This window comes from Muricauda sp. SCSIO 65647, assembly GCF_021534965.1.
GTDB lineage: Bacteria > Bacteroidota > Bacteroidia > Flavobacteriales > Flavobacteriaceae > Flagellimonas_A.
Genome location: NZ_CP091037.1, coordinates 287552 through 345222 on the forward strand (window position 1 = coordinate 287552; position 57671 = coordinate 345222).

Here is a 57671-nt window from a genome sequence, read left to right on the forward strand (position 1 = left end):
GTTTTCTGTTAAGATAATGGATTCAAAAGAGAGGTCTTCAATGAAATTTACCCATTCGCCATCTTGGGCTTCAGAATCAATGGTAATGTAATCCTGATCATCAGTATCATTGCATCCAATTGTCGTGATTGCGGCCACAACCGCTAAAAATAAAGACGTGGTTTTCCAGGAAAACAATTCTTTTGTTTTCATAATTAATTGATTTTATGGTCATTACAACCCGGTTAAACATTAGAGAAAATGATTGGCCAATCAATTAGCGAACGCTTGTACCAAAGGTCTGGAAAAGCGCAATAAACCAATTTTGATTATGTAGTGATTAATTCAAAACTTGGTTTCGACTATGTTGATTTTTTAAATTATGTTGCAGAAGGCTCCAGTGGGGGAAGTTTGAGCTCTTTTAAAAACTGTTTGAACCTAGAGTCTTTTTTGAATTCTTCGGGACCATTCCAAACCCTGAGCCAAGGGGCGAATACATCCATGGGTTTTTTGGACAACCATTTGAAAGCCTCATCAAAATTACCGAGGTGGGCATATATAAGCGTTAGCCCAAAAGCTTCCCTAGAGCTGACCTCACCCTCTTGTAATTCAGCAGCTATTTCAAGGGCCTTATCCTTGTCTCCCGTTTTCGCATAGGCGACTCCCAATTCATACAAGGCCGCAGGGTTGATTTCAATGGATTTTTTTATCACATTGATTCCTTCTTGGGGCATTCCCTTCTCGATGTAAATATCACCCATTGTACTCCAAGCAGATGCATACTCTTTATCGATTTCCAAGGCTTCCTTAACTTCTTTCAAGGCTTTTTCGTAATTCCCCATCCAAAAATGAAGCAGGCCCATGTCAGAGGTTATCAAAGGCGCCAATGGATCCAATTGTTTGGCCAATTGGTGTTCTTTGACAGCTTCCTCCCATTTTCCCAAAAGAATGAGATACCATGAGTAATGGTAATGATTGTAAGGAAGGTTTGGATTCAATTCTTCCGCAATTGCGAATGACCTTTCCGCGGCTTTCCAATCGCGTTCATAATAGAGTTGGATCATTGCGAGAGCGGAATGTGCTTTGGCAGATTTAGGATTCAACTCCAAGGCTTTCAAAGCGGCCGCTTTTCCCCTTCTCCAAGGGGCGTTCATAGGGTCGGGACCATGCCCTAAGAGGGCGTATCCTTCTGCCAAACCGGCATAGGCGAGAGGGTCGGCTGGGTCTATCTCCACCGCCTTGTGCAAATAATCCAATCCCTTTTGAAAATCCTCAGCATTGGATTTGGTCAGGTAATACATTCCCCTTAGGTATGCTTTATAGGTTTCCGGATTTGTATTTTGTAGCTGAAGTCGTTCCTTTTTCTCCTCGTCGAGGGTAACCTCTATCGAATTGGCAATATCCTGTATCGCTGTATTTCTTACCGATAGAATATCATTGACATCGTTATGGTAGTCTTTGGCCCAAATGTGTTTTTCCTCAGGGAAAACATCGATCAACTGTAGTTGCATTCGTATGCTATCACCTTTATAGATGAGTGAACCTTCCACCAAATGATCCGCACCAAGTTGCTTGGCAATATCCCGAATGGGCAATTCTTTGTCCTTGAACTGAAGTGTTGAAATTCTTGAAATGACCCTTAAGCCCTTTATGGTTCCAAGTTCTCCAATCAAAGCATCATGTATGCCGTGGGTCAAATACTCTTGGCTGGAATCCTCAGATAAATGATCTAAGGGAAGGACTGCTATCGATATCACCCCTTCCTTTTCTTCTGATTTGTAACCTTTGATTAAAAAAAAGCCTATTAAAAGCAACACTATTGATGCAACGGCGATAACCCACTGATTTTTGAAGAACCGTTTTTCTTTCCCTGGATTTACCAACCTTTCCACCACCACTGGGGAAGAAGGCTCGGTTACCTCCTCATATGCAGTCTGGTATTTTGCTTTGCCCGGAGTATAACCATATTCCTCATGGAAACAGGTATTGAAATAAGAGGTACTGCTAAACCCTACTCTATAAGCAATCTCCGAAACGCTGGCCACATCGCTCTGAAGCATTTTCATGGCTTCCCTAAGTCTTATCTTCCTTATAAATTGGCTAACAGAATGCCCTTTTATCCGCTTCAGTTTTCTATGTAGCTGCGAACGGCTTGCTCCATAAGTATGGGCGAGTTCCTCAACACTAAAATTTTCGTTTTCAAGGTTGGCAAGTACAATTTCCTCGAGTCTTTCGATAAAATTCTCATCTTGCCCCTTGTACTCTGAAGAAGCCATTTCTTTGATTTTTTAGCAATTCGAGGGAATACTTAAAGATAATAAATTTCAATGCCAAAAACAGATGGCACGTATGTGAACTATTTTTAACTCTATAGAACGGAAAGTTTCTGATACCAATTCAGAAATTCTGCGTAGTCCAATAAAACGAACATACTTTGGGAATCTACCTCTCCTCACAAATCTGTCTCATAAACTCGCCGTTTTTATAATACTACCGCAAGTTCATTTTTAATTTGGTCAATTTTTAAGTCAAATGGCTGCTTTAAGCATACCATTGAAATAAGAATGGTCAATCATCTCGCCCTAAAATCTAATATGTTTTTAATCCACCCTATCCGTAAAACAAAATCACCTATTCCCAAAAACTACTTCGAATGGCTTTCAGCCACATAATCACCCCAATCTGCGACAGATTGAACTATAGGAATCAACGTTTTGCCAAAATCAGTCAATGAATATTCCACCTTTAAGGGAGGTTTGGAGGTATAGACCTTTCGTCTTATGAGACCATCTTCCTCCAAAGCCTTTAATTGAAGGCTAAGGGTCCTCTCCGTGACCGTGGGCATCGATTTTCTCAATTCATTATATCTCAACTTTTCATTCATTAAGTAATATAGAATTACGGTTTTCCATTTACCACCTATTACCCCCATGGTCAGGCTAGCACAGCAAGGATAATCGACACCCTTAAAACTCAGCTTTTTCGGTTCTGTTTTTTCCATAATTATATACTATCATTTTTGACCGTTATTGCAAATGTATAGTACTATAATTAGTTTTGCAACTATAATTTTTATAGTAATAAAATCATTAGAAATGGAATACAGGAATTTTCAAACATTCACGGCAGAGCAAAAAGGAGCAATTTTAACGGTGGACATCAACTTTGGGCCAGTAAACGTACAAGGTCAAGAAATGTTGGCAGACCTAAACAGTCTATGTTTACGATTGGAACGGGACAGAAGTGTGAAGGTAGTTGTATTTCAATCTTCCAATCCGGGATATTGGGTATGTCACTATGATACTGACCTGTTAAAAGACTTGTCTACCGAAGCAGTGCCTAGAAATGAAGTGAAACTTCTCGATTTGCAATCTGTTTTGGAAAGGCTAAGCAACGTACCTCAGGCCACTATTGCCAAAATAGAAGGTTTTGCCCGTGGTGGGGGCCATGAAATGGCATTGGCCCTCGATATGCGGTTTGCAGCCAGAGAGAAAGCCAAATTCATGCAAATGGAAGTGGGTATGGGGATTCTACCTTGTGGTGGTGGCGCATCCCGCATGGCCAGACAAACAGGTTTGGGCAAAGCCCTGGAAATAATTTTGGGAGCAAGGGATTGGGATGCTGATGAAGCGGAAAAATTTGGCACTATCAACAAGGCACTTGATGCCGATAAAATAGGGGAATATGTAGATACCTTGGCAGAGCGTATTTCCAAATTTCCAGCCGAGTCCATCGAGGCTTGCAAACGCGCGGTCTATGCATCAATTGATTTGCCAATAAGCGAGGCTTTAAAGGAGGAAGCCTATCAGCTGTTCCAGGCAACGAGCAAAACACCAGCTGTAAAACGGTTTCAGTATGCCGACGATAACGGCGCCCAATTTGACCACAACAACCAAAAAAATTGGGAACAACTTGTAATCGATATCCAAGAAGTAAATTAAAGATCATAAAAAGGGAATATCAATGAAAGCAATGATAATCAATGAATATGGGGCAAATGCAGTATTCAGACCTGAAGAGGTTGAAACACCAACTTTAGAGAGCGGCCAGGTTCTGGTCAAGATTTCAGCATCAAGTATCAACACCGTGGATACCATGATCAGAAATATGGGCAAAGACCTACCTTTCTCACCGGCTAACCCGGCAATATTGGGGATGGACCTTGCTGGAACAATTGAAGAAGTAGGGGAAAACGTGACCGATTTTTCGATTGGGGATGAAGTTTATGGCTGTGTGGGCGGCCTAGCGGATTTGCAGGGAACCTTGGCTGAATATGTTGCCGCTGACAGCAGATTGATGGCACACAAGCCCAAGAACCTCACCATGCGGGAGGCTGCCGCCCTACCATTGGTCGGGATAACTGCATACGAAGGCCTAAAACGAGCCGGTATTAAAAACGGACAAAAAGTGTTGGTTCATGGGGGCACCGGTGGTGTAGGACACGTTGCCCTGCAACTTGCCAAGCACTTTGGAGCGGAAGTGTATTCAACCGGAGGTGGGGAAGAACAGCTCTCCATCATTGAAAGTTTGGGCGCAACAGCAATAAATTACAAAACGGAACAGGTTGAAGACTATGTGAACAGGTATACAGATGGAGTAGGATTTGACATTGTTTTCGATTCCGTGGGAGGAGAAAACATGTTAAAATCTTTTGAGGCAGCTGCACTGAACGGTCAAATAGCTTCGACCGTTTCTCTCTGCGAACTTGATTTAAGTACCGTGCATTTCAAGGGACTGTCATTGCACGTTGTATTTATGCTGATACCGATGTTACATGATTTTCAGAGAGAAGAACATGGCAAAATCTTAAAGGATATTGCCCGGATAACTGAGGCGGGAGGTTTGAATCCTCTGCTTGACGAAGAACGATTTTCCCTTGAAAACGTAGGTGCGGCTTATGCAAAACTGGAAAGTAAAAAAGCTATCGGAAAAGTAGTCGTTGAACACTAAAACTTGTTTTATGTACTTAAAAACAAGGTATATCTTATTTCTAATTTTGGTATTGTTTTTAAGCTCTTTCCGAAGTAATGGACAGATAACAAAGGACACTGAAAACGATACTTTGAAAGGAATCGGGAACCCTACAAACAAAGTTCTGTTGAGTTCCGAAATCATATGGGAAAAATTGAACCCGGCCAGAGGGAACCAAAGTCCACTAGCAGGAACAATATGGGGCAATAGGAATGGAACTACGGCTACAGGATTTCTGGCAAAGTTTGTTGACGGATTTTCATCCCCTCCACACATTCACAATGTTACCTACAGGGCCGTTGTCATTAAAGGGGCCATTCACAACGACGACCCAAATGCAGAAAAGATGTGGATGAAACCAGGTAGCTTTTGGACACAACCGCAAGGAGAATCGCATATCACTGCTGCCAAGGGTGAAGAAAACATGGCTCTTGTCGAAATAGACAATGGTCCTTATTTGGTGAAGCCCATTGAAGAATCTTTCGATAACGGGGAACGCCCGGTAAATGTGGATGCCGCAAATGTGGTTTGGTTAAGCAGTGAACAAACCAATTGGATCGACACCAAAAGTAATGCTGAAATAAGTTTTCTATGGGAAAATAAGGGTTCAAAAGGAATTTTTGTCAAGCTGCCCAAAGGATTCAAAGGAGCCATAAATACGGATGGAACAGTTGTACATGGCGTGGTAATAAGAGGGGAATTGAAATATACCCTTCCACAAAACCAAGAAAAGAAAACACTGGACCCGGGAGGTTCCTTTAGCTCAACTTCAAAAGCTATCCACGACCTTACAAATCCCGGAAGAGAAGTGCTACTATACATTAGAACGAACGGAAGAATTGAAATTAATGAACTATGAAGACAATTTTAATTACGGGAAGCACAGATGGAATTGGCAAGTTAACTGCACTGAAATTGGCAAAAGACGGGCATAAAATACTTGTACACGGCAGAAACCCCAAAAAGGTGGAAAATACCGTTTCAGAAATCAAAAACAATACTTCCAGTGGAAGGACAAATGGTTTGGTTTCCGATCTATCAGATTTTGAAAGCATTGGGAGAATGGTTTCCAATATCCCGGAAAGCATTTCAAAAATTGATGTGTTGATCAACAACGCAGGGGTCTTTAAAAGTAGTGCTCCATCAAATCAAGATGGCTTGGATCTGCGATTTGCCGTAAACTATTTTGCTCCATATCTCCTTACCAACGGTTTGTTACCGTTGTTACAAAAAAGCAATTCACCTCGGGTCATCAATCTTAGCTCGGCAGCCCAATCAACTGTTTCCCTGACCGCGTTATCTGGACAGGAACGGATTTCCGATCAAAAGGCTTATGCACAAAGTAAACTGGCGCTGACGATGTGGAGTTTTGCCTTTGCAAAAAAATATCCGGAAATAACCACCATTGCCGTAAATCCTGGGTCACTATTGAATACCAAAATGGTACAGGAAGCTTATGGCCAACATTGGTCTTCCGCAGATAAAGGTGCCGCTATTTTATATGAACTTGGCGTTTCAGAAAGATTTTCAAACCATAGTGGTCAATACTTTGATAATGACAAAGGGGATTTTAACAAAGCCCATACCGATGCCTATGATAATGAAAAAATAAGAAGGTTACTTACAGAAACCGGAAAAATAGTGGGTGGCTAGATGGATGTTTTTGACAAAATAGCTACTAAGGGCAAACTTACACTAGGGCTGGTTTTTCCGATAGAAGCTTATAAAGGCTCCGTGGCTGAAATGAAAAATCAGGAGGCTCTTGCCAAGCGGGCTGAGGAATTGGGCTTCAAGGCACTTTGGTTCAGGGATGTTCCCTTTAATGACCCACTGTTTGGTGATGCGGGGCAGCTTTACGACCCTTGGATCTACATGGCCCACATCATGAACCATACAAAAGAAATAGCTTTGGGCTCGGCCAGTATTATTTTGCCGCTGCGGCATCCCGTTCACACCGCAAAATCCATTAATAGCATTCAACTACTTTCAAATGAAAGGCTTATTTTGGGAGTCGCATCAGGTGATCGTCCGATAGAATATCCAGCTTTTAATCAAAATTTGGACCATAAATCAGAGCTTTTTAGGGATAGTTTCTTTTATGTAAAAGCTTTGCAGGGTAATTTCCCCATATATTCTTCAAAGTTTTACGGTAGCACAAATGGTGGGATTGATTTATTGCCCAAATACCATAAAAAAACACCTATGTTCGTTACAGGGCATTCGGGGCAGTCATTGGATTGGATAGCGGAACATTCCGACGGATGGCTCTATTACCCCAGGGATTTCAACACATTACAAATTGTTATTCGGCAGTGGAAAGAAGCCCTTAGAAAGGCCAAAAAAAACTGGAAGCCATTTATGCAATCCCTTTATGTGGACTTGACTTCGGATTCAACAACAAAACCGATACCCATCCATCTCGGATTTAAATCAGGAACGGAATACTTAAAGGCCCATCTCAAATTGTTGGAATCGTATGGTGTCAACCACGTGATATTAAATCTAAAGTACGGCTCAAGACCGGCCGATGAAATGATGGCCGACATTGGGGAAAGTGTTATTCCACTTTTTTCTTGACAGGGTTAGATTGAATTAAAAATAATTCGATGACAACATATTTATGAGAAAGAGTGGTTTGATTTACTAAATTCAACTGCTTTTTCATTAATACAAAGTGCTATTTGATTGTATTTCTATAAAATGAACTTGTCTTAATTGCTTAACTTTATTTCGCATGAAATCAGTAAATTAAGTAAGATTGTAATGCTATAGAATGCAATCATTGTTCCAACATTGACTAAAGAGCTGTTGTCAAATGAAGCACATAATTATTTCGGTTTTCTTCATAAGCATTATTCTATCGTGCAATACCACTCAAAATCCTTTGGAAGATGCTCAACATAGATACCCGATGTTGAGACCCTGTAAGGTGGAAGGAATAAATGAGGAAATCCTTTGTGGCACAATAGAAGTACATGAAGATCAAATCAATAAGAATGGTAAAAAAATCCCTTTGAATGTGTATTTGTTTCCCTCATTTGAGCCGAATCCTGGCAATTCCGTTTTTGTGGATTACGCAGGTGGCCCCGGAGTACCCAACAGTCTTTTTATCCCATATTATGAAAAAGATGGTTTCAGTTCACCTTTTCGTGAGCTCAGGGATGTGTTGATTGTCGATAAAAGGGGAACGGGTGCTTCAGCAATCACATGCAAGGCCATGGAATCAATACCATTTCCCTTAGATTATTATTTATATGATACCGCCTTGATAGCCGATTGCCTAAAAGAAGTTCAGAATAAAGTAGATCTCACCCATTACAACACTTCGGCACAGGTAGAGGACCTGGAGGCTATCCGTAAATGGCTGGATATTGAAGCATATGATTTCCACGGCATCTCCTACGGTGCAAGGGTCGGACTGGAGCTGGTCCGCAGATACCCCAATTCAGTGAGTTCAGCTATGTTCACCGGAATGGTCCCTCCTGATTTTGGTCTTTTTGAATTTGTGGATTATGAGATCGAACGTGTCCTTGAGAAACTGTTGTCAAGGTGTGAGGCCGATTCACTTTGTCGTTCCAACTTTCCCGATTTTGAAAATCAGCTATATGGCCTAAGAAAGGATTTAAAAAAATCTCCGATCGATTACCCTTATGTTCATAAGGAGTCAAATAGGACCCATACCATAAGGTTCAACGACATGGTTTTCCTTGGCATGGTGGCCAACCTTTTCTACCATGGGACCCAAATTGAAAGGCTTCCAGCGATAATTAAGGAAGCCCATTCGGGAAACTTTTCCCCGCTAATAGAGTCCAATCTGTCCTCAATGCAGCTGGCTATCCCGCTTCATCTATCACAGTTTTGTCCCGAAGAATCGAACAGGCACCCGATAAGCAATTTTGAAGCGCTGGATACGCTATTCACAAGGGGAATAGGGGCACTTACTGAATTCAGGGCTTGTCAGGTATGGCAAAGAATGCCCACTCCACAATGGCCCGACAAGCCAATAGGTGGCAAAACCTCTATGTTGCTGTTTTCTGGGGAGGACGATGTGTTAACCCCCCCACGAATGAATGAATCCGTTGGTGAACTTTTTCCGAACAGCATGCATATAGTTTTCAAAAACCAGGGCCACACTTATACTGATTGGAGCTGTTGGGATAATCTTGTTTATCAATTTTTGGAAAATAGGGGTGCCGTTAGTGAACTTGATACGACATGTGTGGGTAAAATTAAAAGGCCAAAGTTTGTACTGGACCAAAGTGACAATCAATAAATCAATGACCCGACTTCAAGTCTTTACCATTCTAACAACTTGCTTTTTCGCAGTCTCCCCAACATCGGGGCAATTTGGGAAACTGCCCGATTCGTATTTGCTCACCGGTGAGTTAAAGGATATTAAGGGCGAAATGGCCCTGGAGTTCTTATCGGATTGGGCACCCGAAATCGATTCCGGTAAGTTTGGATTGGCTACATCCCAAAATTCCAAGTTCATTCATATACTGGGAATTGCGGATATTGGCACGTATTCCATAAATGACCCTTCAGTCAAGACAAGTGGTAAAATAGCATTTTGGTGGATACCACTCCAAAAATCACCCGAGATAGATTCCCTGACCAATAATGGACACGTGTTGCAAATGAAATTTTGGGCTTCGAACAAAACCATTGTGGAAGCGTACAAAACTCATGGGCTTGATTGTGAAATAGCTGAAATAAAAACCGAATATGGCAAATCCAATGTGGTATTTGAAATAAATGCGGTCGATATGCATCTCAAAGTCACATTGAAGAATCCAGAATCCGAACCAGAACCTATAAACTATGAATTGCCGGCGTACACAAAAATCTGGACACAAAATTCGGATTTAAACACATATCAACTCATTACTTACTTCGGCCATAAGGTCCAGCATTTTAAGACCATTGATTTGGAGTTGCCAAGTGAAAATAAAAACAGGTTTTTAGAGGAACTCAAAAAATCGAGTGAACATTCCCTAAAGGGAACGCTGCAATCCAATTGGAAGGCAAAATTTGCTGTTTATCCATACTGAACCAAAAGACTGTAATAGAAGACCTAGTTTTTAGGAAAGGTCGAAAAAATCATTTAAATGTTGAGTGGCACTGTTCTACAATATCTTTTGGCACCATAGTTCTTTGTCTCAACTAATAGCAGGTATGATAGAACCTTAAACATATGACTGGAAGGCCCATTGAAGGCTGGCTCCGGAAAATGAATAAATATATTGTAAATTTAAAGTGGCAGTTATCATCTAATACTTTAACATGCAAGTGGTTGAAGGGCTAAGTCGGGATCAAGAATTCCTAAATAAACTAAAGCAGATCGTTCTTGACAATATCCGTAATGAACAATTTGGCGTAGAACACTTATCCAAAGAAATTGGTATCAGTAGATCTCAACTATATAGAAGATTACAGTCGCTCAAAGGTCAATCCATAAGCTATTTTATTAGAGAAATCAGAATGGAGGAAGCCATAAAGCTATTGCGGAAGGATGCGGCGACAGTTTCGGAAATTGCCTATCGCGTAGGTTTTAATACTCCCTCCTATTTTCACAAATGTTTTCATGATTATTATGGTTATTCACCTGGTGAGGTCAAGCATATGGGCGGCACCTCTGGAAAAAAAGACGAAACTGTTTTTCTTATTTGGAAGAACCGATTAATTCTCTTTTTTTCTCGAAGGATGGTAATCATTCTAATTGCTGCAGTATTCATCACGGGACTTATTTCGATAAAGTATAGCGCTATCTCTCCAAAAGGCGAAAATGAAATAAGGAGCATTGCCATACTACCGTTAAAACCGCTTTCAAAAGATAAAGATCAGTCATATCTGGCACTGGGAATGCATGATGCAATTATTGGTGAGCTAGGTAAAATTAGTGGTCTTCGTGTTATTTCAAAAACATCCACGCTACCATATTTGGATGCTACTGACAAACTATTGCCAGATATTGCCAAGGAATTGGGAGTTCAGGCCATTGTGGAAGGTTCCGTATTTATTTCAGGAGATAGTATACGCCTCCAGCTACAATTGATAGAGGTTTTTCCCAGAGAGCGGCATTTGTGGGCCCAGGAATACTACGAACAAATTGCTAACGTATTGAATGTTCAAAGCCAACTTGTCCAGAAAATCGCCGCCGAGGTGAATGTAAATCTCACTCCGGACGAGAGCAAGTTGTTGAAAACAAAACGCAGTGTTGATCCAGAAATATATAAGCATTACCTAAGGGGCATGTATCATCTAAACAGAGGGACCAGAATGGGTTTTGATCAGGGGATTGCACATCTTAAAAAAGCGCTTGAATTAGACCCTGCAGATCCCTTTGCATATGCCGGTTTGGCATTGGGCTATGCTATTTCCGGTCACGGACAAGTTTCCAAAAGAGGGGTAATGCAACGTGCAGGTGCCGCAGCAAAACAGGCTCTGCGCTTGGACCCAAATATAATCTATGGACATACAGCACTAGCCTTGGTTGGCATGTACAACGAATGGGATTGGGAAAGTGCCAAGGAATCTTTTGATACGGCCATAAGAATTAATCCAAATGATGAATTTGCACATGCCCATCTGGCCTGGTTATACTTATTAATGGGCGAGAATGAGCTTGCAGTTCAACATGCCGAAATTGCTACTGAAATAAATCCGCTCTACCCGACCTATCAATTGTGGTTGGGTTGGATTCATCAAATGAGCGGTAATCATGAAAAAGCAGTTCAGAAGGCACGAGACCTTTTGGAATTTGAACCCAATTTCACCTTTGCCCATTTTATAATTGGTTCTGTTTACTATGATCAAAGAAATTATCACAAAGCACTTCGTGAATACGAGAAAATAGGCTGGAAAAATGACCTCATCCTTTCCGCCATAGGGGGCGCTCATGCAAATCTCGGGAATAAGAAAAAGGCATTGGAAATAGCAAAGGAAATGGACTCCATAAGCAATATGGAATTTGTAAATCCGGTTTACAAGGCTTTCTTACGGGCATCTTTGAACCAAAAGGATTCGGCAATGGCATATTTAAACGAAGCCTATCACGGAAAAATGTACCCCCTTCCATGGGTCAAATGTGTAGATGAATTTAATATTATGAAAAAGGATTCTGCTTTCATAAGACTGCAACAGAAGATGAATCTTACTTTGTAAAAGTATTTTCTACAAATTCAATTTATTTCAGCCATTCATTCGTTCTTCTTTGGGCTCCCCAGCCCTCTACACCATATTTGTATTTTTTGCACGAGGAATAATACATATGCAACATTTCTTAACCAAAATTTGCATCTTTTTACAACAAAAGTGTTTATTGGGTGAACCTCTAAAAACTAATTTTGAGGGTGTAATTCAGAAACACAATTTTTTATTGGCCGGTCATTCAAAGAAATGGATTCTGATGAAGTTTTACTAATAACTAAAAACTTATATCATGAAAACATTTAGTATTTATTTGATAGTAGTATCCATAATTATTCCCTTATGTTCCTGTGAAGATGATGATAATGCAACACGTCCGATTCCTTTCCGTCTTGAGTTTTTTTCATTGGGAGGTCCAATCGAAGGTGATACCAGTTGCGGCGAACCTCCAATTATTATGGTTGGGCAGCAAGGGGAAGGAGTAGACGATCCACTTTTGGGCAACTATATATTTATATCGCAGTTCTGTAACAATGTAGTAACGGGAGAGTATGGAGACCATAGCTTTTTTGCAGAAGAAGGTCGCTCCTCTTCTTTTGCCTATTTCCAAACGGAAAACGGCGACAGACTAAATATTGGCCCAATTAAGGGACAAATCATCCCATCCACCAAGGAAGGTTATGATTTAATGTTTCAAGACTCTTTTGAAATTGTAGGTGGCAGTGGACGTTTTGAAGGGGCAACGGGTTCTGGAATGACAGATAGCTTTATAAAACTACAGACAGGAAGAACTGATCATGTATGGACCGGAACCATTGTCTTAAAATAATCGCTAGTTTTAAAAATGATAAAGAGGGGTTTGCAATTTGTATTTCAAGCCCTATCTGATCCTAAGCCTATCCAGCCGAATGAATTTGATTCCAACCCAAATCTTACCTATATTTTTGAGAGACTCCCATAGTCAGTTGGCCCAGTAAAACGAACCTTTTTTGGGACTTATTAGTCAATTTAGATTTTTGTTAGTCATCGCTACTGGATTCGAATCTTATTTCGAAATACTCATGAACACAGGGGTTCAAGAGGGCAACTAAAATCAGGTAACCGAATAGGTAACCTTTCGAAGTCATTTTAACAAAAAACAGCTATTTTTTAGGGAAATACAAAAACAAAAAAAACACTGATAATCAGATAATTATCAGTGTTCAATTTGTTAATAAAATGTTAAAAGTCGGGATGACTGGATTCCCTTCGGGCATCCAGAACGGGTCGTTGCAAATTAAAGCTGCGCTTTAATTTAATCTAAAGCGAAAGGTTCCCTTAAGAAAGCATACTTTCTACGGAAACCTTCAACGCTTTAGCTTGTCGGGATGACTGGATTCGAACCAGCGACCACGCGCACCCCATGCGCGTACGCTACCAGACTGCGCCACATCCCGAAAAGGGATTGCAAAAATATAAATTAAATTGAATTATCTAGCCTTACATCTAGCATCCTGCCAAAAATTCGCGTATCTCCAAGAAGAGCGCCTCACGCGCTGCTCGTGAATCATATTCAGGGTTGAACAAAAAGTAGCTATTGGCCTGATCGAAGCAAAATTCGTCAAGGTCGTCACCCTTCCACAAATGATAGCTCATCAACAGGGTATTGTAATCAATTCTATAAGGCTTTTTAGCCTCTTGAAAACCATTGAGATACATGTTTAACCAAAAAACAGATTGTTCCAAATCTTGCTTCTCTTCGAATTCTAAAAAGGTGGGCGTGAGGGAATCTTTTTTGTCATTCATTGGCAACAGGTAATCCAGTTATTCAAAGGGTAAACATTTTCGCTGCCCTAAAATCGTCAATTCATCACAATCTTACAAGTATTTTTGTCAAATACCTCAATTTGGGATGTACCGCCAAAATCAAACCCTACTACCCGGTCATTGGTAAGGGTGCCCTTTTATCGGTAAAGAGTGAAGTGCCCAACATATTGTTGCTTTTCATTGTCATTGGCATTGACGACATACCAGTAATCACCTGTCGGCAATGGTTTGCCATCGTAATTGCCATCCCATTCCTTGACCTGGTCCAATCGAGCCACTACCCTGCCATAACGGTCATAGATGATGACCTCAATGTTTGGGAAAAACTCTCTATTTCTAGGAAACCAAGAGTCATTCATATTGTCACCGTCTGGGGTAAAGAAATTCGGAAACTCAACCATTCCATCAAAATCAAAGGGGAAGACAATCTGGGCATAGCAACCCATGGAATCCTCAACACGAATATTGATGGTCGTATCATAACTGACATTGAAAATATTGTCACTGCCTTGCGATGTACCGTCGAAAAAGAATTCGTAATCGCCAAATCCACCTGTTGCGATAGCGGTAATCTCGTCTGGACCGGTCTTCATGGCTTCCAATACCAAAGGTTCATAGGCGTCTATGGTAAACTCGACGAACGTTGTACACCCATTGGGGTGGTACAGGTATACGGTATGATCACCTGGGGGCAAATCAGCCCAAGTTCGCTGTGTGTCGGCCAATGAGACATCATCGACATCCAACGAGAACAAAACGTCTGAGAAAGAGCTACCGTTCAGCTCAACAATTGTGGTGGTGCTATTTGGAAAAATTCCCTCACAACCATACTCGACCACAGGTTCGGCATTGATATCTACCCCTATCTCAATGGGCACGACAATATTTGCCAAACAGCCATTGGCATCCCTTACAAAGAATGCATAGCTCTCACCGCCCAATAGGTTATCAAAGAAGAGACTATCGTTTCTGGCAAAATCTACGTCATCTGAAGAATTCATACTGACCTCGTAGTACTCGACGCCCATACCATCAACAAAAGGTGTTCCACCAGTAACGGTCAACTGAACCGTACCATCTGCAAAGCCCAGACATATCTCTGGGGTTTCTACAGATGATATCGCTATTTCTTCAGGTTCGAAAACCTGAATGACGGCCGTTTCAGAGCAACCTTCTGAATCTTGTATCAAAATCGTATAATCACGACCATTGACATCTCCCTCCAAATCTTCAAAAGTGTAGCTACCCGGTGTACTCGGGTCACTGAAGAACTCATTGAAATTCGGACCAATGGCAAACTGTATCAAACCGATTCCACCACTGGTAACCTCAACGGTTATGGTACCATCGTCTTCTTCGCTACAGCTGACAGGGGTCGCAGCTGCGGTATAGACGATAGGTGCTGGTCGGGCCACTTCGAACGGACCCTCAATATCTTGACAGGTGGTGCCACTGGTCACGGCCACATAATAATCAGGAGATTCGTCAAGCCCTTCAAAGGTTCCGAAATCATTTGATGCTATCACGGTCGCCGTGGGTGACGGGCTGAACGCATCAATGGGATCGCCAATGTACAACGTATAGGTATTTAAGCCCACACCCCCTGAAGAGAATGATTCAATTCGACCATCGGTTTCATTGGCACATGAAATGTCATCGGGCAAATTGACCACCAAATCGACATTCTGGGCATCAACAAGCGTTAGTCCGTTTGAATTGATCACCCCACAAGTGTTGGTGGCATTCACCTTTCGTACCTCAAATTGATAGAAACCGGGGCCACCAGTGATCAATGCACTTGTGTTGCCCAGACCCATAGAGGTAAAGGGATCTGAGGGCAGAGAACCCACTGGTCTATATTCATATTCAAATCCGGGTTCGGGATTCTCAATACTCAAACGCATCTCACCCATGCCCCCACAACCCGGGGCTTGTACCTGTACCAAATTTGGAATGATCGGTGGCGGTGGATCCACGTAATACGGAATGGTCACCCCTATACAACCAAAGCTTGAGGATACTTCTATGGCATACCAACCCTGGCTGATAAAACCACCACTGGCCCCTGTGAATGTTGGTGAATCTTGTAGGCCACTTCTTGAAATCTCATCGGCAATGTTATTGCTTCCCAAATAGATCAGCTGGTATTTGTAGCCTGCCCCAGGAACACCGCCGGTCGCTCCCGCAATGGCCGTAATGGCATCACCCGTGGTCGGGTCGTAGGCTTCCAGCACCGCATTGTTGCCATCTGGGCATACCAAGCCTTGTGGCTCACGAATTCCTGCCTGGATCGGAACAATGGAATCTAATGTAATATCGTATGTAACGGAGCACCCTTCTACGTCCCTGAACTCTACACGGTAATCTCCACTGGAAAGGTTTTCGAATCGATTGTTGTTGCCCCAAGTCTGAACTTCTGTTTCATAAGTGCTGTCATTGTCGCTATCAAACAACAATCGATATTCATAAGGGGCATAATCCCAACCGCCATTCAGATTGGCTTCAATGACCCCATTATTATCATTACAGCTTACGTTGCCTATCTCGATTGCATCTGGAACCAAAGGACCATTTGGTGCACGCACGGTCGTTACGTTACTTGTTCCCGGACATTGGGGATTGGCCGATGTGGTTATCGTCACCTCATAATTTCCACCTACCAATCCTGTTATTCTGGCATGATCTCCATTGACATCTGGGAAATTGGCCGTATCAAAACTTCCAGTTGTCTGGGCCGGTAAAACCCTATTCCCATTTACATCCAACAAGAACGCCTCATAATTGTACACCCCGCTATAATCGGTCACTTCTATAAACATGGCCCCATTGGCATCACCATAACATAGAGCGGGATTTGCCTCAGATACCGTTACAGTAGGATAAACAGGAGCATTGACCGTATAGCTAGGTAAGGGATAACTACATCCATTAGGGCCATCGTCTTGTACCTCTATCAAATAATCGCCTGGATCTGGCAATTCGACCGTAGCCGTCGAACCACCGGTCACGGTTACATTGTTTACCGTAGTTCCCGAGGGGCCAGAGGTTATGACCGTAAAGTCTGAAGTGCCCGTAACGGTAATTTCAACACGTTCTGGATCGGCACAGGTCAATGTGTTCAAGGTTGAAATGCCCGGAACTACATCAGTAGGTGCAAAAACCGTCACCGTAACGTCATCTTCACATCCGTTGGCATCAATGGCGTATATGGTTATTGTTTGGTCGGCACCGTTATCGACGATGTCAAAATCAGGACTGCTTTGATAACTGTCATTGGGGTCGATACGGTATCCATAGGGGCCACCATTGCCCACACTCACTATTTGTGCCGAAATAGTCGCTGTGCTGAAACGGTTGGTCCCATTTTCGCAGGTAAGGGTCTCGTCAGAGGCCGTTATCTCAAAAATCGGTGGTTCGGTCAATGTCACCTCGGCCACGTCTGTACATAGTCGATCGGTGATCACTTGAACCACATAGGTTCCTGGTGACAAACCGACAAAAGATCCCGACACATTGGTTGCTATTGGGGTCTCGGTTCCTGATAACGGCAAGGTGGCCGAATAAAGGTTGAACTCTTGAATACCGTCGATATCAGTACCTGGATTTAGAACAACATTAATGCTACCATCATCGGCGGCATTACAGCTAATATTTGATTCTCCCGTATCGGCGATCACCGGTTGTACTGGAGCGGTACTAATGATGCTACTTACGGTCGTGGTACAGTTGTTGGTGCCATCGGTCACCAGATTATCGGTCACCTGTACCTGATAGTTGCCCGGAGCAATATTTTCAAAAATACCGTCAGCATTAGGGTCGGTGATATCTACGGGATTAGCATTGAAATCCGTGCCCGTCAAACGATAGGTAAAATCACCGCTACCTCCATTTGCGTTTATGGTAATGGTGCCATCGGCATCTTCGCAGGTCGGATCGGTCGAGAAACCACCTGATGCTGACAATAATTGATATACTTCGGCAGTAGTGGTCACATCGCATCCGTTGGCATCGATTACGTATACATCATAAACGCCCACACTGGGTACATTGAAGGAAGCCACGGTAGGAAGGCTAGGGTCATAAACCGGTGTCTGTGTTTGGCCGCCTAAAGTAAACGTCGGATTGTCAACATTGGCCGGCATTTCAAGGTCAATCTGAAATCCGCCCACAGGAGGCGTCACATCACATTGATTGTTTACGGATATTATCGGATTGGGCAAATCGGGATCTAGCTGTACTATAGTGGCCGAAGTCATGTACTCACAACCACGTGAATCGCGTACCCAAATGTCATATGCCGTTCCAGGGGCTAAGGAACCTGCCAAATAGACAGTGGTGGCCGTACCATAGTCTGCAGGGTAGGTAGGTGTCGAACCAGAGTTCACAAAGGCATACTCATACGGAGATCCGTCAGGAAGCGATCCCGGTCCGCTTGGAGGGAATGGTGTACCGCCACTTCCGCGAACGGTCAATTGGCCCAATTCGTTACAATTGGCATTCTGGTTATCAATGACATCGACCCGTGGCATATTGAGCGTGGCCTCAATGGTATCACCACCCGTACAATCATTGCCATTGTCAATGACCGAAATCGCATATGGCCCTTGGGGCACCAAGAACGTATCTGTGGTATTGCTTGTAGTGGTTGAGACAATGACCGCCCCAGTATCAAGATTACGAATCTCAATGTCAAAAGTTGGGCCCGTTGCGCCGGTGATGGTATAGTCAAGTTCAACATCCTCCCCATTACAATTGCCATTATCAATCGATAGGGCAACATTTAGAGGATTTGGGCCGTCTGGAATATCAATGGTTTCGATGGCCGTACAATTGGTGGTTGTGTCGAATACTTCGACGGTATAGCTTGCTCCAGGCACCAAATTGGCGAAACAATGTCTTCTTGCACCACTATTGGGAGAAACAAATGCGGAAGGCGGGTCGGTGACCAAGCGAATCTCAAAGGGGCCCACTCCCCCAACAATATCAACACATTGTGGCAGGTTTCCCCGATCACACACCAACGGGGTCGTTGGATCGGGCACGATATCCAAATCTGACGAATTTATACTAACGGCATCTTGATCGATACAGCCTCTTGAATCTAATGTAATGACCGTATAATTGCCTTCGATCAATGATGGGTCAATGATATCTAATGGCAAGTCGGCCAAGGTCACATTTTCGCGACGTACAAACTCATTTCCAAAATTGTCCTCAATGATAATGGTAAAGTCAGGAACACCATCGGTGATTCCAGTAATCCTTATACCCCCTGAAAGTACTGTAGCACTACATGTGGCATCAATTGGGGCCACTGTTGCATCAGGCGGATTTGTCAAATCAGGATTTATCGTTACCGTTCGTACCCCCGTGGTACAGTTGCGGGCGTCTTTGACAATGTATTCGTAGGTACCCGCAGGAAGTCCAGAATATATCGTTTGTGAGGTATAATTATACACTCCCATGGGATCGGGGTTGAAAGGGTCGTCGATCAAACCGGTTCCACCTGGGGCAAAAGCTATTTGAAAAGGTGGGGTGCCCGAAGTAACATCGGGTACGATCTCAACATAACCACTACTGGCATCACCACAGCTCGGCCCTACTACATTTTCGGTTGCCGAAATACTTACGGGGGGCGAAAAAGTCAATGGTGGCGAAGTATTGGTACAACCATTGTTATCGGTAACCTCAACCGTATAGTCGCCATCGCTACCCAATGGTACAATATAGTTGAACGGATTCAAGGGCAATGGCAAACCTATATGACCGGCTACCGGTGCCCCGTTCAAATAAATGGTATATGAAGTACTGGCCAAGTTGGAAATATCGCCGCCACTTACCGTAATCTGCATCTCGCCATTGCCGCCACAGGGTATTTCGGTAATCAAGTCAAGGTCGATCTGTATCTGTGGGGGTATGGTCACCTGCAATTGGTCTGTACAGTTGTTTCCATCAACGACTTCTACTGTATACGTACCCGGTACAAGACCTGCAAACGTAGGGCTTGCTTGCAATGTTCCACCATTGATACGGTATTGGTGCGTGCCGATGGGTGCAGTGCCTGCTGTTGAGCTGACCGTTATCGAGCCATCATTGGTTGGCGAGAAACAATAATCTACTGCACCAAGTGCGATGGTGGGGGCATCGACCACACTCAAGGTAAATGTTGTCGTCGCCGTGCATCCTTCGGCATCAGTGACCCGTAGGGTATAGGTACCTTCAGCGGTCAGATTACCGAACACATTGCCGCTTTTTGGTCCTTGTGTGATACCAGGCGGGGTTGGCCAATCCAACTCATATCGGTAGGTCCCAAATCCACCAGAAGCATTGGCCACTACGCGGCCAATATTGTTGTTGGCACAGCTCATATCTGTTACCGTAGGCGTTAGACTTAAGGGAGTTGCTGGCTCTTGAACGGTCAACGTCGCGGTATCTTGACAACCGGTATCGGCATCGGTAACCGTTATCGTATAGCTACCAACTGCCAATCCGGTTATATCCACTTCAGCGTCGTTCTGAGGAGCACTTTCAGTACCTCCATTGATGTTGTAGGTATAATTGTTTGCGAATCCGTCAATAATGAATGTACCATTACCGTCACTAGCGCCCGTGCACACGTTCAAATCGCCACCTGATTTTACCCTTGCCCTGATCGTACTGATTACGGCCGGGGTAAAGCTTTCTTCATAAATACAGCCATTGACATCTGTGATTCGAAAAGTATGGCTTATATTATTGGTGAGACCGATAAAGGTGTCATTGGCCCCATTATTGATCGATGTCGGGCTTATTACTTCGTAAGTAGCGATGGCAAAGTTGGCCGTAGCGGTCAATTGTACATCAGAGGTATTGGCCGCACAATTGGTATTGCTTTGCACAAAGTCAATATTAGTGGGCGGATCTACACCTGCTATGGTAACGGCGGTAAAGTCACGACGACACCCTGAAGCGTTTCTTACCGCTGGCGTATAGGTTCCCGCAGGTAAATTATTGAATACTTGCTGCGAAAAGAAATCACTACCGTTGATACTGAATTCATAAGGTCCTCCCCCAGCACCCGAATAGGCTCCCGGAAAGGTAATGGAACCATTATCAATACCACCTGAACCATTACATGACATATCGGTCCAAGTCGGATCTGCCCCATTGATCGCACCTGTTTCTGTAACCGTGATCGAATCGGGCAAGGTGATAAAACAACTGAACCCTCCTTGTTCATAGCGCACCTGAATTGAATTGTAGGTTCCGGCCGCTACCGAAAGCAATGGGTCTGTGCTCCACGGATCGGTCGGTGTGGCCCTGAACGATAGGTTATATCCTTTGGCATCGACCACTGTGATATCCAATCGGGCACCACCATTGGTACAGGTACCGTCAATACCGCTAACGGTAACATCTGGCGGTGTCAATTCTTGCACATTTGCAGAGGCTGTAATGGTACATCCATTGGCATCAGTGACCACAAAATCGTAGGTGTCCGCCGTGTTTACGGTATGGATGGTCTGTGGTGGATTAAATGTACCGCCAGGTGAGCCGTTCACCGTAAAGGTATAAGGTGGTGTGCCCCCTGAGGTTCTCAGAATGATGTCAACATTGGGCGAACCACAGCCCGGTTCAGAACTTAAACTCTCGTTTACCTCTGTTGAGGCGGTCAACGGTACAATACCATCGCCAATAACAATGGGGTTGCCATTGATATCAAGACTTTGTTGTGGGGGCGGAATTCCGTTGCCCGGATCACCTGTACATTGCTGGGTCTCTACCTGAACGCTATACGTACCAAAACCAACCGCGCTAAAGGTATAGGGGTTGGTACTGATAAAGGTGGTAAACTCTTGGGGCACCCCATTTTCATCGAGCAAGGTATATTTATACGGCCCAGGAACGTCATTGACGGTGACAGTTATGCTTCCCGTATCACCGAAACATTGGGCATCGGTAAACTCGACATCGATACCGATATCCAATTGTTCAATGACGATGGGCTCGTATGGGTATTCACAAGTATTGGGTGTATTCTGCAAGCGTGCTTTGACGATATAGGTTCCAGGAGCAAGTCCATCAAAAATAGGTGAGGTCTGCCAAGCTCCAAAACCACTTCCCCCATCGATACTGAACTCGTAGGCGCTTGAAAGGTTTGTAATCTGAATACGGCCATCAACACCGCAGATATAGTCACGTTTTACGTAAGTTTGGGTAATCGTACTCTTTTTTACCTTGAAAAAGTACTGTTGACCGTCAGCGACCACCCGAAATTCTGAACCTGAACCAGCAGGGATCGTGCTGGCATCCAAGTTAAACGATTGTGCGGTGCCCACCGTAGTGTAGCAAGAGGTGGTGGTATTCGGACAGTCTTCGTTGATATCGGGCGAGCAAGAACCGCCCAAAATCTGCCATTGTACCGACCCATAAGGGCCACCGGATAAGGTAATCGTTCTATCATCAGAGTCACCACAAAGGTTGAATCGGGCAACGGTAAAACCATTATTACTACAGCCGACCTCTTCATCGGCACCCTGAATAATGGTCATGAACATCATACTTGGGGCGATATTTTCAGCTCCAAGAACAACTGCCTTTTCTACATGATCGGCAATATGATCTTCTTCAGAAATGACTTCTGCTGATGAAGACACAACCTCTGACAGAACCTTGTAAACTTTGGTTTTTGCCACTGCTGATGAAAAAACTATTGATACAAGTACCAACAGCAGGGCATAGTAAGAATGCCTGGTTTTTCTGGGAAGCATAGGTTAAGTGATGTTATGGTAAGAATACTCAGATTTGGGACCTTAAATATTCTAAACGTAATTATCTAATCGTATATCAACTTTCTTTTTATCTTCGGCACAAGACCGTAATTCATCTATATAATTATAACTTTCAACGTGAAATTATGAAAAAAAGTGCATTATATCTCTATTTTTTCGTTGTAATGCTCACCACGTCATGTGCGCAAAAGACGGATAAGGGCATAAATCTTCCAACAGAGATCAACTTCACAACAAAATTGGTGGTCGATGGATTGAAAAACCCATGGGGAATGGCCTTTTTACCCGATGGAAGCATTTTGATCACCGAAAAATCAGGTGAACTCATCCTTTTTAAAGACGAAAAAAAGATTGATATCGGTAACCCTCCAGAAGTTGTCGATAAGGGGCAGGGCGGTTTTTTGGATGTAGAGCTACATCCAGATTATGCCGATAATGGATGGATCTATTTCTCTTATTCCTCCAAAGAAGGAGAGGGCAAAGGGGCCAATACGGCCATTATGCGCGCCAAACTGAGCGAGAATCGTCTTGTAAACAGGGAAATATTGTACAAAGCGGTACCCAATACCACCCGTGGACATCATTTTGGCTCACGATTGGAGTTTGACAATGAGGGTTATCTCTACTTTTCAATAGGTGACAGGGGCAATCGGGATGAAAATCCGCAAGATATCACCCTAGACGGTGGCAAAATCTACCGCATACATGATGATGGGCGCATACCTGATGACAACCCTTTTATAGGCAAATCTGGAGCCAAAACAGCCATTTACAGCTACGGACACCGAAATCCACAGGGATTGACCAAACACCCTGAAACGGGCGAGATTTGGGAACATGAACACGGCCCAAGAGGTGGTGACGAGATCAATGTCATCGAAAAGGGCAAAAATTATGGCTGGCCGGTCATCACGTACGGAATCAATTACAGCGGCACTAAAATCACCGATGAAACCTCTCGGCCCGGTATGGAGCAACCTGTATATTATTGGACACCCTCCATAGGGCCCTGCGGCATGACCTTTGTCTCTTCTGACAAATACCCCGATTGGAAAGGCAATCTTTTGGCGGGTTCGCTCGCCTTTCAGTACCTAGAACGCTTGGTAATCGAAAACAACAAGGTTACTTATCGTGAAAAGCTGTTGGATGGTATGGGTCGTTTACGTAACGTTCGCCAAGCCCCTGATGGCTATATCTATGTGGGTATTGAGGGAAAGGGCATCTATCGGTTGGAGCCAAAGTAGATTGATGGTTGGTAGTTGGTAGTTAATGGTTAATGGTTAATGGTTAATGGTTAATGGCTAAAAGCCAACGACTAAAAGCTAACGCCTAACGTCTAACTTCTAAAGTCTAAAGTCTAACGCCTAACGCCTAACGCCTAACGCCTAAAAGCTAACGACTAAAAACTACCGACTAACAGAAGCTAAAACTTTAAGGGCTTTCTTGGAAACCGATTTTCTGTTATCGTTTGTTAACCGCTCTAAATGAGGAATCAGCCATTTCTGTAATTCTTCATCTTTTTTAGCCCACTTTGCCAAGGTATCCATGGTTTGATTGAGCACTATCCAATCATTGTGATGGGCCAGGTTATGTTTCAATAGGGTTTTGGCCTTGGCCATCTGTGCTTTGGCCATATCATTTTCCAATAGCAAAAAAAGTTGCGCCAATGTCCATTGGGTAGAGGCCTGATCAATGTTGGCGATATCATCCAAAAACCTATCCAAATAAGGCAAGAGCAAGTCTTTTTTGGCTTTGCAGATGCGTTTCATGGCATTTGACACCCGCAATCGCACCACCTCGTCCTCAGAAAAATAACAATGGAACAGCTCGTCAAAAAGTCCGTGATCTGCCAATACCTCATCTACGAGTTCAACGGTATTTCCCAATGAGTTGGGATGGCCGCCCTTTAGCCGTTGTTCAAAATCGGGCATTTATTGCAGTTCTTTTAATGCTTCCCTGACCGAACCATATTTTTTTAGGGCTTTTTCGGCCTCTTCGTAATCCATACCGAGGGCCTCGACCAAATAGCGGGTACCGCGATCGACCAATTTGTTGTTGCTCAGCTGCATATCGACCATTTTGTTGCCCTTTACCCTACCGATTTTGATCATCAAAGCACTTGAGATCATGTTCAGCACCAATTTTTGGCTGGTACCACTTTTCATACGGGTACTGCCCGTGACAAATTCAGGGCCTACTTCAATTTCAATGGCAATATCTGATAGCTTGGCCAATGGTGAACCGGGGTTGTTGGTAATGCCCGCGGTAAACAATCCATTCTTTTTTGCATCTTCGATACCACCCAATACATAGGGCGTGGTACCAGATGCCGCAATGCCCACCAACACATCGTTTTCATTGATGCCGTATTGCTGTAGGTCTTTCCAAGCTTGTTTGGTGTTATCTTCAGCGAATTCTACAGCCTTACGTATGGCACTGTCACCCCCTGCGATCAAACCGATGACCCTGTCATGCGGCATACCATAGGTCGGGGGAATTTCAGAAGCATCCAAAATGCCCAGTCTTCCGCTGGTACCTGCCCCAATGTAAAACAAACGACCCCTTTTTTGAAAACGTTTGGCCGTGGCATCGACAAGTTCGGTAATTTGTGGGATTACCTTTTCGACGGCATAAGCCACTTTCTTGTCCTCCTCATTGATGTTGCGGAGCAATTCGGCAGTCGGCATTTTTTCCAGATCATTGTACAAAGAGGGTTCTTCGGTTATTTTGTGATAGTCGGGCATATTACAGCAAACGTATTTCTTGATTTCTAAAATTATTCAATAAAGGATGATCGGCATCTAATTCGGTAACCATCGTATCAATGGCATTCAACTCACAGGTCTTAAAGCGGTGCTGCGAATTCAGCTTTTCAGAAATACAGAGCAAAACCGTTTTTTTTGAGGCCTGAATCACTGCTTTTTTGGTCTGGACAATATCCCAATCAAATTCGGTCAAACCAAATTGGGCATCAACATAACCTGTACCTATAAAACTATAATCTGCCTTGATCTGTGACAAATTATGAACAGCATTGGCCCCAATGGCGATCTGTGAATCTTTTGACAGTACCCCCCCTATGAAGACAGTCTCTACATTGGGTTTGTTCAGCAATTCCATAGCAACGGGCAAACTGAGCGTAAAACAGGTCAAATATAGCTTTTCTGGCAATATTCTGGCCAGTTCAAGACAGGTAGTACCACCATCGATAAGAATAACACTATTGTCTTTCAACAATTTGACGGCCTTTTCGGCAATTGCCATCTTTTGTTCAAGCGCATAAACATTGTTTCGGGCGGGACTATAATTGGCGAAACCCAATGAAACCGCACCACCGTGCACTTTTCTAAGTCTGTTGTCAGCATCCAGTTCCTTTACATCACGACGTACCGTATCTATTGAAACATCCAATTTTTCGGCAATATCGGTCAACAATACCCGATTGTGCAGTTCAACCTCATTTAAAATGGTTCTTTGTCGCTCTTCCTTTAGCATTTTGTTCGTTGCAAATCACAAATGCTGCAAAGATAGTCATTTTAGAATGATGCTGTTTTATCCTGCATTAAAGTTAAAAAATTGTTATTAATTGCATAAAACAGCAAATAAAAAAGCAAAAAACAGCAATATCGGATTTTTATTGTTTACTTTTGCCACGAGAAAATCAATCGCTGCCAACAATGTCATATTAGATGACCCAATTTTGTGAAATATGCTAGATACCAAGAAAAAAAACATTTCATACCAGCCCGCCGGCCAGTTTGAAGAAACACGGTTTGAAAAAGTCCATAATGTGATTTTTGAAAGCTCTAATGAGGCCTCCATTCAAGTAGCAGAAGAAATCGCCGACCTTATTCGTGAGAAGAAATCTAAGGGACAGACCTGTGTTTTGGGTCTGGCCACAGGGTCTTCCCCAATTCGTGTGTACGAAGAATTGGTTCGCATGCACAAAGAGGAAGGATTAAGTTTCACTAATGTGACCACTTTCAACCTTGATGAATATCTGCCGATGGACAAAGAGAACCGTCAGAGTTATTTTCATTTCATGCACGAGCATTTGTTCAACCATGTCGATATTTTGCCTGAAAATGTCCACATTCCCGATGGCAAGGTATCAGCCGAATCCGTCAAGGAATATTGTCTAGCCTATGAAAAGAAAATAAAAGATGCAGGCGGTATCGATTTTCAACTTTTGGGTATCGGTCGTACCGGGCACATTGGGTTCAACGAACCTGGATCCCATTATAATTCTGGCACAAGGGTCATCACCCTTGATCATATCACCCGTGTTGATGCAGGGCCCACATTTTTGGGCATCGACAATGTACCGCGCAAGGCCATCACAATGGGTATCGCAACCGTTCGAAGTGCCAGAAGAATTATATTGCTCGCATGGGGCCAAAACAAGGCAGAAGTCATCAAAAAGACGATTGAGGGAGAAATATCTTCAGAAGTACCGGCAACCTATCTGCAAGAACATGATAATTGCACTTTTGTTCTAGATGAAGCGGCAGGCAGCGAACTGACAAGAAACAAAACCCCATGGTTGGTCGATGAGTCATTGGATTGGACAGAAAGCCTAACGGCCAAAGCAGTGGTATGGTTATGTCGGCAAACAGATAAATCTATCCTTCGATTAACCGATAAAGACTATAATGATAACGGTATGTCTGGCCTATTGGCCCAAGAAGACTCATATGACCTCAATATTCGAATGTTCAACCGGTTGCAACATACCATAACCGGCTGGCCCGGTGGCAAGCCCAATGCCGATGACACCAAACGCCCAGAACGGGCAGAACCTGCAAAAAAGAGGGTCATTATTTTTAGTCCACACCCTGATGATGATGTCATTTCAATGGGAGGGACATTTGATAGGCTCGTCCAACAAGACCATGAAGTACATGTGGCCTATCAAACCTCTGGCAATATCGCAGTTTCTGATAAAGATGCACTTCGGTATGCTGAAATCGCCAAGACCATCGCTCCTTCAAAAAAAGCACAGTCTGTCATTGATGCCATAAAAGCCAAAAAGGAAAGCAGTATAGATCCCCTTGAGGTAAGAAAGTTAAAGGGTTACATCAGAAGGGGCGAATCATATGGTGCGACGCGATATTTGAAGCTTGACGATTCAAACGTCCATTTTCTTGATTTGCCGTTCTATGAGACCGGAACCATCAAGAAGAAAAATCTTTCGGAAGAAGACATTCAGATAATGATGGAAATCATTGCCAAGGTAAAACCGCACCAAATCTATGCCGCCGGTGACCTTGCCGATCCACATGGTACCCACAAAGTATGTCTTGATGCGGTTCTAGAAGCTGTGAAACGATTAAAAGAAGAGCCTTTCATGAAAGATTGTTGGTTATGGCTCTACCGCGGGGCCTGGCATGAGTGGGACGTTGACCAAATTGAAATGGCGGTTCCCATGAGTCCAGACCAAGTGCTTAGAAAAAGGAATGCCATATTCTGCCACCAATCACAGAAAGACGGAGTGATGTTTCAGGGAAATGATTCAAGGGAATTCTGGATGCGTGCCGAAGAACGAAACAAAGAGACCGCCCAATGGTACAACAAATTAGGGTTGGCCGATTATGCCGCCATGGAAGCATTTGTGAGATATCATTTCTAAAACTTAAAAACTTTATTTTTAAAGACTATCTGACATCATTTTCAATGTTCAAAAAACTATCGGTGCTTTTCATACTCATATTTGCTTCGTGTGCAAGCATGAAATATGTGAAGCATCCGAAAAATGAGTTCAGGGGTGTATGGGTGGCCACCGTGGTCAATATCGACTGGCCCAAAAACGGAAACGATTCCGTAGAAAAACAAAAAGAGGATTTTCTGCGGATTCTTGACTTCTACGATGACCTCAACTTCAATACATTGATCGTGCAGGTCAGAACCGCCGGCGATGCTTTTTACCCTTCGAGAATGGCCCCTTGGTCGCGTTTTTTGACCGGCACCGAAGGGCGTTCAAAGGCGGCATTTGAAGACCCTCTACAATGGATGCTCGAAAAGACCCATGAACGCGGCATGCAGTTTCATGCATGGTTGAACCCATATCGGGCAACCTTTGACCTTGACACCACCATACTGGCCGAAACCCACGACTTTTACCAACACCGTGACTGGATGCTCAAATATGGTAAGAAATACTACTACAATCCGGGTATCCCAGAAGTGTGGGAACATCTTACCGAAGCTGTCGAAGAAGTGGTAAACAATTATGATATCGATGGGGTACACTTTGACGATTATTTCTATCCCTATAAAATCGAGGGAGAAACGTTCAATGACTCACTGGCCTATATTGAAAACGCATTGCCCGATCAAGATTTGGAAGACTGGCGTCGCAGCAATGTGGATTCATTGGTGAAGAACATTCACCTGATGATCGAGAAGAAAAAACCTTGGGTACGCTTTGGAATTAGTCCGTTCGGAGTTTGGAAAAATAAATCGACCGACCCCAGCGGCTCTGATACCCAAGCGGGCCAGACCACCTACGAAGACCTTTATGCCGACCCTTTGCTCTGGATGGAGAAAGGATGGCTGGATTATATTGTGCCGCAAGCCTATTGGAGCATGCACTACCCTGCCGCATCACATGAAACCATTGCACGCTGGTGGGCAGAAAAGAGCGAGAACGCCAATCTATATATGGGCAATGGCCCATATAAGATCCGAAACAATCCCGATAAGGCATGGAAGCGTAAAAGAGAGCTGCCCAAACAACTTCTCTTGGCCCGTTCACTGCCCGAGATAAAGGGTAATGTCTTCTTCAGTGCGAAATCATTGATTGACCGTCACGAAGATGTGACCAGAAAGCTTAAAAGAAAATTTTATGGGCAACCCGCAGCGGTCCCAAGCATGACCCGATCAGAAAAGCGCACCCTCCCGAAACCGGCGATCGCTTCACTCAAACGATTCAATACAAATATCGAGATCTGTATTTCACATTTTGATTCTGTGCCGCGCTTTATCTCGTTGTACAGTTTAAAAGATAACACCGGTGTTCACTCAAAAACCCTCTTAAAAAAGGGATATATGGTGGCCAATGATGCTGAAAGTTGTTTTACGCTCGAACTTGGCCGAAGACAATCGAAACAGTATTTGGGTGTGGCCCTGATGGATGCATACGGAAATTCAAGTGATCTTGAGGTGGTCTCTTTGGAGGATTGACCATTTAAAAAGTTAACTTCCTAGAAAAATATGGATATTCGCAACAACCAAACCACTTTCTTTCTCTAATGGCAGAAATCCAAAAAGACAAACGGGCATGGGCATGGGTACCGCTATTGTATTTCACACAAGGGCTTCCATACGTTATCGTGGTCACCGTATCGGTCATTATGTACAAAAAACTGGGCATCAGCAATGCCGACATCGGATTGTACACCAGTTGGCTGTATCTGCCATGGGTCTTAAAACCGCTTTGGAGTCCGTTTGTAGATTTAAAGAGCACCAAGCGCAATTGGTTCTTGGTCATGCAACTGTTGATCTCCATCGCACTTTTAGGGGTGGGCCTGACCTTGCCAACCAATATTTTCTTCATCACCACTTTGGCCTGTTTTTGGATGGCCGCTTTTGCCTCGGCAACCAATGACATTGCTTCGGACGGATATTATATGATCGGCCTGACCGAAAAAAAACAATCGTTTTTTGTGGGCATCCGCAGCACTTTTTACCGTTTGGCCATGGTCACTGGTGAGGGGCTCATCGTCATCTTGGCAGGCTTCCTCGAAAACCACTATGGCGACAACGCCAAGGCTTGGAGTGTAACCATGACCGCTACGGCCTTTCTGATGTTGGCCTTGACGGTTTCCAACTTTTTTGCCACTCCGAAATATGAATCTTCGGCCAATATTACCCTCGAAAAACCAAAAGGATTTCTTGAAGTGTTCGTTTCCTTTTTCAAGAAACCCAACATTGGCATTGCCTTGGCTTTCATACTCACCTATCGGCTGGGTGAATCACAGTTGGTCAAAATGGCCGCTCCTTTTTTGTTAGATCCCCTTGAGAAAGGTGGTCTGGGTTATTCCACAGAACAATTGGGCACCATTTTTGGCACTGTAGGGGTCATCATGCTCTCGGTAGGTGGAATTCTAGGGGGCATTCTTATCTCACGTGACGGACTTAAAAAATGGATGCTGCCCATGATACTTTCCCTGAACGTGCCCAATATACTGTACGCCATTCTGGCCATTACGAAAACCACAAGTATTGTGGCAGTGACCACAACGGTAGTATTTGAGAAATTCGGTTACGGCTTTGGCTTTGCCGCTTTTCTGATGTACCTCATCTATATTGCCGAGGGTAAATCAAAAACATCACATTATGCCATTGCCACAGGTTTTATGGCCCTGGGCATGATGTTACCGGGCATGTTAAGTGGTTTCATGCAAGAATGGCTGGGCTATAGTGGTTTCTTTGTCTGGGTGGTTATTGCCGCACTGCCTGCACTGCTGTTGTTGCCCTTTTTAAAATATCCGGCAGATTACGGTAAAAAGGGAAACAGCGATGACTAGACCGTTACCCTATTTCGAAGTATCACAACGACTTTCCATAAAAGAAAAAGTAGGACAATTGTTCATGCCCGCCGCCTTTATCAATGATAGCGAAGAAGAAGTGCTTCGACTTGAAAAATTGATTTCAGAGCATCATATCGGAAGCATCTGCTTTTTTCATAGTCGTGCGAGTGCTGCGACCAATTTTGAGGGCAAGAAAGAAGTAATCCACAACAAAAACAGTTTCGGCCGACTCAAAGAACTCATCAAACGGTATCGGGCAGCTGCCAAATACCCATTGTTGATCGCCATCGATGCAGAATGGGGTTTGGCCATGCGTATTGAAAATACACCGCAATATCCCTACGCCATTACCTTGGGCGCCATGCAAAATCAGGCAGAACTCGTATTCGAGGTCGGTAAACAGATTGGCCTTGATTGTCGAAAGGCAGGCATTCATTGGAATCTTTCCCCTGTGGTCGATATCAATTTGAACCCTGAAAATCCGGTGATCGGGTATCGGTCTTTTGGCGATGACAAAAAACAAGTGATCGAATATGCCAGGGCATACATAGAAGGTATGTACAGTATGGATGTTTTGAATTCGATCAAACACTTTCCAGGCCATGGCGATACCGCAGTAGATTCACATTTAGGGCTTCCCACCATCGAGAAAAGTGAACCAGAACTGCTACAAAACGAATTGTATCCTTTCACAGAACTGATGAAAAAGAACATAGATTCTGTGATGGTCGGGCATTTGGCGGTACCTGCATTGAGTCATGGCAAAGCTGAATCGGCTTCCGTTTCCAAAGCGATCATTACCGACTTTTTAAGGGAAAAATTGGGTTGGAGCGGATTGATCATTTCCGATGCGCTAAACATGCACGCGGTCTCAAAAAAGTTCGATAGAAAGGGAACAGTGGAATGTGCCGCCTTTGAAGCCGGAAACGATGTGCTCTGCTTTGCAGATCATGTTGAAGAAGGAATCCGTAACATTTTGGAAAAAGGAAAGACAGCACAAATCGAAAAAAGTTTTGAACGCTTATGGAAACTTAAAGAAAGGGCTCTTTCAAGTGAATTGGTAGATGGTCACCTACAGCAAGACGAAGAATTGATGCAAAACCTGGCCAAAGAAAGCCTCTCGTTGCTGAAGGGAACCTTTTCTGAACTTGAAGAATTCAGGAACAATGGCTTTGAATACTTACAGATAGGCAAGCAGAACGGGTTGTTTTCAGAATTGCTTTCCAATCGTACAAACAACGGCCCAAACACGCTTTTGGGCATCTTCCCCAAGCAGGTAAAACCCAAAGACAATTTTGGTCTTACAGACACAGAGTTGCAATTGATCGGCCAAACGCTCAAAGAAAAAAATACGGTGCTCTATCTTTTTGGCAATCCGTTTGTGCTGAACCTCATCGATTGGCAGCAAGCTAAAACGGTAGTGGTGGCCTATCAAGATTTTAGGTCATTTCAAGAAAACGCGGCAAACCATTTCATGGGCAAGATCGAGGCGAAGGGAAAGCTTCCAGTAACCCTAAAATCATAGGCATGGGCAAAATGTACAAGGTATTGGGCATGATGTCGGGCACATCGCTTGATGGACTCGATCTGGCGCACTGCCACATCTGGAATGAAAATGAGGCCTGGCACTTTGAGCTCAATGAATGTGAGGCTATTGGCTATGACTCAACACTATATGATAAGCTAAAGAATGCCATATACCTACCCGAAGAAGAACATGCCGAACTACATTTACAGTATGGCGATTGGTTGGGCCGGCAGGCCAAATTATTCCTTGAAAAATATGGGTTGACCATCGATTTCATAGCCAGCCACGGCCATACCTCACATCACAGGCCAGAGGAGGGCATCACCTTTCAATTGGGCGATGGGCAACAACTGGCCAATACCTCTGGTGAAAAAGTAGTTTGTGATTTTCGTTCTTTGGATGTGAAATTGGGCGGACAGGGCGCGCCATTGGCGCCCATTGGCGATGAACTGCTCTTATCTGAATATGACCTTTGTCTGAATTTGGGTGGAATCAGCAACATTTCCTTTAGAAAGCATAGCGAACGTTTTGCCTATGACATTGGTATGGCCAATATGCCCTTGAACCATCTCACAGAGAAAATTGGGGTGAAATACGATAAAGGCGGTAAACTCGCTGCAACAGGTGCTGTCATTTCTGGGTTGTTGAACGCATTGAACTCACTTGAATATTACCAGCTTCCCTATCCTAAATCTACGGGTTACGAATGGTTTACAGAAAAAGTAGTGCCCCTTATCGACCAAACAGATGCTTCAACGGCAGATTTGCTGCATACCGTGATCCATCATAATTGTGAGCAAATCGCCTTGGCCATAAAAGAAGAAGAACTGAACCACAACAATATGCTGGTCACCGGCGGTGGGGCACTGAACGATTTCTTCGTAGAAACCCTGCAACAAAAGTTAGGTGAAGATTGTGAGGTCCATATTCCAACAAAAAAAATAATCGAATACAAAGAGGCACTGGTCTTTGCCTTAATGGGTGTACTACGAATTGAAAACCACATCAATGTGCTCAGTTCGGTCACAGGGGCCAAAAAAGATTCGTGCAGCGGAGAAATCTTCTACCCTACCCCTTAGTATTTCAAACGGTTACCACTCTTTTTTTTCTACGGGAAATCAGAATAATACCCGCTGAAAGAAATCCACAAATCGCAAGGCCGACAAACAATGGCAGAGCAGTATCTTCTAAATATGAGCCTATCCACGAAGCGATCGGCACCGAAATTATTGTTGAGATAAAACCGTTGATGGCCGCGCCAATGCCGGCAATATGCCCGATGGGTTCCATGGCGATCGATCGAAAGTTGCCCCACATAAAGCCCAAACAGAAAAATTGAAAGAACAAAAAAGCCACCAGAATCATGACGTTAGGATTGGGAGTATTCCAAAACAACAATACATAGAGCAAGGCTATGCAACTAAACGCCAAAGTGGCCGCAAAAGAAAGGTTTCGCATACCAAACCGCAGTACCATGGTACCATTCGTGAAGGTTGAAGTACCGATTGAAATCGCCAATGCGGCAAACAAATAGGGAAAAGCATCCCGCAGACCATATTGGTCTTCAAAGATATGTTGTGCCGAACTCAAGTACACCAAAAAAGAACCCGTGACCAACCCTGAAATAAGGGTAAAGGCCACAGTTTCTGAATACCTGAACATCTCTTGGGCACCTTCAATAAAACTGCTAAGTGAAAACTTGATCTTGTATTCTGGCTTTAGCGTCTCGACTTGCCGTTTCCAGAACCAAATCCAAAGCAAAGCGGCCAGCACAAGATGGATATAAAAAATAGTCTGCCAATTGAAGTTATCTAAAATCACCTTGCCCAAGGCAGGTGCCACAACAGGTACCAAAATGAAGAACGCAGTGACAAAAGACATGACCCTGGCCATATAATCTCCCTTATACATATCCCTAATGATGGAAATGGCAATGGTTCTGTGCGATGAAAGCCCTATGCCCTGTAAAATTCTGCCCATTACCATGACCTCAAGGTTTGGGGCCAACAAACAAATGAAGCTGGCGATGCCAAATACCACAAACCCGGCATAGACCATAGGTTTTCGCCCATACTGGTCTGATAAGGGCCCAAAGAAGAGTTGGCCCAGACCAAGGCCCAAGAAAATCATGGTGACGAACAACTGGCTGTCTTTGGGATTGGTGTTTCCAATGGTTTCACCGATATTGGGTATTGCGGGCAAAAGCATATCAATGGCCAATGCCACAATAGACATCAACGATGCCATTAACGCTATAAACTCAAAGTTGGGCTTATCGGCTGACAAGGTAGGTTTGTCCTGAAAATTTTGCATAGCGCAAAAGTACAGCTACCCAATGGACTGGTCACTATTTTAGTGTGATAGTTTTGTTAACAGCATATACAATGCTTTCAGGGGCAGTGGATACTGACAAAAATGTTAAAAGACGGAGGGGATCGATATCGCGTCCCTTCCGTCTTTCGTGAAATTTGAAATGCCTTTGGCTGTCTCCTGAAGGAGACGATTATAATGGAATGTTCCCGTGCTTTTTCCAAGGAGTTTCCACCTCTTTATTTTCAAGCATGGCAAAGGTCTTCAACAGTTTTCTGCGGGTATTCTCCGGTAAGATCACCTCATCGACAAAACCGCGTCTGGCCGCTCGATACGGATTCGCAAATTTATCGGCATATTCAGCCTCTTTTTCTTTTAGCTTGGCCTCTGGATCGTCAGCAGCTGCGATTTCTCGCCTAAAAATGATTTCACTGGCCCCTTTGGCGCCCATTACCGCAATCTCTGCAGTAGGCCATGCATAGTTGAAATCTGCACCGATGTGTTTTGAGTTCATCACATCATAGGCTCCACCATACGCTTTTCGGGTGATTACCGTCACCCGAGGCACAGTAGCCTCACTTAGGGCGTACAACAGTTTCGCCCCATGGTTGATGATACCGTTCCATTCTTGGTCGGTACCGGGCAAGAATCCAGGTACATCGACCAATACCAAAAGTGGAATATTGAATGCATCACAGAACCGTGTAAAGCGTGCTGCCTTGGTCGAGCTCTTTACACCAAGAACCCCGGCCAAGAACATAGGGTTGTTGGCAATGACACCGATGCTTCGCCCTCCTAGCCTGGCAAAGCCCACGATGATGTTCTCCGCATAATCTTTATGGATTTCATAAAAAGAATCCTCATCAATGATACCATCGATGACATCATGCATATCATAAGGCTTGTTGGGATTGTCAGGTACAATGCCCCTCAATTGTTCGCGAATCTCATCTCCCAGCTCATAGTCAAGTTTTTGGGTGGTTTCTTGATTGTTCTGTGGAAGATACCCCAAAAGCTTTTTGACATCTTCTAAACAGGCGGCATCGTTAGGTGAGGTCTTATGGGCAACACCAGATTTTGAGGCATGGGTACCGGCTCCGCCCAATTCTTCAGAAGTTACTTCTTCATTGGTCACCGTTTTGACCACATTGGGCCCCGTAACGAACATATAACTGGTCTGTTCGACCATAATGATAAAGTCGGTCATGGCCGGAGAGTATACCGCGCCACCGGCACATGGCCCCATGATCGCCGAAATCTGCGGAATCACTCCCGAGGCCTGTACGTTGCGATAAAAAATATCGGCATAACCGCCCAACGATTTTACCCCTTCTTGAATACGTGCACCACCTGAGTCGTTCAAACCAATAACAGGCGCACCCACTTTCATGGCCAAATCCATCACCTTACAGATTTTTTCGGCATGGGTCTCGGACAAGGCCCCGCCAAAAACGGTAAAGTCTTGTGCATACACATACACCAAACGGCCATTCACTGTACCATAGCCCGTGACCACACCATCGCCGAAATAGATTTCCTTGTCCATCCCGAAATCAGTGGTACGGTGGGTCACCAAGATACCCATTTCTTCGAATGAGCCTTCATCCAACAAGTAATCGATCCGCTCACGGGCCGTCAATTTCTTTTTGGCGTGTTGTTTTTCAATGCGCTTTTCACCACCGCCCAAATGGGCCTCGGTAACTCTGTCTTGTAACTTCTTTATTTTGGGATCCATATAGTTCAGTTTGTCGGAATTCGTAGTTGTTTTCGATCTTCGAAATATTTTTTCAGGGCCATCATTGCCGCTACTTTGGCATCTTGCTCATTATTTTTTTGGATGGCACTGGGCGAATAGTAATTTTTCACAAAGTGCGTATCAAACTTTCCTGAGCGAAACGCCTCATGCTGCATCACAAACGTGCCAAACGGAAGCGTTGTCTGCACGCCCACGACCTCATAGGCCTCAATGGCCTGTAGCATAAGCGAAATGGACTCTTCACGGGTTTTGCCGTAGGTAACCAATTTGGCCAACATGGGATCGTAGTATATGGGAATGTCCATCCCCTCTTCAAAACCATTATCGACCCGTATGCCCTCGCCCACCGGTAATCTGTATTTTTCCAATTTACCCACACTGGGCAAGAAATCGTTCAATGGATCTTCAGCATAGACCCGAAGCTCCATGGCATGGCCATTTATTGTAAGGTCTTCTTGTTTGATGTCCAATTTTTCTCCCCGGGCTACCTTAATCTGCAATTCAACAAGATCTACCCCTGAAATCAATTCTGAAACAGGATGTTCGACCTGCAAGCGCGTATTCATTTCCAAGAAGTAGAAATTGAGGTCTGCATCCATCAAAAACTCGACGGTACCGGCCCCGACATAATCACAGGCTTCGGCCACTTTGGTGGCGGCAACGCCCATTTTGTGACGCAGTTCAGGGGTCAAGACCGATGAGGGTGCCTCTTCGACCACTTTTTGGTGGCGACGTTGTATGCTACACTCCCGTTCAAAGAAATGCAAGATATTGCCATGGGTATCGGCCATTACCTGAATTTCGATATGGCGGGGAGAGGTGACATATTTTTCAATGAACACCGAACCATCACCAAAAGCAGAAGTGGCCTCACTAATGGCACGGGTCATCTGCGATTCGAGGTTTTCTTCACGATCAACGATGCGCATACCCTTTCCGCCACCACCGGCAGATGCCTTGATCAATACGGGAAACCCTATTTCACGGGCGATCTCGTGGGCCTTGTCGACATCGGTAATGGCCTCATCGATACCGGGCACCATGGGAATATCATATTTTTTTACCGCCTCTTTTGCCGCCAATTTGCTTCCCATCACCCGAATGGCGTGCGACTTTGGCCCGATGAACGTGATTCCGTTCTTTTCTACCGCCTCGGCAAACTCTGCATTCTCACTGAGAAATCCATAGCCGGGATGTATACCGTCAACACCCAGCTCTTTTGAAATCTCGATGATCTTATCTCCGAGTAGATATGATTGGTTTGAAGGCGGTGGTCCGATACAGACCGCTTCGTCAGCATATCGAACATGTGGTGCATTTCTATCCGCCTCAGAAAAAACAGCTACGGTTTTGATGCCCATTTTCTTTGCTGTTCGCATCACCCGTATTGCAATTTCGCCTCTGTTAGCTACTAAAATTTTATCCATAATGGCATTATTCTTCAAAAGTGATCAATATGTGTTTTTTCTCTACTGCCTGCCCTTTTTTGACCGTTATTTTCTTAATGGTTCCATCACGGGGCGATGTAATGACATTTTCCATCTTCATGGCCTCCAAAATCAGCAAGTTGTCGCCCTCTTTGACCTCTTCACCCTCTTTTGCTGAAATTTCCAAGATCAGTCCGGGCATGGGAGCCTCGATATTGGCGACCCGATTACCGGCATTTAGGGCAAAGCCCATGTCTTTGATAAGGGCATTTAACGGGGTTTCGACCGTAACGTTGTAGCTACTGCCGTTGACCCTTATGCCATAATTTTTGGTGTCGAAATCTTCTGATTCAATTGTGAGGTGGTACGATTGGTTCTGATGGAGCAAGTGGTACGTTCGGTCACCTGTTTTGGCCATATCGAGTTCAGAAAGGTCACTCTCTGAAAGTTCAAACTCGTATTGGCCATTGACCTTGAGCATGTGTGGTTTTCCCATAAAATCAGTTTAAAATGTAGACGCTTAAATATACAATCATAAAACGAGGCGTAAAACTACATAGGCCATATTCACCATAATATGAATTCTGTCATGTTTTAGGAAAAGAATTTATAATACCTATGCATCGTAATATAGAAAGAGTTTCAAAGTAAGCTACCAGCATTTTGTTACTTTTGGGTTAAATTTTCAGCTATGCTCGTTATTGGCATTGCCGGAGGAACCGGATGCGGCAAAACCACAGTGGTCAAGCAGATTGTAGATGAGCTGCCCGAGAACCAAGTGGTAGTCATCTCGCAAGATTCGTATTACAAAGATCTTTCGCACCTTACCAAGGAAGAACGTGGGCAAGTAAACTTTGACCACCCGAATTCCATTGATTTTGATTTGCTCATCGAGCATCTTACAGCGCTGAAAAAAGGAAATGTGGTCGAAATTCCGGTATATTCTTTTGTCGAGGAGACCCGATTGCATGAAACCGTTGCCACCAGGCCCAAAGAAGTTGTTATCGTTGAAGGTATCTTGGTGCTGGGCAATCCCAAATTAAGGGAAATGTTCGATATCAAGATTTATGTACACGCCGATTCTGATGAGCGTTTGATCAGAAGGTTGCAGCGTGACATCAAAGAGAGGGGGCATGATTTAGAGAAAGTTTTGCACCGCTATCAGACTGCTGTAAAGCCCATGCATAACGAGTTCATAGAGCCCACAAAAGAATTTGCCGATCTCATCATACCGAACAACCATTACAATACGGTCGCGGTCGATATGGTACGCACCATCATCAACAATAAATTGGCTTGATCATGGGATGGAAGGAATTGAAAGAAAAAAAATGGTTCAAAATATTTGCCAACATGTACATTTTGGTCTTGACCATTTTTGTGATTTGGATGGCCTTCTTTGATACCAATTCACTCTTGATCCATCGCGAATTGAACCAAGAAATCAAGAAATTGGAAAAACAGAAAGAATTTCTTCAGGCTGAGATTGAAAAAGACCGTGAAGTACTAAAAAAATTATCGAGTGAAGATGAGTTGGAGAAATATGCACGAGAAAAATACTACATGAAAAAAAAGGAAGAAGAAATCTTTCTTATTGAATATGAGGACAGCCTCAAAAACAAAAAAAGACAAAACCAAAAATAGAGGTGTGATGGAAGAAAAATCACTTTTTAGCGAGTTTGAGCCAATCTCGACCAAGAAATGGAAACAAAAGATCCAAGTTGACCTGAAGGGTGCCGATTATAATGAGGCCTTGGTATGGGAATCGTTGGAAGGAATTAAGGTAAAACCATTTTACCATACCGAAGACCTAGAAAACGCACCCGGTTTTATGTTTAAAACACCTGCCTCGTTCAAAATAGCTGAATGCATCAACCTCGATGAAACCGCTGATGCAAAGAACAAGACACTTAATGCCATAAAAAAAGGTGCCGAAAGTTTATGGTTTAAAATTGAAAATCGTGCCATCGATTGGAAAGATGCATTTGCGGGAATAGATTTCAATACCATACCACTATATTTTGAGTTCACATTTTTAGACAAAAACACAGTACTCGGCCTTCTTGATTTTTTAGACGGAAAACCAGAAGTGTATGTGTTGCTCGATCCTATCGGACACTTGGCCAAATCAGGAAATTGGTTCAATCAAGATTCGAACGATCTTGAAATACTCAACGAAATAATAAATCAAGGCAAAAGCAGCGAACAACAGTCTTTTTTTGGTATTGATACCACCATCTATCAAAATGGAGGTGCCAATATCGTGCAGCAATTGGCCTATGGCCTGGCCCATGCAAACGAATACCTGAACCACTCACAAGATGTCATTGCGAACCTTAGTGGGAAATCTTTTGTTTTCAAGGTAGCCATTGGGCCCAACTATTTCTTTGAAATTGCCAAACTTCGTGCGCTTCGATTATTATGGGAAACGCTTGGCAAAGAATACGGTTTAGAAGGTGGTTGCCATATTTTGGCAGTGCCCAGCGAACGCAACAAAACACTTTACGATTACAATGTCAATATCTTGCGTACCACTACCGAATGTATGTCTGCCGTACTGGGGGGTGCCGATACCGTTTGTAATATGGCCTATGATGCTCTCTACCATGAAGGCAACGCATTTGCAGAACGAATTGCCCGTAACCAACTGTTGGTGTTGAAAAACGAAAGCTATTTCGATGGTGCCGCCTCTGCCACTACAGGTACATACTATATTGAAAGCCTGACCAGTCAATTGGCTGAAAAGGCGCTGGGCCTTTTTAAACAATTGGAGGATGCAGGAGGTTTCTTGAGCCAGCTAAAATCAAGAACCATCCAGAAAAAGATTGCGGAAAGCGCTGATAAAGAACAGCAACTCTTCGATTCGGGCAAACTGGTGCTTGTAGGCACCAATAAATATCCGAATGTTGATGATAAGATGAAATCAGAACTGATAAAAAAGCCATTTCATGGGGCCAGAAGAGAAAAAACCTTGATTGAGCCTATACTGCCCAAAAGACTGGCCGAAAAAATCGAGCAAGAACGGCTGGCAAAAGAGTGACTTCGTTTATTGAATTTCTTTTTAAGAATCAATAGCGGTAAAAGCTGCATAATTAGATAAGAAAGTCATTTCACAGGCAGCCAAAATTTTGGTTTTCAATTCAAAAAATACCTGAAAAAGCATACTTTAACGTACTTTAACGCGACAAGTGGCACTTATTCACTTTGTGTTAACAAAATACATTTTTTGCAAGCACAAATAATCGTATTTTTAGCCTCTAACTTACTGACGAAATGGGCAAGATAATTGCTATCGCGAACCAAAAAGGCGGTGTTGGCAAAACGACCACCACCGTTAACCTAGCTGCCTCACTGGGTGTTTTGGAAAAAAAGGTGTTGTTGATCGATGCAGACCCCCAAGCAAATGCTACTTCCGGTCTTGGTATCGACGTCGAGGGTATAGAAAAGGGAACGTATCAACTACTTGAACATACGTTTTCAGCGGGTGAGGTCATTATCGAGACCGATTCGCCAAATGTAGATTTGATTCCCGCGCACATTGACTTGGTGGCCATCGAGATTGAACTGGTCGACAAAGACAATCGTGAATACATGATGAAAGAGGCCATTCAGGGGTTGAAACAGGTCTATGATTATGTATTGATCGATTGTGCTCCCTCATTGGGCCTTTTAACACTTAATGCCCTTACTGCGGCAGATTCTGTGATGATTCCGATCCAATGCGAATATTTTGCCTTGGAGGGACTTGGCAAGCTACTCAATACCGTAAAAAGTGTACAAAAAATACACAATATGGACCTTGATATCGAGGGTATGCTGCTAACCATGTACGACTCAAGGCTACGTCTTTCAAATCAAGTGGTCGAAGAAGTACGCAAGCACTTCGGTGACATGGTCTTCGATACCATCATACAAAGAAATGTCAGACTGAGCGAAGCACCCAGTTATGGTGAAAGCATCATAAAATATGATGCCAGCAGCAAAGGTGCGGCCAATTATCTGAATCTTGCCAACGAACTGTTGAAAAAAAACAAGGAGAAAGTCTAGATGGCGAAAGCAACCAAAAAACAGGCACTGGGCAGGGGCTTGTCTGCCCTTTTAAAAGATCCTGACAACGATATTCAATCAGCACAAGATAAGAATGCCGATAAGGTTATCGGCAATGTGGTCGAGCTTGATGTCGATTCCATTGCCGTCAATCCGTTTCAGCCAAGGTCTAACTTCAACGATGAGGCACTGAAAGAGTTGGCCAGTAGTATAAGGGAATTGGGCATTATACAGCCGATTACCGTAAGAAAGCTTGACTTCGACAAATATCAATTGGTTTCAGGCGAACGTCGTTATCGTGCCTCGAAATTGGTGGGGTTGCAGACAATCCCAGCTTATATCCGCATTGCAAATGATCAAGAATCGCTCGAAATGGCCTTGGTCGAGAACATTCAGCGACAAGATCTTGACCCGATAGAAATTGCACTTTCTTATCAAAGGTTGATTGAAGAGGTTCAAGTAACCCAAGAGCAATTGAGTGAACGGGTAGGCAAAAAACGCTCGACCATTTCAAACTACCTTAGACTACTGAAACTTGACCCCATCATTCAAACGGGAATACGCGATGGATTCATAACCATGGGTCACGGTAGGGCCCTGATCAATATTCAAAAGTCTAAAGACCAAATTGACATTTACGAACAAGTGGTTGCCGATGCACTTTCGGTTAGGGAAACTGAAAGACTGGTAAAATCATATCAAGAATCGATAAACGGCAAAAGACCTTCCAAAAAAAAGACCCCAAAAAAAGAGCTCCCCGATTATGTCTCTAAAAACATCGATGACATCAGAGACTATCTCGAAACAAAGGTGAATATCACTGCTTCCTCAAAAGGGAAAGGAAAAATAGTCATCCCTTTTCATTCAAAGGAGGAGTTCAAGCGTCTAAAAAAAATATTGGCAGGTGGTTAGAAACCTTGGTATCCTATTCCTATTGATTCTTTTCGGAAATTTTGTCTTTTCCCAAGAGGAAACAGAAACCCAAACCGAAAAAACCAAAGATTCACTCACCACTGCGCTAAAGAAAGAAGGGGTAAGTGTCGAAGTGGCAACATTTGAACGTAAGGCCATCAACCCCTTGGCCCCAAGCAAGGCCGCCTTTTATTCTGCCATTCTACCGGGTCTGGGCCAGATTTACAATAAGCGATATTGGAAAGCCCCGATCGTCTGGGGTGCACTTGGCACCGGTATCTATGTATATTCGATCAATAACACCGAATACAACCGATACCGGACCGCATTCAAACAGCGAAGGGCAGGTTTGATCGATGAGTTCTTTGATTTGGGCGAACCAGACCCTGGCAAGACCACACCCGATGTCACCGACGAAGCCCTTGAAAATGCCCAAGAACGTTTTCAACGAGACCGTGACCTTGCTTTGCTCATCACCATTGCACTCTATGCGTTGAATATCATTGATGCCAATGTCGATGCCCATTTGAAACAGTACAACGTAGATGAAAACTTGGGGTTTGACATAAAACCATATCTCAACATGAACCCCGTAACTTCCAGCCCCAATTATGGGTTGGCCATGACCATAAAATTTTGAATAATGAGAATTGGCTTGTTCGGATATGGGAAAATGGGTAAAATGCTAGCGCAATTGGCATCACAGCGCAATCATCAGGTTGTCGCCAAAGTGGATGTTGGTACCCAAGACATTGACTTTGACCAAATGGACTGTGCCATTGATTTCAGCACGCCGACCGCAGCTTTTGACAATATCAGAAACTGCATCGATCATGGTGTGCCCATTGTTTCGGGCACAACAGGATGGCTTGACAGATATGATGAAATAACCGAGTATTGCAACGAGAAAAAAGGAGCCTTCATTTATGCCAGTAATTTCAGTCTTGGTGTCAATCTTTTTTTTGAACTGAACGAAAAACTGGCAAAAATGATGAATGGCTTTGATGAATATAAGGTTTCAATGGAAGAAATACACCATGTACACAAATTGGATGCCCCCAGTGGTACTGCCATTACCTTGGCCAAGGGAGTAGTTCACAATTCAGATTACACTGGTTGGACCTTGCACGAAGGCAACAAAAACGAAATCCCCATTCGTTCAAAACGGGAAGGAGAGGTACCGGGCACACACTTGGTAAGCTATGATAGCGCCATTGACAGTATAGAGATAAAGCATACTGCCCATAACCGACAGGGTTTTGCACTTGGCGCCATCATCGCCGCTGAATGGTTGGTAGACAAAACCGGCGTTTTTTCCATGAAAGATGTGCTAAACCTTTGACAGCGAACGTAACAATTTAGCATTGACATAGTCTAAAAATAAACTACATATGAACGGAACTCAGTGGATCATCTTCATCTTAGTAATACAGGTCGTTCACTTTTTGGGAACTTGGAAACTGTATATCAAGGCGGGCCGTAAGGCATGGGAAGCTGCCATACCCATTTACAACGGCATTGTTTTGATGCAGATCATTAGACGGCCCAAATGGTGGGTGCTTCTATTGTTCATTCCCATCATCAACCTGCTAATGTTTCCCGTAATCTGGGTCGAGACCATTCGAAGTTTTGGCAAGAACAAGATTTGGGATACTTGGCTGGTGATTCTGACCCTTGGTTTTTACATCTATTATCTCAACTATGTTGAAGATGTGCAATATATCCAAGATCGTAGCTTGAAACCCAGAACCGGATTGGGTGAATGGGTGAGCTCAATCGTTTTTGCCATCGTCGCCGCAACTTTTGTACATACCTATTTCATTCAGCCCTATGTGATTCCGACCGGATCGCTAGAGCGTACGCTTCGTGTTGGAGATTTTTTGTTTGTCAGCAAGATGCACTATGGGGCACGGGTACCCATGACCACCATAGCCGCTCCCATGGTACATGATACACTGCCCGGTTTGGGTGTTCGCTCTTACTTAAGAAAGCCACAATTGCCCTATATGAGGCTTCCTGGTTTTCAAAAGGTAAAACGAAGTGATTTAGTGGTCATCAGTTGGCCCGCAGATACCGTAAGGGTGTTTTTCAAAGCAGAAGAAGCGGTCGAAAAACCTATCGACAAAAAATCGAACTATGTAAAAAGATGTACTGGTGTAGCTGGCGATTCGCTCGAAATCATCGATGGAATCGTTCATATCAATGGCAAGCCACTTGAACTTCCCGATAGGGCAAAAAAAATGTACAATCGAATCATCTACTCCCAAAAGGGAGTGTCGAGCCGATTGCTGAACGAGGTCGGGGCCGATAGTTTTACCCGGTTCTATGTACCGGCCAGTATAGATCAAAGTCAAGTTACCTCATTGCGCCGGTTTGGTTATCAAGTTGGTGCTGATGAAACGGGCAAAGCCAAAATCTTTACCGATGAAGAAGGCTTACCCACCGAACTGATCCGCCAATTGAGACTATCGTTAAAGGAAGAGACCCCAAAACAGCGCATCGCCAACATGACGGATGAAATGGTGAGGGAGCTCAAAAAAAATTCAAGCATCGATTCGGTGGTCATGCAAATTGAACCAAAGGGAAAATCTGGCTACAATGTATTTCCACAAAATCCGTATTACCAATGGAATACCGATAATTTTGGTCCGATCTATATTCCCGAGGCCGGTACCACGGTAGCCATTAATGACAAGACCATTCCGCTCTACAAAAAAATCATCAGGGATTATGAGCACAACGAAGTATTGGTCAAGGGAAATCAAGTTTTCATCAACGGCAAGGAAGCAGATTCATATACGTTCAAGCAGAACTATTATTGGATGATGGGTGACAACCGCGATCATTCTGAAGATAGTCGCGCATGGGGCTACGTGCCTGAAAACCATATTGTGGGCAAACCTGTTTTCATATGGATGAGCTTTGACAATTTTGACAAGGGCTTCTTTAAATGGAGACCGCGCTGGGGACGCTTTTTCACCACTGTTGGTGGCAACGGCGAGCCTATTTCATATTTTAAGTACTTTTTGCTTGCCCTCGCGGGGTGGTTCATTTTTGATTTCTTTAGAAAACGTAGGAAATCAAAAACATAGGCCCTTGAAAGTTCTGTTGCACCCGACCTACTTTCCGAACATCGCCACATTTGCCGTGATGGCACAGAAAGACGTGATTTGGGAGACAAGTGACAACTACCAAAAGCAAACCTATAGAAACCGTTGCCATATCTGTACCGACCAAGGGCGACAAATGCTCAACATACCGATAAAACATGTTGGCGGAAATCAAGGTAGACAAAGATATCGGGAAGTGTGTTTAGACAATTCGTATCCTTGGCAAAAACTACATTTCAAAACGTTACAGACGGCCTACAGATCATCTCCCTTTTTTGAGTTTTATGAAGACCTTTTGGCTCCCCTATTCGAAGAAAGGTTTGATTTTTTGTTGGATTTCAATTTAAGGGCCATAGAAACAATATGTTCATTATTGGCCATGGATTTTCCCTCACAAAAAAAGGAAACCTATGAAGTTGAGCCAAGCCAAGAAATCGATGGTCGGTTTTTGGTCATCGCCAAAAGAACGTTTGATGTGCAACAGCGACCTTATGGCCAAGTCTTTGAAGATCGTAACGGTTTTGTGCCCAATTGTAGCATTCTTGACCTACTCTTCAACGAGGGTACGAATTCTCTTAATTACCTAAGACAACAAAAACTCGATTTTCTCGATGCTTAGGTTCATCATCCATTATGGCATTCACTTTTTGGTGCCCATATTTATTGGATATCTCTGTTATCCGAAGAAACGCTTTTGGGCCATAGTGATTTTGTTATCAGGGCTGGTCATCGATATCGATCACTTATGGGCAAATCCTGTTTTTGACCCTGATCGCTGTAGTATAGGTTTTCATTTTTTACATGGCTATTTGGCCATTGGTTTCTACACATTATTGTTGGCGCATACAAAAACCCGCATCTTCGGATGGGCTTTTCTTATTCACATTCTTGCGGACTTTGTTGATTGTGTATTACTCCGCCTTCAATTTTAAGGTGGCCATGATCGGATAATGATCTGAGAGTTCAACATCGAAGTTTTGGTGGTCGATGACCTCGAAGGTCTCATCGGCAAGTATGAAGTCTATTCGTTGCGGAATGCCAAATAGACTATAGGTTCGGCCAAAACCATTGCCCTTTTCTAAAAAAGTGTCTTGAAAATCATCACCAATAACGGTATGGTACGAGCTTGAAAACTGATTGTTGTTAAAATCTCCACAAATAATCTGCCTATAACTATTCTTGGTCCGATGGTCACGTACCAACTCGGCCTGTTCTTGTTGCCTTTTAAAGGTATATGATAGCCGTTTGAACAACCTTGAAGACGGTTCGTTCGAAATAGCCTCGGCAGTCGGAATCACTTGCGCCGATTGCATGTGAAGATTATAGACCCTGAGTGTATCTTTCGTAAATAAAACATCACAGTAAGCGCCATTATTACCGGTATTCGGGAATCGCATCGATTGACAGTTCAACAAAGGGTATCTTGATATGGTGACCAAAATCGATTTGGTAAATTGTGGCTCATAACTCATATATTGATAGGGGTAATCTTCTTCAAACTCTTCAAGGTATCTATAGTAGAACTCTTGAAAGCAAACGATATCTGGAGATTGCGATTTTACAAACGCAACTATTTCATCACCTATTACGTATTCACCGTCATATTCTGCCCAACGGTCGAACGATCTGGAATTGAACGACATTATTCGCAAATCGTTCTGATCACCATTTACATTTGAATTCTTCGACCACTTTATGAATGGTTCCAACAAAGCGTAACTTAAAATGAGTGTCAACAAAGAAAGTAGAAGGTGTATTTTCTTAGATAAGGCCCAAAAAACCAAAAATACGATATTGATCGCCACCAACGTAGGTACCAATAGGGCCAAAAAAGCAAAAAAAGGAACTTTCGCAGAAGAAATATGTCCTGATGGCAAAGCCAACATCAGCAAAAAGGCAAAAACAATGTTTACGACCAAAACGATCTTTTGAAACTTTGATAATTTTTTCACGTATCAATCTTCTTTACCGGCCTTGAACAAAAAGTCTTTTTCTGCTTGTGATAGGCTTTCATAACCTGATTTGCTGATCTTGTCCAATATGGCATCAATTTTTCGCTGTTTGGCCTCTTTGTCGTAATCAACGGTTTTCGAGCCTCGCTTGCCGGTACCGCTTTTCTTGTAAACAGTTTTCATCGGGGCCCTCTTTTCCCTTGGTCTGAACAGATTGCCAATACTATCAAGAAGTTTTGAAAATCCTTCGCCGATGTCATTGCCGTTCAACAGCTGGCGTGCATACAAGTACCCTAACAATGCGCCACCCAAATGTGCCAAACGCCCCCCTATATTACCACCATAAGGTATCTGTAACAAATCGATCAACACAAAGAAAACGCCAACGTACCAAAGCTTTACATTAAAAAATATGATGCGCACCTCTTGATTGGGAATATAGGCACAGATAAAGATCAAAACCGCTGTCACTCCGGCAGAAGCACCGATCAATGCAGTATTCTGGTCTATGAGGGTCGGAAAGATGTTGTAGCTGAGCAAGAATACCGATCCGCCTACCAGCACTCCAAGAAAATAGACGGTCAAAAACCGCTTCGCATCGAAAAGGTTCAGAAAGATTCTTCCAGTAAAATAGAGCATGAGCATATTCCAGAAAAGATGCCAAAACCCACCATGAAAAAAAGAATAGGTGACCAATGCCCAAGGCTTTGCCAAAAAATCGAAGAACTCTTTGGGTAATTGAAACCAACTGACCGTTGATTTACCCATTAGTGCTAACGATAGTCCATCCAAAATAAAGACCAAGACATTCAGAACAATGAGTTTTTCGGCAATGTTCAACCTAGAATAATGATATCGTATGCCACCTGTTGCCATTAGCGATCCCAACGATTTTGGTTAAACTGGTTTTTCTTCCAATACCACATGATGATAAACCCGACCAATGCGCCACCCACATGGGCGAAATGGGCAATTCCGGTGTTGACATTGGTGAAGCCAAAAATCAAGTCGCCAAGAATCAATAGCGGAACAAAATATTTGGCCTTAATGGGTATGGGCAAAAAGATCAACATGAGCTCGGCTTCTGAATACATAAAGGCAAAAGCGACCAAAATGCCATAAATAGCCCCTGAAGCGCCCACAGCCGGTGTGTTGAACGCACTTAAAAAACTATCTATCGTATCTTTTGATGCCATATTGTACCAGCTCGGACTATACTTTCCTTGCGATACGATATCAAAAATTTCCTTTTCCGAAATACCAGAACCAATAATGGCGTTTAATCCTTCATTGACAAAATAATAATTGACCCCTGTATGCAACAGTGCCGCACCAAAGCCGGCAGAAAAGTAAAAGAACAGAAACTTGTTTCGCCCCCAAACACGTTCTAAAGGAGTGCCAAAGGCCCAGAGTGCATACATATTGAACACTATGTGCATCACCCCCCCGTGCATGAACATATGTGAGACCACTTGCCACCATCTAAAGTTGGGGTGCTCAAAAAACCAGAGGGCCAACCATTCGTACAACTGATCGCCATACAGGTATACCCCAATAAAGAGCAGTACGTTGATAATCAGCAAATGTTTTACACCTTCGGTCAATCCTCCCATTTATATGAATTTATTTTCGATATCACCTTCAGAAATAGTGACATAGGTCATTTTTTGAAACGGACTCAACATCGGTTCTTTACAATTGAACAGATCATTTACCAATGCCAGTTGTGATTCGGTGGCCAGCACCTCTCCGTTCTTTACTGCCAAAGCCTTGCTCAAAGTCCTTGCCAAAATCTCTGCCTGTGACAGTTCGCCCTGTGAAATATCCTCTCTATAATTTGAAATCAACTCATTTAAGAGCCGTTGAATATCGCCATGCTCGGCAGATAAAGGAATTCCTTCTACGACCACGACCCCATCTTCACTTTCTTTGAATGAAAAGCCCATGGTGTTCAAACTGCCCTTTATCTCTTTCAAAATACGCAATTCCTCGTTTGAAAAATCGAGCTTAAGCGGAAAGAGCAATTGCTGACTGATGCCTTCATTTACGGTCATTTCCTTTAAAAACTGTTCAAAGAGAACCCTTTGATGTGCCCGATTCTGGTCAATGAACAACATACCCGATTTAATAGTGGTCACAATGTACTTTCGTTTGTACTGAAAGGTGGCCACTTCATACGAAATTTTTTCTGTTCGTTCATCAAACAGTTCTTCAGCTTCCTTTGTCGTTTCTTGTGATATGAGCTCAAAATTCTGTGAGGCAATGCCCTCAAGACCTGGGTACAGGTTTTGCCACCCTTTTGTCGACACTTTTTGATAGGTCTGTTGGCCACCACCTTTTTGTTTTTCTTGAAAAGGATTGAAATCGGCATCGACCGTCACTTTGGGCAAAATAGCCCCTTTATGCTGAAAAGCATAAGGTGTGTCAAGATTGGGGTCACGTTCAAAATCAAGTGCAGGAGCTACACTGAATTGGCCCAGGGCATGTTTTATTGCTGAACGTAAAATGGCATATAACGTGTTCTCATCATCAAATTTCACCTCTGTTTTTGTCGGATGGATGTTGATGTCAATGGAGTTGGGCGGCACCTCTAAGTACAGAAAATAGCCGGGTACCCTTTCTGGCTTTAGAAGCCCTTCGAAAGCCGCTATCACAGCATGGTGCAGATACGGACTCTTGATAAAACGGTTATTGGCAAAGAAAAACTGTGCGCCCCTACTCTTTTTGGCATATTCGGGCTTACAGATGAATCCGGAAATCTTGGCCACTTGGGTCTCTTCATCGACAGGCACCAATCGCTCGTTCATCTTCAATCCGAAGACGTGTACAATGCGCTGCCTCAAATTGGTCTTGGGCAAATTGAAGAACTCTGAACCGTTATTGTAAAAATGGAATTCTATCATCGGATGTGCCAAAGCGACCCGATGAAATTCATCGGTGATATGTCGAAGTTCCACTTGATTTGATTTCAGAAAGTTTCGTCGCGCCGGGATATTGAAAAACAGGTTTTTCACAGCCACCGATGTACCTTTGGGTGTGGCCACCGGTTCTTGAGAAACAACCTTACTGCCCTCAATGCGCAATTGAGTGCCCAACTCATCATTCGCGGTTCTGGTCAGCATATCGACATGTGCTATGGCCGCGATCGAGGCCAAGGCCTCACCACGAAAACCCTTGGTGTGCAAAGCAAACAGATCATCGGCTGAAGTAATCTTTGAAGTGGCGTGCCGTTCAAACGAAAGTCGGGCATCGGTGACACTCATGCCCACTCCATCATCGACTACTTGTATCAGTGATTTGCCCCCCTCTTTGACAATGAGCTTAATCACCGAAGCTTTGGCATCAATGGCATTCTCGACCAATTCTTTGACCACCGAAGCTGGTCGTTGTACCACTTCACCCGCTGCAATTTGGTTGGCAACATGGTCTGGTAAAAGTCGTACGATATCGGCCATTAGGGATTTAGAAATATAGATAAATCGAAGTCAATGATAAACAGGAAAATCAAGACCAAGATGGCCACAATAATCCAAAAACGCAACTTCAGGTTCTTATCACCCTCTGTTTTCAGATCTTCGAAGGCAGAGGTAACCTTGTTTTTCAATCCGCGTTGCGTATGCGCCGTACTTCTGAATTTATCGAGTTTGTGTTCAATTTTAAAAGGATTGCCCTCACCCTTGTAATATCTAGGTTTATAGTCAAAGGATTTGTTTTTTTTCAGCTTTAAAAAATTCCGCATGGCATCTCCTTTCGCAAATATCAAAGGTACTTAAAATCGAAGGATGCAAAGACCGTGTTCTGCCAAAAAATGTTAACAGTCCGGAATCGGATCTTAGGGTACTGAATTATGGTTGATAGATACTATTGACCGTTCTGACTACTGCCCCAAAGTTGCCATTTTGATGGCCGCAATCGCGGCTTCAGCACCTTTATTGCCATGTTTGCCACCGCTCCTGTCAATCGCTTGTTGTTCGGTATCATCGGTCAGTACACAGAAAATAGTGGGTTTATCGAATTGAACGTTCAAATCTTTTATGCCTTGACTCACCCCCTGGCACACAAAATCAAAATGACTTGTCTCGCCACGAATTACACTGCCAATGGCTATAATGGCGTCGACTTGTTGTGACCGTAACATCTTCTTGCAGCCAAAAGTAAGTTCGAAACTACCGGGAACATTCCATCGAATGATGTTTATCTCAAGAACCCCACAATCAATGAGCGTTTCACGGGCACCTTGGTACAAGGCTTCCGTGATCTCACCATTCCATTCTGAGACCACAAGGCCTATACGCAATTCAGAAGCATCATGAAGCTCGTCTTTGTTATAGGAAGAAAGATTTTTGCCCTCAGTGGCCATGGAATCTAGTTTTCGGCCAATCCGATAAACACATCGATATTGGTCACCTCTTGTGAATTGGGAAACTCATCCCTTATGCGCACAAAATAGGATAATGCTTTGTCTTTTTGTCCCTGCTCCAAAGCTATGATACCCGCCTTATTGAGAAACTTGGGGGTCGTAAAGTCATTGGTACTATGACCAAGGGCCTTTTCATAGTATTCAAGTGCCTCTTCCGGTTGGTTCAATTGAGAGAAAGCATCGCCAATCGCCCCCTTTGCCATGGCACCCAAAATATCATCATCAGAGGTGAAATCTTCTAAATATTTGATTGCCTCGTCATACTGTTGCTTTTGAAGGTAGGCCATCCCTGCAGAGTATTGGGCCAAATTGGCAGCTTTTGTGCCACTATATTCCTCAATGATATCCAAAAAGCCATATTTCCCCTCGGCACCGTTCAGGGCCAAAGTCAATAAAGAATCTTTGGTGGCCTCATCGGCCAATGCCTGGTCAAAATACCGTTGTGGATAGTATAGTTCGTTCGAAGCAGTGGCCTCTTTGGGCTCTTGAATGAACCTTCCATAGGCCAGATAGCCAAGAACACCAAGTGCTATGGCAATGATGCCCCCAAGAATGTAATTCTGGTTTTTCGAGACCCAGGCCTCGGTCTTCGAGGCACTTTGATCCAACGTTGAAAATACTTCTGCCGTAGTACTCTCTTGCTGTTCCAATGCGGCTTCTTCTCGCTTATCTTTAGGTTTATAGCCCCGCTTTTTGTATGTCGCCATCCTTCATTCAATTATCGCGCAAAAATAAAGTTTTTATCCAAAACCTAAAGGCAAATATTCTTTATTTTTGAACGCCTTATCGGTACGGGCATGATAACGATGCCTACTTTTCGAGAACCATCTTTATGTTTTTAAAGCATTTATCCTTAGTTAATTACAAAAATTTTTCTTCGATCGATTTTGAATTTGAACCGACCATCAACTGTTTGGTGGGTGAAAATGGTGTGGGAAAGACCAATATCTTGGACGCTATTTACCATCTATCATTCGGAAAGAGTTATTTCAACCCCGTTTCGACCCAAAACATCAAGCATGGCCAAGATTTTTTCGTCATTGAGGGGTTGTTCAAAAAAAATCAAAGAGAAGAAAAAGTGGTCTGTAGCTTTAAAAAAGGACAAAAAAAAGTCATCAAGCGAAACGGTAAACCCTATGAAAAGTTCTCAGACCATATCGGTTTTTTGCCACTGGTCATTATCTCGCCCGCTGACCGTGACCTGATCATAGAGGGAAGTGACACACGCCGTAAATTTGTCGATGGGGTCATTTCGCAATCTGACAAAGGGTATTTGCAATCCCTTATCAAGTACAACAAGGTACTGGCCCAGCGCAATGCGCTGTTGAAATATTTTGCCCTCAACCGCACTTTTGATGATAGGGCACTTTCAATTTATGACGAACAACTATCGCTATTGGGGCAAGAAATATTCAAGAAAAGGAAGCAATTTTTAGAAAGCTTCATCCCTATTTTTCAGCAACAATATCTGGCCATTGCCAATAAAGAGGAGGACATTTCTTTGACCTATGAAAGTCAACTTTTTGAGAATGACCTATTGCCCCTTTTAAAAGAAGCCTTAGAGAAAGACCGTGCCCTTCAATATTCCAGTGCCGGCATACACAAAGACGATTTGGCTTTCTGTATCAAGGGCCACCCCATAAAAAAGTTTGGCAGCCAAGGCCAGCAAAAGTCATTTTTGATCGCCTTGAAACTAGCGCAGTTTTATTTCATCAAACAGCAGGCCGGCACCACACCCATTCTTTTATTGGATGATATTTTTGACAAGCTTGACGAACATCGTGTGGCCAAAATTGTGGGTCTGGTCGACAACGATGATTTTGGCCAAATCTTTATCAGTGACACCCATGCCGAACGTACTGAAAAGGTCGTTAAAAAAATTCACCAACGCTATAAAATATTTAACTTGTAAAATGGGAAGGTTTTGGTGGATCGGGTTGCTCTTTTTGTTCGGATGTGGTTCATCGGTTTCCGAAAGCGAGCTTACACTGCTCAACGGGTATTGGGAAATTGAAAAAGTCGTGTTTTCTGATGGAAGCACCAAAGAATACCGATCAAGCTTGACCCTTGACTATATTGAACTCGATGATAAGAAAGGGTTCAGAAAAAAAGTGTATCCAAAATTGGATGGGAGTTTTGAAACCACTGATGATGCTGAATTTTTTACGATCGAACCCACCTCAAAAGGGTATATTCTCAATTATGACACCGGCTTGAGCGAATGGCAAGAAACATTGGTAGCGATTTCAGAAAACGGTTTCTCAGTGGCCAATGAAGCGAACCTAATCTATACATATAAACGCTATGAAGCGTTGAATATCACAGAATGATGGCAAAACGACAAAACGAACATTTAAGTCTTGCAGATGCCCTGAAAGAATTCATCGTTGAGAACAAACTGCAAAAGGGCATGAACAAAGTCGATGTTCGCAATGCATGGACAAGTCTTATGGGCAATGGGGTGAACAACTATACCACTTCGGTCGATTTGATAAACGACACCTTGTACGTTTCCCTTTCTTCTTCTGTGCTCAGACAAGAGCTTAGCTTGGGCAAGTCAAAGATCATCGCGATGCTCAATGAAGAATTGGGGAAAGAAATCGTCAAAAAACTGGTGCTACGATAAAAAAAGCCACTTTTAAAGTGGCTTCAATTTTATATTCCGATTATTTGACTAAAAAATTTCCCTTCCTGAAAAGTGAAAAGCGCCCTCTATAGCCGCATTTTCATCACTGTCGGCACCATGTATCGCATTTTCTGCAATATCAGTGGCGTATAGCTTTCGAATGGTGCCCTCAGCGGCTTGCTGTGGGTTGGTAGCACCGATCAGCGCCCTGAAATCATCAACGGCATTATCTTTTTCAAGAATCGCGGCAATTATAGGCCCCCGGGTCATAAAATCGACCAGTTCACCAAAGAATGGACGTTCTCTGTGAATGGCATAGAATTCCCTGGCATCCCTTTTGCTTAGCTGCGTATATTTCATGGCTACGATTTTAAAGCCTGCAGCCGTTATTTTTTCTAAGATGGCACCAATGTAGCCGTTCTCAACGGCATCTGGCTTTATCATGGTAAAGGTCCGGTTTCCTGACATTTTAAAAATTTTGCGCAAAAGTACGCTTTTTAAGCCAACCCACAAGGTCAGTATTGCTGCATGATCGCCTGTAACACCACATCTTTTTCATCCATCATCTGAAAAAAAGCCGTATGGGCCTCTAAATCAAGTATGACCAAACCAAAACTGGTCGTTGCAACCACCTCACCCACCCGATATGTATTCGGCTCTCCAGAAAAATTGGTGTACGAATGTGTCAGTCCACTACTGGTGAAATCGATCAAAGGATAGGGCAGCCCATCCATATCCATTTTTGAAAATTCTGAGATATGGCGGTCACCTGAAAGAAAAATGACGCCCTTGGCACCAGATTCGACAATAAGCTTTTTCATTCTATCTACCTCATGCGGAAAATTTGCCCACTTTTCAAAGGTGTGCTCACTCGACAAAAATTGAATGCTGCTGACAATGACATTGAAATCTGCCCTTGATCGTGCCAATTCACTTTCAAGCCATTGCCATTGGGCTTTGCCCAACAGGGTACCCTCTCCATAATCATTGGGTCGGTACCTCTTGTTCGGATCGAGATCTTTGGTCAAGCCCGTTCTGAAAAAACGGGTATCCAAAACCAAAATTTTGATGGATCTATTACCGACCGTATACCTATGTGTTGTATAGATACCTTTCCTATCTCGTCGCGGACTATCATTGGGCACCCCCATGAAATCTAGAAAGGCCTGTTGGCTACCATCCCGTTCCGAAAAATCGGCCCCTCCATCATTTAGTCCATAGTCGTGGTCATCCCAAGTGCCGATAACCTCAACATTTTTCGAAAGTTCGGCATAGTGGTCCACCTTCTCTTGTAGGGTATACATCGCTCGTAATTTGGCCATATCATCGGTGTCGGCATAGATATTGTCTCCGCCCCAAATCCAAACATCAGGTTTCATCTTTACTATATCATCCCAAAACCGATTGGCCAAATCATGCTTATTGCAAGACCCGAAGGCGATAACAAATTGTGATTGACTTTTCTTTTTGGGGGTGACCAAAGGGGTATCTGTTGATTTCTTGGTCGATTTGCAGCCCAACAACACAAGGGCCATAACAAGTGATGTCAAAAATCGGTTCATGCGAAGTGGTTTTCATTTCAAAAATACTTCATTGCCCCAAACCGTCAATGTTATATTATTGTATCTTTGCGCCCATGAACGAAGCGGATATTTCGACCGTAAGGTCGCTACTTTCCAAAGCCCTTAACATTGTCATTGTACCCCACAAAAACCCTGATGGTGATGCCATTGGGTCGAGTTTGGGCCTCTTCCATTTTTTGAAACAGAAAGAATTCAACGTAAAGGTCATCGTGCCCAACGATTATCCAAAATTCTTGAAGTGGATGCCCGGCAATGATGAAATACTCAATTTTGAAAAAGAAAATGCCCAGGCCGTTACCGCTCTTGAAAAAGCCGATCTTATTTTTACATTGGATTTCAACGATTTTTCGAGAACCGGCCAGCTTGAGCCTATTCTGAAAAACTCATCTGTTGATTTTGTGATGATCGACCATCACCAACAACCCGCTGATTATGCTACGGTTACCTACTCAGATGTCGCCATGAGCTCTACCTGTGAAATGGTGTATAATTTCATCGAGTATTTGGGTGAAAGTGATACGATTTCAAAAGAAATTGCCTCTTGTTTATATGCAGGTATCATGACCGATACGGGTTCGTTCAAGTTTTCAAGCACTACAAGCCGAACACACCGTGTGGTGGCCGACCTCATCGATAAGGGGGCCGATAATATGCAGATACACCAAAAGGTTTTCGATACCAATTCTGCAAACCGTTTGCGTTTACTGGGGCTTGCACTAAAAAACATGGTCATCATTGGGCAATACCATACCGCTTACATCACCTTGACACAGGCTGAATTGGATATGCATGC

Annotated in this window: 50 protein-coding genes and 1 tRNA gene (2 of these 51 running past the window's edge); 29 read left to right on the top strand and 22 right to left on the bottom strand. The window is 43.5% G+C overall.

All coding sequences use genetic code 11. The features are described 5' to 3' along the window. From L0P89_RS01215 to L0P89_RS01225, 3 genes are all read right to left on the bottom strand, one after another. A protein-coding gene (locus tag L0P89_RS01215) for a hypothetical protein (RefSeq protein WP_235266584.1) crosses the window boundary here: on the bottom strand, positions 1–192 show its start. 1410 nt of this gene lie to the left of the window's left edge; 192 of the gene's 1602 nt are visible here — the first part of the coding sequence; the start codon lies at positions 190–192; the stop codon falls past the left edge of the window. A gap of 167 nt (positions 193–359) precedes the next feature. After that, positions 360–2255 (bottom strand): helix-turn-helix domain-containing protein, encoded by a 1896-nt coding sequence (locus L0P89_RS01220; protein ID WP_235266585.1) that lies wholly within the window; start codon positions 2253–2255, stop codon positions 360–362. A gap of 368 nt (positions 2256–2623) precedes the next feature. Next, complete coding sequence (locus L0P89_RS01225; RefSeq protein WP_235266586.1) at positions 2624–2980, bottom strand: winged helix-turn-helix transcriptional regulator; 357 nt, start codon at positions 2978–2980, stop codon at positions 2624–2626. A gap of 94 nt (positions 2981–3074) precedes the next feature. Here L0P89_RS01225 and L0P89_RS01230 point away from each other — a divergent pair, with 94 nt between their 5' ends. The 9 genes from L0P89_RS01230 to L0P89_RS01270 all read left to right on the top strand — a co-directional run bounded on the left by L0P89_RS01230 (position 3075) and on the right by L0P89_RS01270 (position 12928). Next, positions 3075–3920, top strand: coding sequence for an enoyl-CoA hydratase/isomerase family protein (locus L0P89_RS01230; RefSeq protein WP_235266587.1), 846 nt, complete (start codon positions 3075–3077; stop codon positions 3918–3920). A 22-nt stretch (positions 3921–3942) separates the two neighbouring features. After that, positions 3943–4929 carry a zinc-dependent alcohol dehydrogenase family protein gene (locus L0P89_RS01235; protein ID WP_235266588.1) on the top strand — a complete coding sequence of 329 codons (987 nt, stop codon included), beginning with the start codon at positions 3943–3945 and terminating at the stop codon, positions 4927–4929. 148 nt (positions 4930–5077) lie between these two features. Beyond that, positions 5078–5809 carry a DUF4437 domain-containing protein gene (locus L0P89_RS01240; RefSeq protein WP_235266589.1) on the top strand — a complete coding sequence of 244 codons (732 nt, stop codon included), beginning with the start codon at positions 5078–5080 and terminating at the stop codon, positions 5807–5809. Next, the gene (locus L0P89_RS01245) at positions 5806–6603 is read left to right on the top strand and encodes an SDR family NAD(P)-dependent oxidoreductase (RefSeq protein WP_235266590.1); all 798 of its coding nucleotides are present in this window, start codon (positions 5806–5808) and stop codon (positions 6601–6603) included. The genes L0P89_RS01240 and L0P89_RS01245 overlap by 4 nt, the downstream gene beginning before the upstream one ends. Then, positions 6604–7527: an LLM class oxidoreductase gene (locus L0P89_RS01250; protein WP_235266591.1), complete on the top strand. Its 924-nt coding sequence runs from the start codon at positions 6604–6606 to the stop codon at positions 7525–7527. 238 nt (positions 7528–7765) lie between these two features. Beyond that, a complete protein-coding gene (locus L0P89_RS01255) occupies positions 7766–9223 on the top strand; it encodes an alpha/beta hydrolase (protein WP_235266592.1) in 1458 nt (485 codons plus the stop codon). A gap of 4 nt (positions 9224–9227) precedes the next feature. Beyond that, complete coding sequence (locus L0P89_RS01260; protein ID WP_235266593.1) at positions 9228–10001, top strand: hypothetical protein; 774 nt, start codon at positions 9228–9230, stop codon at positions 9999–10001. Between the two features lie 232 nt (positions 10002–10233). Further along, positions 10234–12114: a helix-turn-helix domain-containing protein gene (locus tag L0P89_RS01265; protein ID WP_235266594.1), complete on the top strand. Its 1881-nt coding sequence runs from the start codon at positions 10234–10236 to the stop codon at positions 12112–12114. Positions 12115–12391: 277 nt separating this feature from the next. After that, positions 12392–12928, top strand: a complete 537-nt coding sequence (locus L0P89_RS01270) for a hypothetical protein (RefSeq protein ID WP_235266595.1) — start codon at positions 12392–12394, stop codon at positions 12926–12928. Between the two features lie 533 nt (positions 12929–13461). Here the strand turns inward: L0P89_RS01270 and L0P89_RS01275 are convergent. The 3 genes from L0P89_RS01275 to L0P89_RS01285 all read right to left on the bottom strand — a co-directional run bounded on the left by L0P89_RS01275 (position 13462) and on the right by L0P89_RS01285 (position 22655). Further along, a tRNA-Pro gene (locus tag L0P89_RS01275) sits at positions 13462–13535 on the bottom strand. 49 nt (positions 13536–13584) lie between these two features. After that, a complete protein-coding gene (locus L0P89_RS01280; protein WP_235266596.1) occupies positions 13585–13884 on the bottom strand; it encodes a hypothetical protein in 300 nt (99 codons plus the stop codon). Between the two features lie 158 nt (positions 13885–14042). Then, complete coding sequence (locus L0P89_RS01285; protein WP_235266597.1) at positions 14043–22655, bottom strand: T9SS type B sorting domain-containing protein; 8613 nt, start codon at positions 22653–22655, stop codon at positions 14043–14045. A gap of 146 nt (positions 22656–22801) precedes the next feature. Between L0P89_RS01285 and L0P89_RS01290 the strand changes: the two genes are divergently transcribed. Next, positions 22802–23920, top strand: coding sequence for a PQQ-dependent sugar dehydrogenase (locus L0P89_RS01290; RefSeq protein WP_235266598.1), 1119 nt, complete (start codon positions 22802–22804; stop codon positions 23918–23920). Between the two features lie 162 nt (positions 23921–24082). Here L0P89_RS01290 and L0P89_RS01295 read toward each other — a convergent pair whose 3' ends face one another. Genes L0P89_RS01295 through L0P89_RS01305 form a run of 3 tightly spaced genes read right to left on the bottom strand, consistent with a single transcriptional unit; the run spans position 24083 to position 26171 of the window. Next, entirely contained in the window at positions 24083–24607 is a 525-nt protein-coding gene (locus tag L0P89_RS01295) for a hypothetical protein (RefSeq protein ID WP_235266599.1), read from the bottom strand. Then, positions 24608–25420 carry an N-acetylmuramic acid 6-phosphate etherase gene (gene murQ / locus L0P89_RS01300; protein WP_235266600.1) on the bottom strand — a complete coding sequence of 271 codons (813 nt, stop codon included), beginning with the start codon at positions 25418–25420 and terminating at the stop codon, positions 24608–24610. A 1-nt stretch (position 25421) separates the two neighbouring features. Next, positions 25422–26171, bottom strand: a complete 750-nt coding sequence (locus tag L0P89_RS01305; RefSeq protein WP_235266601.1) for a DeoR/GlpR family DNA-binding transcription regulator — start codon at positions 26169–26171, stop codon at positions 25422–25424. A gap of 214 nt (positions 26172–26385) precedes the next feature. Between L0P89_RS01305 and nagB the strand changes: the two genes are divergently transcribed. The 5 genes from nagB (at position 26386) to L0P89_RS01330 (ending at position 33814) form a co-directional block, all read left to right on the top strand. Then, positions 26386–28305, top strand: a complete 1920-nt coding sequence (nagB, locus tag L0P89_RS01310) for a glucosamine-6-phosphate deaminase (RefSeq protein ID WP_235266602.1) — start codon at positions 26386–26388, stop codon at positions 28303–28305. 98 nt (positions 28306–28403) lie between these two features. Then, entirely contained in the window at positions 28404–29858 is a 1455-nt protein-coding gene (locus L0P89_RS01315; RefSeq protein WP_235266603.1) for a glycoside hydrolase family 10 protein, read from the top strand. A 68-nt stretch (positions 29859–29926) separates the two neighbouring features. After that, entirely contained in the window at positions 29927–31204 is a 1278-nt protein-coding gene (locus L0P89_RS01320; RefSeq protein ID WP_235266604.1) for an MFS transporter, read from the top strand. Further along, complete coding sequence (locus L0P89_RS01325; protein ID WP_235266605.1) at positions 31197–32732, top strand: glycoside hydrolase family 3 protein; 1536 nt, start codon at positions 31197–31199, stop codon at positions 32730–32732. The genes L0P89_RS01320 and L0P89_RS01325 overlap by 8 nt, the downstream gene beginning before the upstream one ends. A 2-nt stretch (positions 32733–32734) precedes the next feature. Beyond that, positions 32735–33814, top strand: a complete 1080-nt coding sequence (locus tag L0P89_RS01330) for an anhydro-N-acetylmuramic acid kinase (protein ID WP_235266606.1) — start codon at positions 32735–32737, stop codon at positions 33812–33814. 4 nt (positions 33815–33818) lie between these two features. Here the strand turns inward: L0P89_RS01330 and L0P89_RS01335 are convergent, their stop codons facing one another. The 4 genes from L0P89_RS01335 to L0P89_RS01350 form a co-directional block, all read right to left on the bottom strand. Continuing rightward, on the bottom strand, positions 33819–35048 hold the full coding sequence (locus L0P89_RS01335; protein WP_235266607.1) for a multidrug effflux MFS transporter: 1230 nt from the start codon (positions 35046–35048) through the stop codon (positions 33819–33821). 190 nt (positions 35049–35238) lie between these two features. After that, positions 35239–36780, bottom strand: coding sequence for an acyl-CoA carboxylase subunit beta (locus tag L0P89_RS01340; protein ID WP_235266608.1), 1542 nt, complete (start codon positions 36778–36780; stop codon positions 35239–35241). A 5-nt stretch (positions 36781–36785) separates the two neighbouring features. Continuing rightward, on the bottom strand, positions 36786–38228 hold the full coding sequence (locus L0P89_RS01345; RefSeq protein WP_235266609.1) for an acetyl/propionyl/methylcrotonyl-CoA carboxylase subunit alpha: 1443 nt from the start codon (positions 38226–38228) through the stop codon (positions 36786–36788). A 7-nt stretch (positions 38229–38235) separates the two neighbouring features. Continuing rightward, on the bottom strand, positions 38236–38724 hold the full coding sequence (locus L0P89_RS01350) for an acetyl-CoA carboxylase biotin carboxyl carrier protein subunit (RefSeq protein WP_235266610.1): 489 nt from the start codon (positions 38722–38724) through the stop codon (positions 38236–38238). A gap of 195 nt (positions 38725–38919) precedes the next feature. Here L0P89_RS01350 and udk point away from each other — a divergent pair, with 195 nt between their 5' ends. The 10 genes from udk (at position 38920) to L0P89_RS01400 (ending at position 47229) form a co-directional block, all read left to right on the top strand. Continuing rightward, positions 38920–39528: a uridine kinase gene (udk, locus tag L0P89_RS01355; protein ID WP_235266611.1), complete on the top strand. Its 609-nt coding sequence runs from the start codon at positions 38920–38922 to the stop codon at positions 39526–39528. Positions 39529–39530: 2 nt separating this feature from the next. After that, entirely contained in the window at positions 39531–39872 is a 342-nt protein-coding gene (locus tag L0P89_RS01360; protein WP_235266612.1) for an FtsB family cell division protein, read from the top strand. Between the two features lie 7 nt (positions 39873–39879). Further along, positions 39880–41268, top strand: a complete 1389-nt coding sequence (locus L0P89_RS01365) for a methylmalonyl-CoA mutase subunit beta (RefSeq protein ID WP_235266613.1) — start codon at positions 39880–39882, stop codon at positions 41266–41268. Positions 41269–41501: 233 nt separating this feature from the next. Further along, positions 41502–42275, top strand: a complete 774-nt coding sequence (locus L0P89_RS01370) for a ParA family protein (protein WP_235266614.1) — start codon at positions 41502–41504, stop codon at positions 42273–42275. Further along, a complete protein-coding gene (locus L0P89_RS01375; RefSeq protein ID WP_235266615.1) occupies positions 42276–43187 on the top strand; it encodes a ParB/RepB/Spo0J family partition protein in 912 nt (303 codons plus the stop codon). Further along, positions 43180–43827: a DUF5683 domain-containing protein gene (locus L0P89_RS01380; protein WP_235266616.1), complete on the top strand. Its 648-nt coding sequence runs from the start codon at positions 43180–43182 to the stop codon at positions 43825–43827. Before L0P89_RS01375 ends, L0P89_RS01380 begins: the two co-directional genes overlap by 8 nt. Before the next feature lie 3 nt (positions 43828–43830). Continuing rightward, the gene (gene dapB, locus L0P89_RS01385) at positions 43831–44529 is read left to right on the top strand and encodes a 4-hydroxy-tetrahydrodipicolinate reductase (protein ID WP_235266617.1); all 699 of its coding nucleotides are present in this window, start codon (positions 43831–43833) and stop codon (positions 44527–44529) included. 49 nt (positions 44530–44578) lie between these two features. Further along, the gene (gene lepB, locus L0P89_RS01390; RefSeq protein WP_235266619.1) at positions 44579–46279 is read left to right on the top strand and encodes a signal peptidase I; all 1701 of its coding nucleotides are present in this window, start codon (positions 44579–44581) and stop codon (positions 46277–46279) included. A gap of 4 nt (positions 46280–46283) precedes the next feature. After that, complete coding sequence (locus L0P89_RS01395) at positions 46284–46916, top strand: WbqC family protein (protein WP_235266620.1); 633 nt, start codon at positions 46284–46286, stop codon at positions 46914–46916. Continuing rightward, positions 46909–47229, top strand: a complete 321-nt coding sequence (locus tag L0P89_RS01400; protein WP_235266621.1) for a DUF6122 family protein — start codon at positions 46909–46911, stop codon at positions 47227–47229. Before L0P89_RS01395 ends, L0P89_RS01400 begins: the two co-directional genes overlap by 8 nt. Here L0P89_RS01400 and L0P89_RS01405 read toward each other — a convergent pair. From L0P89_RS01405 to L0P89_RS01435, 7 genes are all read right to left on the bottom strand, one after another. Beyond that, positions 47209–48249: an endonuclease/exonuclease/phosphatase family protein gene (locus L0P89_RS01405; protein ID WP_235266622.1), complete on the bottom strand. Its 1041-nt coding sequence runs from the start codon at positions 48247–48249 to the stop codon at positions 47209–47211. The two genes, L0P89_RS01400 and L0P89_RS01405, sit on opposite strands and share 21 nt — an antisense overlap. 3 nt (positions 48250–48252) lie before the next feature. Beyond that, on the bottom strand, positions 48253–49125 hold the full coding sequence (locus tag L0P89_RS01410; RefSeq protein ID WP_235266624.1) for a rhomboid family intramembrane serine protease: 873 nt from the start codon (positions 49123–49125) through the stop codon (positions 48253–48255). Continuing rightward, on the bottom strand, positions 49125–49862 hold the full coding sequence (locus L0P89_RS01415) for a rhomboid family intramembrane serine protease (RefSeq protein ID WP_235266628.1): 738 nt from the start codon (positions 49860–49862) through the stop codon (positions 49125–49127). Before L0P89_RS01415 ends, L0P89_RS01410 begins: the two co-directional genes overlap by 1 nt. After that, a complete protein-coding gene (gene mutL / locus L0P89_RS01420; protein WP_235266629.1) occupies positions 49863–51704 on the bottom strand; it encodes a DNA mismatch repair endonuclease MutL in 1842 nt (613 codons plus the stop codon). Next, on the bottom strand, positions 51704–51988 hold the full coding sequence (locus L0P89_RS01425; RefSeq protein WP_235266630.1) for a riboflavin synthase subunit beta: 285 nt from the start codon (positions 51986–51988) through the stop codon (positions 51704–51706). The genes mutL and L0P89_RS01425 overlap by 1 nt, the downstream gene beginning before the upstream one ends. Before the next feature lie 138 nt (positions 51989–52126). After that, positions 52127–52609 carry a 6,7-dimethyl-8-ribityllumazine synthase gene (gene ribH, locus L0P89_RS01430; RefSeq protein WP_235266631.1) on the bottom strand — a complete coding sequence of 161 codons (483 nt, stop codon included), beginning with the start codon at positions 52607–52609 and terminating at the stop codon, positions 52127–52129. A 5-nt stretch (positions 52610–52614) separates the two neighbouring features. Then, positions 52615–53376 (bottom strand): tetratricopeptide repeat protein, encoded by a 762-nt coding sequence (locus tag L0P89_RS01435; RefSeq protein WP_235266632.1) that lies wholly within the window; start codon positions 53374–53376, stop codon positions 52615–52617. 125 nt (positions 53377–53501) lie between these two features. On the opposite strand from L0P89_RS01435, the gene recF reads away from it, so the two are divergent. From recF to L0P89_RS01450, 3 genes are read left to right on the top strand one after another with little or no spacing between them, the layout of a single operon-like run. Continuing rightward, the gene (recF, locus tag L0P89_RS01440; RefSeq protein ID WP_235266633.1) at positions 53502–54581 is read left to right on the top strand and encodes a DNA replication/repair protein RecF; all 1080 of its coding nucleotides are present in this window, start codon (positions 53502–53504) and stop codon (positions 54579–54581) included. Between the two features lies 1 nt (position 54582). After that, entirely contained in the window at positions 54583–54999 is a 417-nt protein-coding gene (locus L0P89_RS01445) for a hypothetical protein (RefSeq protein ID WP_235266634.1), read from the top strand. After that, positions 54999–55295 carry a DUF721 domain-containing protein gene (locus L0P89_RS01450; protein WP_235267972.1) on the top strand — a complete coding sequence of 99 codons (297 nt, stop codon included), beginning with the start codon at positions 54999–55001 and terminating at the stop codon, positions 55293–55295. The genes L0P89_RS01445 and L0P89_RS01450 overlap by 1 nt, the downstream gene beginning before the upstream one ends. Positions 55296–55343: 48 nt before the next feature. Here L0P89_RS01450 and L0P89_RS01455 read toward each other — a convergent pair whose 3' ends face one another. Both L0P89_RS01455 and L0P89_RS01460 read right to left on the bottom strand, forming a co-directional pair. Then, positions 55344–55763: a nucleoside-diphosphate kinase gene (locus L0P89_RS01455; RefSeq protein WP_235266635.1), complete on the bottom strand. Its 420-nt coding sequence runs from the start codon at positions 55761–55763 to the stop codon at positions 55344–55346. A gap of 47 nt (positions 55764–55810) precedes the next feature. Next, the gene (locus tag L0P89_RS01460; RefSeq protein WP_235266636.1) at positions 55811–56857 is read right to left on the bottom strand and encodes an alkaline phosphatase D family protein; all 1047 of its coding nucleotides are present in this window, start codon (positions 56855–56857) and stop codon (positions 55811–55813) included. 74 nt (positions 56858–56931) lie between these two features. Between L0P89_RS01460 and L0P89_RS01465 the strand changes: the two genes are divergently transcribed. Next, on the top strand, positions 56932–57671 hold the 5' portion of the coding sequence (locus tag L0P89_RS01465; protein ID WP_235267973.1) for a DHH family phosphoesterase. It continues 277 nt past the right edge of the window; 740 of the gene's 1017 nt are visible here — the first part of the coding sequence; its start codon is at positions 56932–56934; its stop codon lies off the right edge, out of view.

Excerpts from the sequence above, each read along its gene's own strand:
- L0P89_RS01220 (WP_235266585.1), bottom strand. The coding sequence starts at position 2,255 with ATGGCTTCTTCAGAGTACAAGGGGCAAGATGAGAATTTTATCGAAAGA.
- L0P89_RS01225 (WP_235266586.1), bottom strand. The coding sequence starts at position 2,980 with ATGGAAAAAACAGAACCGAAAAAGCTGAGTTTTAAGGGTGTCGATTAT.
- L0P89_RS01230 (WP_235266587.1), top strand. The coding sequence starts at position 3,075 with ATGGAATACAGGAATTTTCAAACATTCACGGCAGAGCAAAAAGGAGCA.
- L0P89_RS01235 (WP_235266588.1), top strand. The coding sequence starts at position 3,943 with ATGAAAGCAATGATAATCAATGAATATGGGGCAAATGCAGTATTCAGA.
- L0P89_RS01245 (WP_235266590.1), top strand. The coding sequence starts at position 5,806 with ATGAAGACAATTTTAATTACGGGAAGCACAGATGGAATTGGCAAGTTA.
- L0P89_RS01250 (WP_235266591.1), top strand. The coding sequence starts at position 6,604 with ATGGATGTTTTTGACAAAATAGCTACTAAGGGCAAACTTACACTAGGG.
- L0P89_RS01255 (WP_235266592.1), top strand. The coding sequence starts at position 7,766 with ATGAAGCACATAATTATTTCGGTTTTCTTCATAAGCATTATTCTATCG.
- L0P89_RS01260 (WP_235266593.1), top strand. The coding sequence starts at position 9,228 with ATGACCCGACTTCAAGTCTTTACCATTCTAACAACTTGCTTTTTCGCA.
- L0P89_RS01265 (WP_235266594.1), top strand. The coding sequence starts at position 10,234 with ATGCAAGTGGTTGAAGGGCTAAGTCGGGATCAAGAATTCCTAAATAAA.
- L0P89_RS01270 (WP_235266595.1), top strand. The coding sequence starts at position 12,392 with ATGAAAACATTTAGTATTTATTTGATAGTAGTATCCATAATTATTCCC.
- L0P89_RS01280 (WP_235266596.1), bottom strand. The coding sequence starts at position 13,884 with ATGAATGACAAAAAAGATTCCCTCACGCCCACCTTTTTAGAATTCGAA.
- L0P89_RS01285 (WP_235266597.1), bottom strand. The coding sequence starts at position 22,655 with ATGCTTCCCAGAAAAACCAGGCATTCTTACTATGCCCTGCTGTTGGTA.
- L0P89_RS01290 (WP_235266598.1), top strand. The coding sequence starts at position 22,802 with ATGAAAAAAAGTGCATTATATCTCTATTTTTTCGTTGTAATGCTCACC.
- L0P89_RS01295 (WP_235266599.1), bottom strand. The coding sequence starts at position 24,607 with ATGCCCGATTTTGAACAACGGCTAAAGGGCGGCCATCCCAACTCATTG.
- murQ (WP_235266600.1), bottom strand. The coding sequence starts at position 25,420 with ATGCCCGACTATCACAAAATAACCGAAGAACCCTCTTTGTACAATGAT.
- L0P89_RS01305 (WP_235266601.1), bottom strand. The coding sequence starts at position 26,171 with ATGCTAAAGGAAGAGCGACAAAGAACCATTTTAAATGAGGTTGAACTG.
- nagB (WP_235266602.1), top strand. The coding sequence starts at position 26,386 with ATGCTAGATACCAAGAAAAAAAACATTTCATACCAGCCCGCCGGCCAG.
- L0P89_RS01315 (WP_235266603.1), top strand. The coding sequence starts at position 28,404 with ATGAAATATGTGAAGCATCCGAAAAATGAGTTCAGGGGTGTATGGGTG.
- L0P89_RS01320 (WP_235266604.1), top strand. The coding sequence starts at position 29,927 with ATGGCAGAAATCCAAAAAGACAAACGGGCATGGGCATGGGTACCGCTA.
- L0P89_RS01325 (WP_235266605.1), top strand. The coding sequence starts at position 31,197 with ATGACTAGACCGTTACCCTATTTCGAAGTATCACAACGACTTTCCATA.
- L0P89_RS01330 (WP_235266606.1), top strand. The coding sequence starts at position 32,735 with ATGGGCAAAATGTACAAGGTATTGGGCATGATGTCGGGCACATCGCTT.
- L0P89_RS01335 (WP_235266607.1), bottom strand. The coding sequence starts at position 35,048 with ATGCAAAATTTTCAGGACAAACCTACCTTGTCAGCCGATAAGCCCAAC.
- L0P89_RS01340 (WP_235266608.1), bottom strand. The coding sequence starts at position 36,780 with ATGGATCCCAAAATAAAGAAGTTACAAGACAGAGTTACCGAGGCCCAT.
- L0P89_RS01345 (WP_235266609.1), bottom strand. The coding sequence starts at position 38,228 with ATGGATAAAATTTTAGTAGCTAACAGAGGCGAAATTGCAATACGGGTG.
- L0P89_RS01350 (WP_235266610.1), bottom strand. The coding sequence starts at position 38,724 with ATGGGAAAACCACACATGCTCAAGGTCAATGGCCAATACGAGTTTGAA.
- udk (WP_235266611.1), top strand. The coding sequence starts at position 38,920 with ATGCTCGTTATTGGCATTGCCGGAGGAACCGGATGCGGCAAAACCACA.
- L0P89_RS01360 (WP_235266612.1), top strand. The coding sequence starts at position 39,531 with ATGGGATGGAAGGAATTGAAAGAAAAAAAATGGTTCAAAATATTTGCC.
- L0P89_RS01365 (WP_235266613.1), top strand. The coding sequence starts at position 39,880 with ATGGAAGAAAAATCACTTTTTAGCGAGTTTGAGCCAATCTCGACCAAG.
- L0P89_RS01370 (WP_235266614.1), top strand. The coding sequence starts at position 41,502 with ATGGGCAAGATAATTGCTATCGCGAACCAAAAAGGCGGTGTTGGCAAA.
- L0P89_RS01375 (WP_235266615.1), top strand. The coding sequence starts at position 42,276 with ATGGCGAAAGCAACCAAAAAACAGGCACTGGGCAGGGGCTTGTCTGCC.
- dapB (WP_235266617.1), top strand. The coding sequence starts at position 43,831 with ATGAGAATTGGCTTGTTCGGATATGGGAAAATGGGTAAAATGCTAGCG.
- lepB (WP_235266619.1), top strand. The coding sequence starts at position 44,579 with ATGAACGGAACTCAGTGGATCATCTTCATCTTAGTAATACAGGTCGTT.
- L0P89_RS01400 (WP_235266621.1), top strand. The coding sequence starts at position 46,909 with ATGCTTAGGTTCATCATCCATTATGGCATTCACTTTTTGGTGCCCATA.
- L0P89_RS01410 (WP_235266624.1), bottom strand. The coding sequence starts at position 49,125 with ATGGCAACAGGTGGCATACGATATCATTATTCTAGGTTGAACATTGCC.
- L0P89_RS01415 (WP_235266628.1), bottom strand. The coding sequence starts at position 49,862 with ATGGGAGGATTGACCGAAGGTGTAAAACATTTGCTGATTATCAACGTA.
- mutL (WP_235266629.1), bottom strand. The coding sequence starts at position 51,704 with ATGGCCGATATCGTACGACTTTTACCAGACCATGTTGCCAACCAAATT.
- L0P89_RS01425 (WP_235266630.1), bottom strand. The coding sequence starts at position 51,988 with ATGCGGAATTTTTTAAAGCTGAAAAAAAACAAATCCTTTGACTATAAA.
- ribH (WP_235266631.1), bottom strand. The coding sequence starts at position 52,609 with ATGGCCACTGAGGGCAAAAATCTTTCTTCCTATAACAAAGACGAGCTT.
- L0P89_RS01435 (WP_235266632.1), bottom strand. The coding sequence starts at position 53,376 with ATGGCGACATACAAAAAGCGGGGCTATAAACCTAAAGATAAGCGAGAA.
- recF (WP_235266633.1), top strand. The coding sequence starts at position 53,502 with ATGTTTTTAAAGCATTTATCCTTAGTTAATTACAAAAATTTTTCTTCG.
- L0P89_RS01445 (WP_235266634.1), top strand. The coding sequence starts at position 54,583 with ATGGGAAGGTTTTGGTGGATCGGGTTGCTCTTTTTGTTCGGATGTGGT.
- L0P89_RS01450 (WP_235267972.1), top strand. The coding sequence starts at position 54,999 with ATGGCAAAACGACAAAACGAACATTTAAGTCTTGCAGATGCCCTGAAA.
- L0P89_RS01455 (WP_235266635.1), bottom strand. The coding sequence starts at position 55,763 with ATGTCAGGAAACCGGACCTTTACCATGATAAAGCCAGATGCCGTTGAG.
- L0P89_RS01460 (WP_235266636.1), bottom strand. The coding sequence starts at position 56,857 with ATGAACCGATTTTTGACATCACTTGTTATGGCCCTTGTGTTGTTGGGC.